The sequence below is a fragment of the Streptomyces sp. NPDC050164 genome (assembly GCF_044459945.1).
GTDB classification, from domain to species: Bacteria; Actinomycetota; Actinomycetes; order Streptomycetales; family Streptomycetaceae; genus Streptomyces; species Streptomyces coeruleorubidus_A.
This window is the reverse complement of record NZ_JBITJK010000007.1, coordinates 1-54808: the sequence shown is the minus strand read 5'-3', so window position 1 is coordinate 54808 and position 54808 is coordinate 1. Positions and strand designations below refer to the sequence as shown.

The following is a 54808-nucleotide window of genomic DNA, read 5'->3' as shown; positions in this document are numbered from 1 at the left end:
AGTACTTCCTGGTGCTGGTGGCCCTGTGCGAACCCCGGCTGCGCGACCCCTCCGACTCGGCGCTGCCCGGGGTCGGGCAGATCGTGGAGCGGCTGCGGCCGCTGGAGTCCTGCCGGGACCTGACCCGCTCCGCGGTCAACTACCACATCGACTACCTGGCCTTCGCCAAACTGCGCCTGGACCTCGGTGAGGAGACCGCGACCGGGTCCGACGGCGGCCGCACCGGAGCCAAGCGCTCCAGGCTCGCCTCCGTCGCCCTGCGCTTCGGCCTGGTACGCGAAGAGCATCTCAGCCTGCTGCCGTCCCGCGGGGCCGGCCGTCTCACGCCGCAGGAGGCAGGCGCATGACGAGACCCGACGACGTCCCGGACGACCTGGAGATACCCGGACCGCCCCGCCTCCCGGAGGGTTTCCGGATCGAGGACTGGGAGGTGGGCACGGTCATCGGCTCCGGCGGCTGGGGGACCGTCTACGAGGCCCGTACCGTCGCCGACGGCACACCCGCCGCCGTGAAGGTGCTCCCGACCGGCGCCCTGGGGCCCGGGCAGCGCGCCGCGCTCGGAGAACTCGTCGAGCGCGAGGTCCGGTTCAGCGCCGAGGCCGACCACCCCCACCTCGTGCGGACCCACGCCGTGTGCACCGTCGAGGCACCGCACCTGCCCGCCCTGGACGGTGCCATCGCCCTGGTCATGGACCGTGCCGAGGCCAGCCTGAAGGACGTCCTGGACGCCGCCTCCACCGGCGGGCCGATCGACCGTGCCGACCGCGTCCTGCGCGGAGTCGCCGCCGGACTCGCCCACATGCACGACGCCGGCTGGGTGCACGGCGACCTCAAGCCCGCCAACGTCCTGCTGGGCCCGGGCGGGCAGGTGTGGCTGGCGGACTTCGGGCTGGCCGCCGAACTCGACGGCACCCACGCCCATCTGCCGCCGCTCGGCACCCTCGACCACCTGCCGCCCGAGTGGTGGTCCCAGCGCACCGGCACCCAGGGCGCCGTCGTCCGGCCCACCGCCGACATCTGGGCCTTCGGCGTCCTCGCCCACCAGGTGCTCACCGGCGGACTCCACCCCTTCCCGGGCGCCACGGCCCGGGCCCGCTCCCTGGCCGCCCAGGCCTACGCACGCGGCACCGCACCCCTGCGGCTCGACGCCGGCCTCGGCGACGACGTGCGCCGGCTGATCGCCGACTGCCTGGCGCCGGACCACGCAACCCGGCTCCCGCACACGGCTCGTGGCGTCGCCGCCCGCGTCGAGGAACTCACCGGCGATCCGCGCCGCCGACGACGCCTGGTGCCGGCCGTGGCGGCCGGGCTCGTCGTCCTGACCGCCGCCGCAGTCGCCGCGGCGGCACTCCTCGGCGGAGCCGGCGACACCCGGGACGACGACCGCGACCGCGGCTCCTTTGCCGCCGTCACCGGCGCGCACAGCCCGGTGCCCGGTGAGATACAGGAGGACTCCGACGTACCCGAGGCGCTGCGCCCCGTCATCGCCCGCGCCGCCCACCGCTGCACCGACGAGGAGATCACCCCCGCTCTGCTCGCCGCACTGCTCAAGGCGGAGAGCGGCTTCGACGCCAACGCCGCCCGCCCGGAGAGCGACGAGTACGGCATCGCCATGTGGACCCCGTCGGTGTTCCGGGCCTGGGCGGTGGACGGGGACGGCGACGGCGACAAGGACCACATGTCGCCGCCGGACGCGATCGCCACCATGAGCCTGTACGTGTGCTGGCTCGACCAGCGCTTCAAACAGGCGGGACTGCCGAAGAAGGACCTGCCCGCACTGGTCGCGGCCGGCTACCGCACCAGCGACCGCACGGTCATCGAGGAGGGCGGCGTCCCCGCACGGGTACGCCCGCACGTGGACAAGGTGCTGGGCTATCTCGCCGAGTACGAGCGCTGACCCCCGGACGTACGCGAGCCGCACTCCGGGACGTTCGGCAGCCGGTTGTCCGGCGAGCTGATGTAGATGTTGGAGATGTAGCCGCCGTACTGGGGCAGATAGGCCCACCACTCGTTGGTGTAGGGCGGCACGCTGACCACCTGGCCCCGTGTCTGGCAGCCCACCAGCACCTCGACCCCGGCCGGGAGTTGCGTGACCCGGGCATCACCCGTGGCCGGGCCCCTGCGGACGTTCACGAACTCGCCCCAGGTGCCGAACCACGCCCCCGCCGGCCGCACCCCGCCCGGCACGTTCAGCGAGCGGGTCAGCCGGCCGAGGTCGGTGTACGCCTTCCCGTACGACGTGCCGACCGGATGCAGCGTCAGTACGGCCACGATCGTGCGGTCGTCCGCGCCCACCGTGCCGGTGGTGTGCAGTGCGGGGCGGGTGAGGTCCACGCCGGCGGCGGCCCGGGCGGCGGGAGCGGTGGCCGGTGCTGCCTCGCCCGCCGCCCCCGAGGCGCCGCACGTCCCCTTCGCGTACTCCCCGGCCCAGCCCTGCTTCACCGCCCAGGGGCGGTCGAACGAGCCCGCGATCCCGAAGTGCTGGTCGAAGCGGTCCGAGGCACAGCGCGTGGAGCGGCGCAGGTTGTCCATGACGAAGTCGCGGACGGGCGCGGGCGCCTCGTCCAGGATGTAGCGGTAGATCGCCACGGTGTCCCGGGCCGACAGGGCGGTGTAGCCCCAGTAGCCCTCGTACCCGGCGGGGGCGGCGCGGTGTCGCGCAGACCGAGCCGGGTGGTCATCCGGTCGATGATCGCCGAGCCGCCGTACTGCGACCAGTAGTGGTTCGCGGCCTTGTCGTCGCTGCTGCGCAGCATCGGCTCCAGCCGCGCCCGGTCGGCCTCGGGGATCGTGTAGCCGGGCCCGCGGTTCCACAGGAAGTCCAGGGCCAGCAGCAGTTTGACGACCGAGGCGGACCGGAACCGCGCGCTCTCGTCGACCTGTTCGGTGAACGTGCCGGTGCGGCGGTCGAAGACCGCGATCCCGGCGGTGACGCCGTCCGGGATCTGAGCGCTTCCTGGTCGCCGGTGGCCCGGTGGCCCGGTCGCACGGTGGTCCGGCGGAGCCTTGGTCCCGCGCCGACACACTAGGAGCCCGAGCGGTGGGGCCGGTCCTGACGAATGTCAGGGCTCCCCGAAACGAGACGACCTGTGGCGTTCGACCCTGATAAGTGTCAGGTGTCGCAGGTGTGGTGACGCCCGTACGGTCACGACCAGAAACACCCGCCGACACACGAAAGAGGGCTCATGAGCCGCCGATCACTCAGGACACTGCTGGCCGCCGGAGGCGCCGCCGCGGTGATGGCGCTCCTCCCGACCTCCGCCCAGGCCGCGCCGCACTCGGGCGGCAACTACGGGGCCTACGGGAACGAGGGTCAGTACCCCACCACCTCCTACTGCTCGGGCACGTTCCGGCAGGTCGGGGCCACCAAGTACGCCGAAGGCATGGCCCTGAAGTACTTCTACTCCGACAAGTGCGGCTCCTTCGCCCGGATCGAGAACTCCCGGCCCGGCTGCGTCGCCGTACTCCAGCGTTCCGACAACGGCGTGGGCCGTGTGGACGGCTGGGTCTCCGAGACCGTCGACCCCGGCATCACCTACGCCTACACGCAGATGGGCAACAACCTCAACGGACGCGTCTCGCGCGCCCTGCTCTCGTGCGACGGCCACGACCTGACCGAGACCGGCTGGTACTGAGCCGCACACACGCCACAGGGGGCGGCCGGTGTTCCGGTCCGCCCCCTTCGCGCACCGACGTCACCGGGTGGGGCAGCGTCGGCTACGTCTTCTACACGGACATGGGCCCGATGGGGTACTGCTGACCTGCAACGAGCCCGCGGCGGGCCACCGATCTCCGGTGGGCCGCCGCGGGCGTGTGGTGGCTGATGGTGCGTCAGCAGTCCGGGACGCCGGCAATCTTCTGGCCGCCCCGGATGTACAGGTTGTTCACCCAGGCGACGTCGCTGCCCGAGAGCTCCATGACGGCGGTCCACCAGTTGTTCGTGCCGACGGCCGGGTCGTGCACCGTCTGGCCCTGCTTCTGGCAGATGGCGTCCGCCCACCACTGCGAACGGACCGCGAGGCGCGGGGAGTTGGTGGTCGGCTCCTGGCGCAGGTTGACGTCGGTGGCCCAGATGTAGACGTCGGTGAGAGTCGGGTCGCCGCCGTCTGCGACGGCCGGGGCCGCCTGGGCCGTGGTGGCGAGGCCGCCGACGGCGAGCGCGGCCGCGGCGAGGCCCATGGCGGTACGGCTGATCATTCGCTTCATGTGTCTGTCCCCCGTAGGACGATGGTGAGGATGGTGTGGTCAGAAGTGGTCATGATCCGGGTCAGCAGCGCGCCGAGGCGGGCAGGTCGCCGTACTCGTTGCCCTTGAGGTACACGGCGCTGACGTAGCCCTCGAGGAGCTTCACCCAGACGTCGTTGCTGTAGCCGTTGTCGGTGATGCGCTGGCCGCGGGTCCAGCAGTAGGCGCCGAGCGGCTGGCCCGCCGGAACGGTGGCGAGGATTCCGTAGGAAGTGCCCGGCCCGTAGCGGACGTTGACGGTCTCGTACGGTACGACCGCGTACGGCGCGGCCATGACGCGGGCGCCGCCCTGCTCGCCTGCGGCGGACGCGGCTGCGGTCCCCGCGGTGAGCGGGCCGAGCAGAGCGAGCGCCCCGGCGCCGACGAGCGCGGCCCTGGCGAAGATGCGAGTGGACATGTCGAGTTCCCCCTGAGGTGTGGCCGACGCTCAGAACTGTAGGGAGAGCAGGGGCGACGCGGTCCCTGACAATTGTCAGGGTCGTGCGGGACAACAGGGGTGCGGGCGAGGGTACTTGGCCCTGCCGGGCGGGGGCGGCGCGATACGGCCGAAAACCGCTCGACGACCACAGCCGCCTCTGTCTACGATCCACCGCGCGGCATCGCGTGCCGGTCACCGTCCGGGTGAGGCATGGAGGCGCCGCGGAGATGCCCGTGGAGGCATTCAACAGTGTCAGTCGAGTTCAATCACACCATCGTCCTGTCCCGTGACCGGGAGAAGTCCGCTCGTTTTCTCGCGGAGATCCTGGGCCTGGAGGTCGGGACACCGGCCGGGGTGTTCCTGCCGGTGACGACCGCCAACGGCGTCACGCTGGACTTCCTCACCATCGACGCCGACATTCCTATGCAGCACTACGCGTTCCTCGTCTCCGAGGACGAGTTCGACGAGGCCCTCGACCGGCTCGTCGCGGCCCGGATCCCCATCCAGGCCGACCCACACGGCAACCACCCGCGCAAGATCAACCGCCACGACGGCGGCCGGGGCGTGTACTTCCTCGACCCGGCGGGCCACGGCCTGGAGATCATCACCCGTCCGTACGGCGCGGACCCGTCCTCGCCGCTTAACGGCGTCATGGAGGATGTGCCCGGGGCGGTCTGATCCGGCCTGGGCCGGGGACGGGGGCGACGCCGCTCCCGTCCCCGGCCCACCGCTCCCGCGAGCGGGCCGTTCAGGCGGCGTCCTTCAGCGTCAGGGGAGTCGGCTCGGGGCCGGCGTCCGGTGTCCTGCCGCGGCGGGGGAGCAGGACGGGGGTGGAGAGGAGGAAGACGCCGGCGAGGGCGATGGCCGTATGGGGGCCGGTCAGGTGGGCCAGCAAGCCCCACAGGGCGGTCATGGCCGCTGTGGTGGCCTTGCCGGTGGCCGACCAGGCGGACAGGGTGCGGGTGACCCGGTCCGCGGGGGTCCGGTCGAGGCGGTACGTGGCGAACACCGGGTTGAACACGGCACAGCAGGCGATCAGCCCGAACTCGACCGCCATGACCAGCGCCAGCCCGGCCGTACCGGGGCCGACGAAGGCCAGTCCGAGTGACCAGCAGGCCCGCAGCACCCCCGCGGTGAGCATGACCCGGTGCCGCCCGAACCGCGTCACGAGCCGTGGTGCCAGGCGCGAGCCGAGCAGGCCGCCCGTGCAGGGCACCGCGAAGGCGAGCGCGTACTGCCAGGGGGCGAACCGCAGATGGTCGACCATCAGGACCATGAGCGGTGGAGAGGCCGCAATGATCAGGGAGTTGACGAGGACCGTGTTGAAGAAGAGCGGGCGCAGCGCCGGGTCGGCCAGGATGTACCGCCAGCCGTCGAGCAGGTCGCCCGCGCGGGGGCGGACCTCGCTGGACGCGGGCCGCACCGGGGGTTTCTCCTCGCCGCCGATCGCCCGGAGGCCGAACGCCGAGAGCAGATAGCTCACCGCGTCGGCCACCACGGTCGTCACCGGACCGAACAGCCCGATCGCGGCCCCGCCCAGCGGCGGCCCGACCATGCTGGCCGTCCAGGTCGTCGCCTCGAACCGCCCGTTCGCCACGAGCAGGTCCCGCCGCGGCACCAGCCCCTTCAGGAACGCCCCGGCCGCCGCGTTGAAGGTGATGTCGGCCGCCGCGACGGCCACCGACACCAGCAGCAGCTGGCCGAAGCTCAGCCGGCCCAGGGCGAACGCCACGGGGATGCTCAGCAGCACCGCGCACCGGACCAGGTCCGTAGCGATCATCACCGGCCGTTTACGGCGGACCTCCACCCACGGTGCGAGCGGCACCGACACCGCCGCGCCGACCGCCGGTCCCACCGCCGCCAGCAGCGACACCTGCATCGGTCCGGCGTCCAGCGCCAGGACCGCGATCAGGGCGAACGCGTCGAACGCGAGCCAGGTGCCGGCCGTGCTGACCGCGTACGCACCCCACAGCCACCCGAACCGCCGCCCCAGCGACCGCCTGCCCGCCATACCCGGCGCACACTCCCAGCTCCCGCGGACAACCCGGTGTTGACCGGCAGCCATCCAAGCGGGCGCAGGGCCGCCCGGGCAAACAACCGTCCGTCACCCGTGGCACAACCAACCGTTGTGCCACGAAGACACGGGCCGTCCCACCCGTGAGCCGTCTCAGCGCTGGTAGAGACCCACCAGCGTGCCGTCCGCGATGCGGCGCTTCTCGACCTCCTCGTGCACCTGGTTCGCACGGGGCGCGTCGGGCAGGACGCACGGTTCGGACAGGGCGTAGAGCCGGAAGAAGTAGTGGTGTGCGTCGTCCCCGGGCGGGGGATGCGGGCCGCCCCAGCCACGCTGCCCGTAGCCGTTGACGAGTTCCGTGCCGCCCGGTGGGCAGTGCCCGGCCTCGACGCCGTCGCTGTGCGGGTCGATGCCGACCACGACCCAGTGCGCGAAGGTGCCCGACGGGGCGTCGGGATCCTCGCAGATCAGGACCAGTTCGGCCGCGTCGTCCGGTACGCCGCTCCAGGTCAGCGGCGGAGAGACGTTCGGTCCCTCGTACGCGTACCGGCGCGCGATGAAGGAGTGGTCGTTGAACGCGTCGCTGCGCATTTCGATGCCGGTCATGTGCCCCGGGGTACCCCCGCGGGACCCGGACATGCGGTTCGGGACCGATCGCCTCGGGTACCCGTGAACCCTCCGGAACGAGCCGGAATAGGGTAGCGAGCCGGAAAAGAGGTAGGGGACGGAGGATCACGAGGATGTCTCCCCTGGCAGAAGACCCCGCGGCACACCCCCGGGAGGACCGCCGCGCCCCCGCTCGCACCGCACGGCTGCGCAACCGCATCCCCGAGCCCGACGAGGAACCCGACCTCCTCGGCCAGTACCTCACGCAGATCGCGGCGACCCCGCTGCTCACCCGGGAGGACGAGGTCCGGCTGGCCCGGCGGATGCAGGCCGGCGTGCGGGCGCTGGAGGAACTGGAACAGGCCGACGCCGGTGAGCGCGACCTCACGCCGGAGCGTCGCGAAGAGCTGGAGGAGGCCGCCCGGGACGGCCAGGCCGCCAAGGACCACATGGTCCGCGCCAACCTCCGGCTCGTCGTGTCGATGGCCAAACGCCACGCCCACCGCGGGCTGCCCCTGCTGGACGTCATCCAGGAGGGCAACCTGGGGCTGATCCGGGCCGTGGAGAAGTTCGACCACACCAAGGGCTTCAAGTTCTCCACCTACGCGACCTGGTGGATCCGCCAGGCGATCGAACGGGGCCTGGCCGCGCACGCGCGCACCGTGCGGCTGCCGATGCACGTCGTCGAGCAGCTCCAGAAGGTCGCCAAGATCGAACGGCGTCTGCAACTCGACCTGGGTCGTGAACCGAGCGTCGAGGAAGTGGCCCGCGAGAGCCGCCTCGCCGCCGACAGGATCGGCTGGCTGCGCCGCGTCGGCCGGCAGGCCGTCAGCCTGGACACGCCCGTGGACGAGGCCGGTGAGACCGTGGTCGGCGACCTCATCCCCGACACCGAGGTGCTCCAGGGCCCGGAGGTGGCCGAATACCAGGCCCTCGCCGAGGAACTGCGCGAGGCCGTCGGCACGCTCGGGCCTCGCGAGGCCATGATCCTCAGCCTCCGCTACGGCCTGCACGACGGCCACACCCGCACCCGCGACGAGGTCGCCCGCCGCGTCGGCCTCACCCGCGAGCGGGTACGCCGGCTGGAGAAGGAGTCCCTCGCCCGGCTGCGGGCGCCCGAGAACCGGGAGCGGCTGGAGGCCTGGGCGGGCTGACCTCCCGGCTGATGCTGCGCTGCGGGACGGGTATCCCGGCTCGTGCGGCGCTGCCGGGCCGGTCTTCCGGCTCAGGTCGCGTTGCCGGGCCGGTCTTCCGGCTCATGCGGCGCTGCCGGACCGGCCGGCCGAGCCACCACCGGTTCATCCGCGCGTCAACGCCAGCGAGCCGTCCGGCTCCAGCGTCACCCCCACCCCGCCGCTGATCCGGTCGAGCGTCGTCCGCAGCCACGCTCGGTCCGCCCAGGGGGCCGGCTCCAGCCGCATCCGGCGCGCCCGCAGCGGCACCATGCGCAGCCCCGCCAGCCGGCCGCTGTCCGCCTCGAGCGAGACGAGGAACGCCAGCCGCAGGTCGTCGCGGTACTCCTCGTAGCCGGTGATGCCCTCGTAGTCGTCGACGAAGTCGCCGCAGCCGTACAGGATCAGCCGGTCCCGGTACACCTCCAGCGGTCGGGGGTGGTGCGAGGAGTGGCCGTGGACGACGTCGACCCCGCCGTCCACCAGGGCGCGCGCGAAACGGACCTGCTCCCGGGGCACGCGGAACCCCCAGTTCGTGCCCCAGTGCACGGACACGACGATCACGTCACCGGCTCGGCGGATCCGGCGGACGTGCCGCAGCACGGAGTCGGCCGCGGCGGGCGAGAGCTCGGGCACGTACGCCACACCGGGCCGGTCCGACGTCGCCGCCCAGCCTGACGGGATGCCGCTGGAGCGCGCCCCGAGCGCGAGGACCAGCAGCCGGCGATCGCCGGGGAGGGGGACCGCGGCGGGCGCGTACGCCTGCTCGGCGTCACGTCCCGCACCCGCCGTCCGCAGGCCGGCCCGGGCCAGTGAGTCCAGGGTCTCCAGCAGGCCCGGGCGGCCGAAGTCCAGGACGTGGTTGTTGGCGAGGACGGTCACGTCGGGCCGGGCCACGGCCAGGGCCGGTAGGTTGGCCGGGTGCATCCGGTAGTGGATCTCCTTGTCCAGGGCGAACGTGTTGCCGCGCGTGACCGACGTCTCCAGGTTCACGATCCGGGCGTCCGGGGCGGCCGCGTCCAGCACCCGCAGCGCCTCGCCCCACGGCCAGGACGGACCGACGGGGGCGGGCACCGGGCCGTGCGCCGACTGCGCCAGCCGGACGTAGGACCGCGCGTCCTCGACGTACGCCTCCCGCAGTGCCGGATCACACGGGTGCGCCAGAATCTGGTCGACGCCGCGCCCGAGCATCACGTCACCGCACAGGAACAGCGTCACGACGCCGCCGCCCACACCTCCACGGTAGGCGCACCCCGGCCGACGGGGTCACGCGTCGACCGTCACCGCACACGACCACCCGTACGGATCCGGCCCGATCCGCAGCTCGCTCCACTCGACGGCCGTCGGAACCGCCCCGGTGATCTCCACATTCGCCAGACCGGTCACCGCCAGCCGCACGTCCAGGCCGCCGTCGGCCTCGTCCGCCTCCACGTCCACCGGCACCTGGCCGTACTCCTCCAGCCGGAAGATGATCTCGTCCAGCAGCGAGACGAGCAGGTCGTCGTCGCTGGCCTCGGCCAGTCGCACCCGGTCCACGGCGGTCGGACGCACTCCGGAGACGTCCGCGAAGCACTCCACCATCGCCAGGACGGCCTCCGCCAGACAGTGCTCCCGGCACGCCGCCCACGCCTCGATCCGGATGCACTCCGGATGCGGCACCGCCCGGTGCCCGCACTCGCCCGCCTGCCGTCCCTGCCCCTCGTCGCCCCTGTCACCTGCCATGAACATCGACTGCCCGAGGCTCGCGCCCCCATGCAGCGACCGGCCCGGCGCGTGGGTCAGACCGGCTCGTCCGCGAGGTACGGCGGCGCCGGGTCGTACTGGATGTGGCGGCGCACGGCCCTGGCGTGGTCACGGCCGTGCAGCCGGCCGACGAGCCACAGCGCGCTGTCGATGCCGGCCGAGACGCCCTGGCTGGTGACCAGGTCGCCGTCCACGACGTAGCGGACGTCCCGGACGACCGTCACGTCACCGAGGGCCTCGAGGGTGTCCTCCTGGCTCCAGTGCGTGGCCACCCGCCGCCCGCGTGCGGGACCCGCGGCGTGCAGCAGGAACGTGCCGGTGCACACGCCGTGCACCCACGCGGCCCGCTCCGCGGTCTTCCCGATCCAGTCGGTGACCACCGGGTTGTGCACCTGGACCTCGCGCGCGCCCCGGCCACCCGGCACGTGCAGCACGTCGAGCGGCGGATGGTCGTCCAAGGTGTGGTCGGGCAGGACCCGCAGGCCCTTGTTGCAGCGCACCGGGCCGGGGTGCTCGGCGACGAGCACGGCCGTGTCCCCGCCGTCGCGCAGTCGGGCGGAGACGTTGAAGACCTCCCAGGGGCCCACGAAGTCGAGCTCCTCGGCGTCCTCGAAGACCAGCAGGCCGTATGTCGTCATACGGGTTCCCCTTTCCATGAGACGTGGTGTGCGTTGCTACGAGACCTGGTGAGCGCCGGCGGGTTCCGAGGTGGAGCGGAAGCGGACGCGGTAGTCGGACGGCGCGATGCCGAGCCGGCGGTGGAACGTGCGGCGCAGGGTCTCGGCGGTGGCGAAGCCGTAGCGGCGGGCGATGGCCTCGACCGGTTCGTCGCCCTCGGTGAGGGCGCGCTGGGCCGCCTCGACGCGCACCCGCTCGACGTACGCGGCCGGCGGCACGCCCAGTTCGGCGGTGAAACGGCGCTGGAGGTGCCGTGGGCTCAGCCCGGCGTGCGCGGCGAGGCCGGCGATGTCGTGCCGGGCGCCCGGATCGGCGTGGATCGCGGCGACGGCGGCCCGCACCGGGTCCGTCGCCGGCTGCCGCGCCCACAACGCCACGCTGAACTGGGACTGGCCGCCCGGCCGGCGCAGGAACAGCACCAGCCGGCGGGCCACCGCGTGCGCGACGTCCCGGCCCAGATCGTCCTCCACCAGGGCGAGCGCCAGATCCATGCCGGCCGTCACACCGGCCGACGTCCACACCCGCCCGTCCCGGACGAAGATCGGCTCGCAGTCCACCCGCACCTCGGGGTGCTCCCGGGCCAACTGCTCCTCACGGGCCCAGTGCGTGGTGACCCGGCGCCCGTCCAGCAGCCCCGCCGCCGCCAGCAGGAACGCCCCGCTGCACACCGAGGCCACGCGCCGGGCACCGGCCGCCGCGGCGGCGATCCAGGAGACCAGCGCCTCGTCCTGCCGGGCCCGGTCGACACCCCGGCCGCCGACCACCACGAGCGTGTCGATCCCGGCCGGGCCGAGGTCCGCCACGCCGTGCTCGGCATGCACGAGCAGTCCGCTGCCCGACCTGACCGGTCCCGCCCGGGGCGCCACGACCTCGCAGGCGTAGTCGTCGCCCGAGCTGTGGAACACCTCGTGCGGGCCGGTGAGGTCGAGCGGCTGAAAGCCGTCGAAGACGACGAAGACGATACGGCGGGGAGTCACGAGACGGCGGGGAGTCACACTTCCACGCTCCTCCGGCCCGCGGTATGGCGTCAACGACACGCATCCCACAGATCGCGCCATGCGGGAGGCGGGACGGCCGCCGCAGGGTGGGTAGGCGGGCGGAAGAACCCGGGAACCGGGGGACGAACGGCCCCGGGAGTCCGGGAATTGGGGGAGAGGAGGCCTCCGATGATCTCCCAGACGGTCACCGTGCCCGCCGACGGCGCCGCGCTCACCGGCGATCTGACCGTGCCGCCGGCCGCCCGCGCGGTCGTGCTGTTCGCGCACGGCAGCGGCAGCTCCCGGCACAGCCCCCGCAACCGCGAGGTCGCCGCCGGCCTGCGCACCGCCGGACTCGGCACCCTGCTGATCGACCTGCTCACCGAGGAGGAGGAACGGCTCGACGTCGTCACCGCCGAACTCCGCTTCGACATCCCCCTGCTGGGCCGTCGGCTGGTGGCCGCCATCGACTGGCTGGCACAGTCGCCCGGCACCCAGGGCCTGCCCGTCGTCCTGCTCGGCGCCAGCACCGGCGCGGGCGCCGCCCTGGTCGCCGCCGCCGGGCGCCCCGACCGGGTGCCGGCGGTCGTCTCGCGCGGCGGGCGGCCCGATCTGGCGGGCGACGCCCTGGACGCCGTCCGGGCTCCCGTGCTGCTGATCGTGGGCGGCCGGGACCGGCAGGTGCTGCGGCTCAACGAGGAGGCGGCCCGACGACTGCACGTCCCGCACACCATCCACGTGGTGCCCGGCGCCACGCATCTGTTCGAGGAACCGGGCGCACTCGACCAGGTCACTGACGTGGCCCGGCAGTGGTGCCACGACCAGCTGAGGACCGCGGCGGGCTGACGCCGGCCCGCGTCAGCCGGCCACCGGCACATCGATGCGCAGCCGGGCGCCCTGCCGCAGCAGTTCCCGCTGCACCAGCCGGTACGGCACACCCCGAGGCCCGTGCTTGTGACGTACGGTCAGCGCGGCGCACACGCCCGCCGCCTGGCCGGTCGCCATCGCGATCGGCATGACCCGGTACGACGAGTGCGCCACGTGCGTCCCCGAGATGCAGCGGCCCGCCACCAGCAGCCGCTCCGTGCCCTTCGGTACGAGACAGCGCAGCGGGATGTCGTAGAAGCTGCCCGCGGGCACCCGCTTCAGGACCGTCCCGGAGCCGCGCGGGTTGTGGATGTCGACCGGGTAGGCGCCGTGCGCGACGACGTCCGGGAAGCGGCGGGCGGCCAGGATGTCGTGGCCGGTGAGGTGGTAGTCGCCGACGACGCGCCGGGTCTCCCGGACGCCGATGTGCGTGCCGCTCTGCACCACGTACGACTCCTCGAAGCCGGGCACGCGGGTGCGCAGGAAGCGGTCGATCTCCGCGAGCTGGCGCCGGGCGGTGTACTCGGCCCGCGTCAGGTCCCACACGCTGGTGCCGAGCACCCTGTTCACGCGGGTGCTGTTGACACTGACCTCGCGCGGATGCGGCGTCGCGAAGAACAGGATGTCCTCGCGCGGCAGCCGCAGATCACCGTCCGCCCGGGCCTCCTCGACCAGGTCCCACAGACCGTGCACCCCGCGCCACTGGTCGGGGTGCTCCCGCACGTACGCCGCGAAGTCCGGCCGGGCGAAGTCCGCGACCCGGAACATCAGCGTCATCGGCTGCACCAGCCCGTCCTCCGGCCGCCCGATCTCGTACGGCGCCCCGCAGGCCGCCGCGACGTCGCCGTCGCCCGTGCCGTCCACGACCACGTCGGCGTCGATCACCACCGGCCCCGACTTGGTCTCGAACACCACACGCCAGCCGTCGTCGAGGCGCAGCGCCGTGGAGGCGAAGGCGTGGAACAGCATCCGCACGCCCGCCTCGTCCATCATCTCGAGCAGGACCAGCTTGAAGAGCTCCGGGTCGAAGGGGACCGTGTATCCGGTCCTGGGGGAGGGCTTCAGGCAGCCGCCGCGGCCCATGAGGCGGTCCAGCAGCTGCCACAGCACGCCCTGGACGACCGGCTCGCCCTCGCCGTGGTCGGTGGGCAGCAGCCGGGCTTCGTCCCCGGACTCGGTGAACGTGGCCTGCTTGTGCTCGTTGTGGAACGACATCAGCGGCATGACCAGCGCCGCGGTCGCGTTGCCGCCGAGGAACCCGTAGCGCTCCACCAGGACGACCTCGGCCCCGGCGTCGGCCGCCGCGACCGCCGCGGCGAACCCGGCCGGGCCGCCGCCGACCACCAGGACCTCAGTCCGGCCGCCGTGCTGGGCGGGCCGTTCGGGCAGGGTGACGGTGCGGGGCTCGCGCGGTTCTTGCAGGATCGGCATCGGTGTCCTCCCGCGGGCGGGGCCTCGGCGGCGCCGGCGTCACACGCCCAGCGGGCGGGGTTCGGCAGTGGGCTCGGGCGATGGTTCTGCGTGCGTGCCCAGGAGGGGAGCGGTGCCCATGGCGGCCTCCGTGCCGCCGTCGACCTCGTCCAGCAGCACGCCGCAGCGTGCGCAGGTCTCCAGGGCCTGCGTGGACAGCTCCCGGACGCGGGAGTGCAGCTCCTCCTGGCGCTGCGGATATTCGTCCCACAGCCGGTCCACCTCCGCCAGCAGCAGCCCGGCCTGCTCACGCGCCACGCCCACCAGGGCCGGAGCCCCCATCCGGCGTGCGAAGTCGAAGACCTTGCCGGAGTAGGGGAGCGGCAGCACCGGCAGCCCGGAGAGCGCCGCGAAGATCACGAAGTGCAGGCGCATGCCGACCGCCAGGTCCAGATGGCGCATGAAGCCGAGAACCTGCCCCGGGCTGTACGAGCCGTGCAGGATCCGCCCCTTGTCGGGAGCGGTCATGTGGGACAGCACGGCGTGCGCGTGCCGCACGTCGTGCCGCTCCATCGGCAGGAACACCACGTGCGCGTCCAGCCGGCGGACGAGGAAGTCGGCGACGTCGGCGAGCAGCGCGTGGTAGTCGCCCTCGTCCAGCTTCTCGGCCGCCCGGCCCGGCTCCCGTACCGACATCCCCACCAGGCGCGAGTCGGTGGGCACGCCCTCGTGGCGCATCATCTCGTCGGTGAACGGCTCCGGTTCCAGCAGCAGCGCCGGATCGGCGGTGACGACGACATCGCGTTCGACACCCACCTCCTCCAGCACCAGCTTGGACTCCTCGTCCCGCACCACGACGTCGTCCATGTCGGCCAGCACGGTGCGTACGGCCTCCCGGTCGTCGGCCTCGCGCAGCGGACCCGCGCCGATGGCGTAGGCGAAGGTGCGGATGCCCCGCTCCTGCGCGGCCCGGACCAGGCGCAGATAGCGGCGCGCCTCACCGTCGAACAGGAGCCCGCCGCCGCCCAGGACCAGCACGTCCAGCGAGGCCAGTGCCACCAGGACGTGGTTGCGGCTGACGCCCTCCCAGTCCACCACCTCGTCGGCGCCCGGGTGATGGGCCCGGGTGTGCTCGGCGTTCCGGCTGAAGACGACCAGCCGGGCGTCGGGCCGCTGGGCGCGCAGACAGTGCAGGACACAGGTCAGGATCGACTCGTCGCCGATGTTGAAGCCGCCGTACGAACCCAGCACGCCGATGCGCGGGCCCGGCCGGGCGGGCTTCGGATGAGAAGGGGCAGTGGTCATCCGGGTGCTCCCGTCGCGTCGGAGTCTGCTCAGTGGCCTGGTGCGCCGGTCGTGCGGTCAGGGCCGTGCCGTACGTACGGTCGTGCCGTGCGCACGGTCCCGGGTTGCCTGCGCCACCCGCCCGGAAACACCCCGCGTTCCGAGTGTGACGGAGGTCCGGAAGGTGTGCATTGTCCGGTAGGCGATGTGTGCATTGTCCGGTGGGCAGGGGGTACGCGGGAGCCGGACCGGCCGAGGGCCCTCTCCGGGCGGGAAGCAGAGGTGACCGTCATGCGGTTCCGTGATCGCCGGCAGGCCGGCGGGGAACTGGCAGAAACACTGCGCACCCGGCAGAGCGAGGGGGCACTGCCGAATCCCCTCGTCCTCGCCCTGCCCCGCGGTGGGGTCGCCGTCGCGCGCGAGGTCGCCGGGGCGCTGGACGCCCCGCTCGACGTGCTCGTCGTCAGGAAGATCGGGGCGCCCTTCCAGGAGGAGCTCGGCGTCGGCGCGATGGCCGGGGACGAGGTGCCGCTCCTCGACGAGGACGCCATGCGCCACCTGGGCCTGCGTGAGGCCGCCCTCGCATCCGTCATCGAGCGGGAGCGCGCGGAACTGCGCCGCCGCGAGCGGCTGTACCGGCAGGGTCGTCCCGCACCCGACCTGCGCGGACGCACCGTGATCGTGGTCGACGACGGCCTGGCGACCGGTTCCACGGCCCGGGCCGCGCTGCGATTCGTCCGCCGTCAGGCGCCCGAACGGGTGGTGCTGGCCGCGCCGGTGTGCTCCCCGGAGGCGGCCGAGCTGATGCGCGCCGAGGCCGACGAGGTGATCTGCCTGTACCAGCCGGCCGCGTTCATGGCCGTTGGCCTGTGGTACGAGAACTTCGACCAGATGACGGACCAGGACGTCCTGGAAGCACTGCACGCGCAGCTGTGACCAATTGTTCACCTTTCAGGTGTGGCGGAAATCGGCCACGTCGAACAACGATGTGCCATCCCCACACCTGTAACAGGAGCATCAGTGAACGTCCCGCTCTCCGTATGGCTGCTGACCGTGGCAGCTCTGTGCCTGCTCGTCGCCGTCGACTTCTTCGTCGGCCGCAAGCCTCACGACGTGTCCGTCAAGGAAGCCGGGACGTGGACGGTGGTGTGGATCGTCCTGGCCGTGCTGTTCGGGCTGGGGCTGTGGTACTTCGGTGGGAGCGGACCCACCGGTGAGTTCTTCGCCGGGTACATCACCGAGAAGTCGCTGAGCGTCGACAACCTCTTCGTGTTCGTCCTGATCATGGGGAAGTTCGCGGTGCCCTCGCAGTACCAGCAGCGGGTGCTGATGGTCGGCGTCCTGATGGCCCTGGTACTGCGGGCCGGGTTCATCGCGGCCGGCGCGGCGATCATCACCGCCTTCTCCTGGGTGTTCTACATCTTCGGCGCCTTCCTCATCTGGACCGCCTGGAAGCTGATCCAGGACGCCCGCAAGGAGGACCACGAGGAGGAGTACCAGGAGAACAAGCTGCTGAAGATGGCGGAGGAGCGCTTCGGCGTGGCCGACCGCTACCACGGCACGAAGCTGTTCATCACCGAGAACGACAAGCGGATCATGACCCCGATGCTGGTCGTGATGCTCGCGATCGGCTCCACGGACGTGCTGTTCGCCCTCGACTCCATCCCCGCGATCTACGGGCTGACGCAGGACCCGTACATCGTGTTCACCGCGAACGCCTTCGCCCTGATGGGGCTGCGCCAGCTGTACTTCCTCATCGGCGGCCTGCTGAAGAAGCTGGTCCACCTCTCCTACGGCCTGTCGATCATCCTGGGCTTCATCGGCGTGAAGCTGGTGCTGCACGCCCTGCACGAGTCGGGCGTCCACGTGCCCGAGATCAGCATCCCCTTCTCGCTGACCTTCATCGTGCTGGTGCTGGCCGTCACCACGATCACCAGTCTGCGGGCTTCGAAGAAGCAGGAGGCCGAGGCTGAGGAGGCGGAGCGCGCCACCGGGCCCCAGTAGGTTCTGCCGGTTGCAGCCGGGGACCCCCTGGGGCGTCAGACGACGCCGTCCGCGCGCAGGGCCGCCACCTCCTCGTCGGTGCGGCCCAGCTCGGCGAGGATCGACTCGGTGTGCTCGCCGACCGCCGGTACGGGGTCCATGCGGGCGGGCAGGCCCGCGAGGTCGGCCGGCGGGAGCAGGGCCTCCACCGTGGCGCCCGGCACCGCGACCTCGGTCCAGCGGCCGCGAGCGGCCAGCGCCGGGTGGTCCAGGAACGCGGCGACGTCGTTGACCCCGGCGCAGGCGATGCCGATGGCCTCCAGGTCCTCGAGGATCTCGTCGGAGCCGGAGCGGGCGAAGCGGGCGGCGACGATCGTGTTGAGCTCCTCGCGATGGGCGACGCGGTCGGAGGCGGAGGCGAAGCGCGGATCGCCGACCAGCTCCGGCCGGCCGAGGAACCCGGTGCACAGGGCCGCCCACTCCCGCTCGTTCTGGATGGAGAACAGCACTTCCTTGCCGTCGGCGGCCTCGTAGGTCCCGTACGGCGCGATGGTGGCGTGCTGGGTGCCCAGGCGCGGGGGCTGGGTGCCGCCGTGCCGGGTGTAGTAGGCGGGCTGGCCCATCCACTCCGCCAGCGCCTCGAACAGGGACACCTCCACCGGGTGGGCCTCACCGGTGACGGCGCGGGTGTACAGGGCCGTGAGGATGCCGCTGTAGGCGTACATCCCGGCGGCGATGTCGGCGACGGAGATCCCGGTCCGGGCGGTCCCCTCGGGGGTTCCCGTCAGGGACACAAGACCGGTCTGGCACTGCACGAGCAGGTCGTACGCCTTGCGGTCGGCCCAGGGGCCGGTCGTGCCCCAGCCGGATATCGTGCACGGGATCAGACCGGGGCGGCGGCTGGTGACGGTGGCGGCGTCCAGACCGAGCCGGCCGGCGGCGCCCGGGGCGAGGTTCTGTACGAACACGTCGGCTCCGTCGAGGAGTTCGTGGAGGATCTCGTGGCCCCGTGGATCCTTGAGGTCCAGTGTGAGGGACTCCTTGGACCGGTTGAGCCACACGAAATAGCTGGAGTGGCCGTGCACGGTCGTGTCGTACCGGCGGGCGAAGTCGCCGCCGCCTGGCCTCTCCACCTTGATCACACGGGCGCCGAGGTCGGCGAGCTGCCGGGTGGCGTAGGGCGCGGCCACGGCCTGTTCCAGGCTGACCACCGTGACCCCGGCCAGGGGAAACCGCTGCACGCTCATACCTCATGCTCCTGAACCTCGTACCGGACGGCGCCCGGACAGTGTCTCCCAGCCGGACGCGAGCCGGATCACGCGGTCACGCGCGGGCGCGCGGCGGCTACGGCCGGGCCAGGTGCCGCATCGCCAGCGCCAGTTGCAGCCGGAGTCGGCCCTGCGGGGTGCGCACCGGCCAGCCGAGCAGGTGCTCGGCGTGGGCCAGCCGGTCCTGGAGCGTCGAGTGATGGACGTTGATCTCGGAGGCGGCCGCCCGCAGGCTCGCCGTGGACGCGACCGCGTGCAGCGTCGCCGCCAGCCAGGGCGTGGTCGCCGCGGCCGTCTCCAGGGCACGGACGTCGGGCGGCGGTTCGGCGCCCGGCACGACGAGATCGGCGAGGAGGGCGATGCCGCCCAGCTCGTCGGCGTACACGACCCGTGGGCCGGGGTCCTGCGGGGTGCCTTCGGCGGTGAACCGCAGGGCGGTACGGGCCTCGGCCCAGGACCGCGGGAGCTCCAGCACGGGAACGGCCGGCCCGACTCCGAGCCGTCCGACCGTGCCGGCCTCCGCCCCGTCGGGCACGACTCGTGGCCGGTCGTTCAGCGGGGCGAGAGCCCGGGCCGGGACCGTGGGGTCCAGTCCGAGGCGACGGGCGGCGTGCAGCCGGGCAGGTTCCGGGGCCGTGCCGTCGAGGAGCGTCTCGACCAGCGCCGGATCGTAGGCCGGGGCCCGTCCGCGGGTGCGGTCGAGAACGAGACGTATGGCACCGGCGGCCCGCTCGAGAATCACCGCGTCGACCACACTGGGCGCGACCCGGGCGTGCCCACCGCCAACCATCCGGGACGGTGTCCCGGTGCGGTCGGCGTCGGCCATGCGGGACGACGCCGCCCCGGCTCGGTCGGTGTCGAGCATGCGGGGCGCTGTTTCGTCGCGGTCCGTGTTCGCGGCGTCGGGTGCCGCCTCGGTGCGGCCTGTGTGTTCCACGTCGTGCGCGAGCCCGGCGCGGTGCGTGTCCACGGCGTGGGAGGCCGCCCTGGCATGGTCGGCGTTCATGTTGCCGGGCGCCGACCCGCCAGGGTCAGCGTTCACGGCGCCGGACGCCGCCCCCGCACGGCCCGTGTCCACGACGTCCGACGCCACCCCGGCCCGCTCCAGCCACAGCGCCGCCGTGCCGTTCGGGGTCAGCCGGGCGGACGGCCAGGTGGGATCAGGTGGCGCCTCGGTGTCCCGCCTCGTGCCGTCGGGCTCCACGCGCACGTGCACGCGCCGTTCGGGGTCCACCAGCCGGGCCGGGCAGCCGGCCAGTACGGCGGCACCGCGTACGAGTGCCTCCACACCGGCCCTGGACTCGGCCAGACGGTCGAAGTAGGCGATGACCCGGACCGCCGCACCGGCATCCGGATCGAGCGCGGTCAGGCGCCCGGCCAGCTCTTTCATAGGCCCATGGTGCGGCACGCGGCCGCCGAGCGGGCCCCGCGTGCAGGTGACTGCCCGCGCGCGCTGCCCTGGCCGGCGCCGGTGGCAGTCCGCGCTGGGGACGGTCGGCAGGGCAGGTGCGGCAGGAGTGGGAGTCGAGCCGGGGCGAGCTGCGTGCGCTTCCCCGGCCCGCCGGACTCTGCGCCCGTCACGCGCTCAGCAACCTCCGCAGCCAGTCCACATGGGCCGCCCGCGCCGACTGGGAGAGCGCCGCCTGGGGTGCGAAGCCGTCGAAGCCGTGGAAGCCGCCGGGCCAGACGTGCAGCTCGGCCACGCCGCCGGCCTGCCAGATACGCGAGGTGTAGGCGACGACCTCGTCGCGGAAGGTCTCCGCGGAGCCGACGTCGAGGAACGCCGGGGGCAGCCCGGTCAGGTCCTCGGCACGGGCCGGTGCCGCGTACTCCGGCACGTCGGGGCCGCCGCGCCGCGAGCCCAGCAGCGCGGTCCAGCCGGTCTCGTTGGCGGTGCGGTCCCATACCCCGAGGCCCGCCATCTGGTGGGTCGACGGCGTGTCGTTGCGGTCGTCGAGCATCGGGCACAACAGGACCTGCCCGATCGGCTGCGGCCCCTTGCGGTCCCGTGTGAGCAGGGCCAGGGCCGCGCACAGCCCGCCGCCCGCGCTCGCGCCCGCGATGACGATCCGCTCGGGGTCGGCACCGAGCTCGGCGGCGTGGTCCGCCGTCCACAGCAGCCCGGCGTACACGTCCTCGAGCGGCGCGGGATACGGATGCTCCGGCGCCAGCCGGTACTCCACCGACACCACGACCGCGTCCAGCGTCCGTGCCCATGCCAGCGGGACGTCGACGCCGACCCGGTTGTTCCCGATGACCATGCCGCCGCCGTGCACGTGGTAGATGACCGGCCGCGCCCCGGCGGTCGCCGGAGCGGTCGGCCGGCAGATCAGCAGCGAGATGTCGGGCTCGCCCTGCGGCCCGGGCACCTGCCGGTCCTCCACCTCGAACGTCCCGCCCATCGTCAGGTCCAGATCGGCCAGCAGCTGGATGCCAGGGCCCTGGCGCACCTCGGCGATCTCGTCCAGCGTGAGACCCGGACTGATCATCTCCTTGATCAGCTCCAGGGCTCCGGCGAGTTCCGGGTCGAACGGGGGCGGAACATGTGTCATGACGTCTCCTCATGCGAGGTCGCGGCGGCTCGTGCGGCCATGGTCGGTCCCGCCGCCCCGGCCGCGGACGCCGCCGTGCGGCGGAACCTGCCCGCCGCACGGCGGGTGGCGCTCCGGTGCCTGGCGAGGGCCACCGCAGTGAGCGCCGCGACCAGCGCGCACACCCCGAGCCATCCGAAGCGGCCGTACGCGCGCATGCCCAGCCACGAGCCGACGGCGCCACCAAGATACGCGCAGGTCATATAGGCCGTGGTGAGCCGGCTGCGCACCTGCGCGCGCAGCCCCTGGATCCGCACCGTGTTGGCGACCATCCCGGACTGCATGCCGACGTCGAGCAGCAGCGTGCCCACGACCAGGGCCGCCACGCCCGCCGCACCGCCGACACCGCCCAGCGCCAGCACCGCGGCCGAGGCGCTCACCGCCAGGAAGCACACCCCGTTGACCGCGTCCGGCCCCCGCCGGTCGACCCGGCGGCCCGCGACCGGCGTGCACACCATGGTCACCGCGTTGACCAGGGCGAGCAGCCCCACGGCCCCCGCACCCATGCCGTACGCCGGACCGGTGAGCAGCAGCGCCACACCCGTCCACACCGCGGAGAAACCGGCGAACACCAGGGCCTGGTACAGGCAGGAGCGGCGCAGATCCGGCTCCCTGCGCAGCAGCCGCAGCGGCTCGGCCAGGAGCGCGAAATAGCCCTGCGCGGAGGGCGGGGACGTCAGCGGAAGCAGACGCGCCGACAGGGCGGCCACCGCCAGGGACAGCACGGCGGCCAGGACGTACGGTGCCCGCCAGCCCAGCCAGTCGCCGAGCGCGCCGCCGACGGTGCGCGACAGCAGCATGCCCGCGAGGGAGCCGCTCAGCAGGGTGCCGCCGGTGACGCCACGCCGCTCCTGCGGCACCAGACCGGCCGCCAGCGGCCCGGCGAGCGGTGCCACCACCGTCGTCACCCCCACCAGGGCACTGGCGCCGGCCAGCGGCACCAGCCCCGGCGCGGCGCTCGCCGCGAACAGACCGAGCCCGGTCAGCGTGAGGAGCGTGACCAGCAGCGGGCGGTACGGGAGGCGGTCGCCGAGCGGGACGAGCAGGCAGATCCCGGCCGCGTAGCCGAACTGCGTCGCGGTGACGACGCCGGCGGCCGCGTCGGGCGAGACGTGCAGCCCGGACGCGATCAGCGGGCTGAGGGCCTGAGGGAAATAGACATTGCCCACGGCCGTACCGCAGACGAGCGCCAGGGCCAGGACGACCCGGGGACTCGCGCCCGGGTGCGCTGTAGGCTGCCGATGATCGTGATCCGTCATGGACCGAAGTCCACGCCATGGCCGGGCGGTTGCCAAAGGATGTAGCGGGGGCCTTAATGATCAGCTTCCGGCTCGACGCCGAGGACCTCGCCGACACCCGCTTCGCGATCTCGCCCCTGCGCGAGGTGGTGGGCAGCCTGCGCGCCCTGCGCGCCCCCGCCCTCTACCCCCTGCACGTCCGGTGGCGCGCCGCCGTGCTCCACGAGCTCGCCCCGGCCGACGCCCGGCTGCTCGCGGCCCTGGTGGGGGACACCCTGGCCCTGCCCGACTTCCTGACCCCCAGGCCGGCGTCCTTCGCGTCCACTCTCGACGAGCAGCTGACCGTCGTACGCGCCACACCCGCGCAGACCGTACGCCGTGACCTGCTCGCCGCCCACGCGCCCAGGCCCCTGCCGGCTGCCCTGCGGGCGGTCGCCGCGCCTGGTGACGCTCCCGTCGCGGAGCTGCTGGAGGAGCTGAGCGAACTCCTGCGGCGGTACTGGGAGTCGGCGCTGCTGCCGTCCTGGCCCCGGATGCGGCTCGTGCTGGAGGCCGACATCACCCACCGGGCACGGCAGCTGGCCACCGGCGGCGCCCGGCTGCTCTTCGCCGACCTGCACCGCAACCTGCGCTGGGACGACGGTGTCCTGCGCGTCGACCGGATGCGCGGACATCACCACGTGGACGGCTCCGGACGCGGCCTGCGCCTCGTCCCGTCGCTGTTCGCGCACCAGCCGGCGCCCCCGGTCAGCGCCGCGGAACCGCCGATGCTCGCCTACCCCAGCCGGGGCGCCGCCACCCTGTGGGAACCGGAGCCCGAGCCGGACGCCCCCGCCCTGACGGCCCTGCTCGGCGCGCCCCGCAGCACGCTGCTGCGGCTGCTGGCCGAGTCCCTGCCCACGGTGGAGCTGGCCCGGCGCCTCGGGGTGACCCCGAGCGCCGTGTCCCAGCACCTGCGCGTCCTGCACGCGACGGGCCTGGTCACCCGCGCCCGCGACGGCCGCCGCGTCCTGTACCGGCGCAGCCCGCTGGGGGAACGGCTGGCCCGGCACGGCGGGGCCTGAGCCCTCAACGGCTCGCCTCACCCGACCGAGCCGGAGCGGACCCGGATGCCGGCCCGCTGCGCGAGACGACGCGCATGCCGCAGCCGTCGACGACCCGGACCTGGAGCGAGCCGCATCCGCAGCGCGTCCACTCCGTGCGGCCCGTCGCGGTGGTGTGCCGGGACAGCACCTGGAACGGCTCGCCTCCGTCCGGCCAGCCGCAGTGCGGGCAGACGGTGCCGGTGGTGCTGATCATGTCTCTGACTCCTCGTACGTCGTGGCTGGTTGACCGTCGCGACACAGCCAGGGTGCGTCGGAGTCTCCGTACACGTCCAGGTTGACTTTGTGGACCCCATTGTGAAGCGTGGACTTCATGATTGACCTGCGCCGGCTGCATGTCCTGAGGGCGGTCGCCCACTACGGCACGGTCACCGCGGCCGCCCGAGCCCTGCACTTCACCCCGTCCGCCGCCTCCCAGCAGGTCCGCCAGCTCGCCCGTGACCTGGGCGTCGACCTGCTGGAACCGCAGGGACGCGGGGTCCGCCTCACTCCGGCCGCCGAGAGCCTGCTCGCGCACGCCGACGCCATCCAGGCCCGCTGGGACCAGGCGGAACTCGATCTTCGGGCGGACCACGGGGCGCCGTCCGGAGTGCTGCGCGTGACGGGCTTCCCCGTGGCCATCTCGGTGCTGCTCGCGCCGATGGCGGCCCGGCTGGGGGAGCGGCACCCGCGGCTGTCCGTACGGATCACCGAGGCGGGCGTCCCGGAGAGCTTCGACCTCCTCTTCGAGGGTGACATCGACCTGGCGATCGTCGAGTCGACCCCGCACAACCCGCCGCTGAGCGACACGCGGTTCGACCAGCAGCCCTTGCTCGACGACCCGTTCGACCTGGTCGTCCCCGACGGGCACCGGCTGGCCGGACGGGCCCGGGTCGATCTCGCGGAGGCGGCACACGAGCCGTGGATCGCGCCTGTGGAGGAGAGTGCCTGCCGCCCGCACGTCCTGTCCGCCTGCGGCGCGGCCGGTTTCACCCCCGACGTCGTCCACCACGCCCTCGACTGGAACGTCGCCGCCCACCTCGTCGCCCACCGGCTCGGCGTCGCCCTCATCCCGCGCCTGGCCCACCTGACCCCGCATCTCCCGATCGTCCGCATCCGCTGCGAAGGCAACCCCCACCGCAAGCTCCTGACCTGCACCCGCGGCGGCGGCCACGCCCGCCCGGCGGTGGCAACGGCCCTCCGAGAACTACGGGAACTGGCCCCCACGGCCGTCGCCTGAAACCCCGACTCGGGCGCACGAAGCGGGCCCCTGGTCCGTCCATCCGAAGCCCCGGCGGCCCACCGCTCCCGCCGGGTAGCGCTGCGGGGCGTCCGGCGAACCGTGCACGGCGCGACGGCGCTGCGCCGCGGCCGTGTGGGGCGGCCCGCCCGTACCAGTTCTTCGGTGTCCTGCCGGCGACACTGATCGCCCAGGCGGCCATTGTCCGACCCCCGCCCCAGGCCGCTCAAGGCCCGGGCGCCACCCTTCCGCGGCGCGTCCCTCGGCCGTCCGCCCGAAGGCCTGGCCATCCACCGCCGGCGCTGTCTCCCTGGGCTGTGCCGCGCGGTCCGAATGTCGGCGGCCGGTGATTGCCGAGACGTCCATCGTCGCGTCCCTCGCCCCGGGCCGTTCACCACCGGACGCGGCCCTCCCACGGCGCGTCTCTCGGCCGTCCGCCCGAAGGCCGGGCGGTCCAGCCGCCGGTGCTGCCCCGCCGGGTAGCGCTGCGCGGCCTGAATGCCGGCGGTGGTGATCGCCGAGATGGCCGTCGTCCGTTCCCCGGCCCCGGGCCCGCCCGTGCGGGCGTCGCCCTCCGCAGCGCGTCCACCGGCCGCCGAGCCAAGCCCGGGCCGTTCACGGCCGGCGCGGCCCTCCTCGGTAGCGCTGCGCGGGCTGAATGCCCGCGGCGATGATCGCAGAGGCGGTCATCGTCCGTCTCCCCACCCGGCTGTTGACCCGCGGACGCCGCTCTCCGCAGCGCGTCCGTCGGCCGCCTGTGAAGCACGGGTCGTTGACCCGCGGACGCCGCTCTCCGCAGCGCGTCCGTCGGCCCCCTGCGAAGCACGGGCCGTTCACCACCGGCCGCCGCCCTCCGAATCGCGTTCCCATCGGTCGCGCCCAGCAGACCCCGCGAAGCCCCCGCCCCGTCACCGCCCAGGCGCCCCCACCCGCAGTGCGTCCATGACGAGGTCCAGCAGGCGGGTGGCGCGTGGTTGCCAGTCGATGTGGGGGTCGATCGTCCAGAGGCCGCCGATGGTGAGGAAGAGGTCGTCCGCGGTGATTCCCGGGCGGATGGTGCCGGCCTTCTCGTTGGCGCGGAGGAGGAGTTCGGCCGCCTCGGTCAGCGGGGTGTGTGCCGGCTTCGCCGGCTTTCCCGGCGCGCTGGTGGCCTGGCGTAGCGCGTCGGCCAGGCCGGCCTTGGTCATGGCGAACCGTGCGCAGCGGTCCATCCACTCACGCAGCGCCTGGTCGGGTTCCCGGCTCTCCAGCAGCGGTGCCGCGGTGTCGGCGACCTGCTGCATCTCGTGCCGGTAGATCTCCATGACGAGGGCCTCACGGCTGGGGAAGTGGCGGTAGAAGGTCCCCTGCCCGACGCCCGCCTTCTTGGCGATCGCGCTCAGCGGCGCGTCCGCCGAACGCGTCAGTTCGACCAGCGCGACCTCCAGGATGCGCTCGCGGTTGCGTTGCGCGTCCGAGCGCAGAGGAGCGTCCTTCTTCTGCGGCACTCGCCCTCCTCGCGGCCTTGGCCGAAACCCGGCCCTTGTTAAGCGGACAGTTGTCCGTTACGTTTCCGGGTAACGGACAACTGTCCGCTTGCTCCATCGTATCGGCGGGACGCCCGCGCGGACAGTCCCGAGACGACCGTGCCACGGCAGGCCTGCCCCGCATCCTGCACCGCCACGAACCGGCCCCGCCACCCACACTCCTGCCTGCCGACCTTGCGACGTGAGAAAGAAGGCTTCCATGCCACCATCGACGTCCAGCGACCTCACCCTGTCCGTCAACGGCGAGAAGTACACGCTGACCGTCGACCACCGCACCACCCTGCTCGACGCGCTGCGCGAGCGCCTCGATCTGACCGGCACGAAGAAGGGCTGCGACCAGGGCCAGTGCGGCGCTTGCACGGTGCTGGTCGACGGCCGCCGGGCCGTGTCCTGCCTCCAGCTCGCGGTGGCGGCCGAGGGGCGTGAGGTCACCACCATCGAGGGCGTGGCCGAAGGCGATCAACTGCACCCGGTGCAGCAGGCGTTCCTCGACCTCGACGGATTCCAGTGCGGTTACTGCACGCCGGGGCAGATCTGCTCGGCCATCGCCCTGATCGAGGAGCACGCGGCGGGCTGGCCCAGCGCCGCCACCGACGACATACGACCCCAGGCGGGACCGCCACCGCTGACCCCGGAGGAGATCCGGGAGCGGATGAGCGGCAACCTGTGCCGCTGCGGCGCCTACGTGTCGATCGTCCAGGCCGTCGCCCGCGCCGCCGAGGCGAAGGGAGCGGCGGCATGAGGGAGTTCGGTTACCAGCGCGCCTACGACGTCTCCGGCGCCGTGGCGCTGCTCGACGGCGACGACGAAGCCCGTTTCCTGGGCGGCGGCACCAACCTCGTCGACCTGATGAAGACCGGCGTCGAGCGGCCCGCCCGGCTGGTCGACGTCCGCGAACTGCCCCTGAACCGCATCGAGCCGACCGGCGACGGCGGGCTCCGCATCGGCGCGACCGTCACCAACAGCGACCTCGCCGTGCACCCCGAAGTGCGCCTGCGCTACCCGGCGTTGGCGCAGGCGGTGCTGGCCGGCGCCTCCGGGCAGCTGCGCAACATGGCCACCGTCGGCGGGAACCTGCTCCAGCGCACCCGCTGTGGCTACTTCTCCGACATCACCTCGGCGTGCAACAAGCGCATCCCGGGCAGCGGCTGCCCCGCCATCACCGGTGAGCACCACAATCACGCCATCCTGGGCGCCTCCGAGCACTGCGTGGCCACGCACCCCTCCGACATGGGCGTGGCGCTCGCCGCCTTCGACGCGACCGTGTCCTACGAAACGGCGGACGGGCCTGGGGAGTTGCCGCTCGCCGACTTCTACCTGCCGGTGGGGGAGACCCCGCACCTGGAGACGGCCCTGCCGCCGGGCGCGCTGATCACCGGCGTCACCCTGCCGCCCGCCCCGGTGGCCGCCAGCTCCCGCTACCGCAAGGTACGCGAGCGTGCCTCGTACGCCTTCGCCATCGGTTCGATCGCCGCCGCGCTCGACGTCGAGGACGGTGTCGTACGGGATGTCCGCCTGGCCTTCGGAGCGGTCGCCTCCCGCCCCTGGCGGGCCCGCGCGGCCGAACGCGCCCTGCTCGGCGCCCCGGCCGACGCCGAGAACTTCGCGGCCGCCGCGGACGCCGAACTGGCTCACGCGAAACCGCTCCCCCACAACGGATACAAGGTGACCCTGATGCGCAACCTCGTCGTGGCCGGCCTGAGCGAACTCGCCGAGGAGGCCACTCGATGACCACTGTCACCAAAGGCTCCGTCGGTACGGCGCACACCCGCGTGGAAGGCCGAGACAAGGTCACCGGAGCGGCCCGGTACGCCGCCGAGATCCCCTTCACGGAACTCGCCCACGGCTGGCTGGTCCTGTCCACCGTCGCCCGCGGCCGCATCCGCGCCCTCGACACCGAACCCGTCCTCGCCATGCCCGGCGTCCTCACCGTGCTCCACCACCACAACGCCCCGCGCGTCGACAGCGACTACGTCGGACTGCTGGGCGTCCCGCCGGACCCGAGCGTCGCCCTCTTCCAGCACGACCGAGTGATCCACATGGGCTGGCCGGTGGCGCTGGTCGTCGCCGAGACGTCCGAGCAGGCCAGGGAGGCCGCCGAGGCCCTCGTCGTGACTTACGACCAGGAGCCGCACGACGTCGCGTTCTCCGCCGAGCGGCAGACCGAGGCGTATCCGGTCGACGGCCATGCGCCGGGCGTGATGGAGAAGGGCGACCTGGAGGCCCAACTCGCCTCCTCCGCCGTCGTGGTGGACGCGGAGTACACCACTCCGGAGGAACACCACAACCCGATGGAGCCGCACGCCGCGACGGCCCTGTGGGAAGGCGGCCGGCTCGAGGTCGTCGACTCCAACCAGGGCACCACCTGGATCGCCGGCGAACTCGCGAACCTGTTCTCCCTCGACCCGGCCTCCGTGCGGGTGCGCTCCGAGCACGTCGGCGGCGGCTTCGGCAGCAAGGCCACCCGTGCGCACCAGGTGGCCGCCGTGATGGCCGCGACCGTCCTGCAACGCCCGGTCAGGGTCGTCATGACCCGCCGGCAGATGTTCTCGCTCGCCGGCTACCGCAGCCCCACGGCCCAGCGGGTCAGGCTCGGCGCCGACGCGGACGGTCGGCTGCGCGCCCTGGAGCACCAGTCCCTGAACATGACCTCGTCCGTGCACGAGTTCGTGGAGCCGAGCGCCGCCGCGAGCCGGGCGATGTACGACGCGGACGCGCATCACACGGCCAGCCGGGTCGTGCGGCTCGACGTGCCGACCCCGACCTGGATGCGCGCCCCCGGGGAGGCGCCCGGCTCGTTCGCGCTGGAGGCGGCGCTCGACGAGCTCGCCGAGCGGTGCGGCATCGACCCGATCGAGCTGCGCCTGCGCAACGAACCCAGCGTGGGCCCGGTGTCCGGGCTGCCGTTCAGCAGCCGCAACCTGATCGCCTGCTTCCGGGAAGGCGCCCGCAGGTTCGGCTGGGCGGAGCGCGACCCGCGCCCCGGCGTGCGCCGCGACGGCCGCTGGCTGCTCGGCACCGGAACCGCCGCCGCCTCCTTCCCCGCGGGAGCCATGCCCTCCACGGCGGCCGTCACCGCGGAGGCGGACGGCACCTTCACGGTGGGGATCAACGCCGCGGACATCGGCACCGGCGCCCGGACCGCGCTCACCCTGGTCGCCGCCGACGCGCTGGGGGTGCCGACGGACCGCGTCCGGGTGCGCATCGGGGACAGCGACCTCGGTCCGGCGATGATCGCCGGCGGCTCGGCGGGCACCCGCTCCTGGGCCTGGGCCGTCACGGCCGCCGCCGAGGAACTGCGGCGGAGCCTCGCGCCGGGCGCCGACATTCCGCCGGAGGGCATCACCGTACGGTCGAACACGGCCGAGGCCATCGGCGCCCTCGCCCAGAAGGAACGGCACTCCTTCGGCGCGCAGTTCGCCGAGGTCGCCGTCGACCCGGCCACCGGCGAGGTCCGGGTGCGCCGCATGCTGGGCATCTTCGCGGCCGGCCGGATCGTCAACCCGCTCACCGCCCGCAACCAGCTCGTCGGCGGCATGATCTGGGGCATCTCGATGGCGCTGCACGAGGAAGCCGTCCGGGACCGGGCCACGGGCGGCCTCTACGGCGCCGACCTCGCGGGCTACCACGTCGCCTCGCACGCCGACATCCCGCACATCGAGGCCGACTGGGTCGACGACCCCGACCCGGACGACCCGGTCGGCATCAAGGGCATCGGCGAGGTCGGCATCGTGGGCGCCGCCGCGGCGGTCGCCAACGCCGTCTGGCACGCGACCGGCGTCCGCCACCGCCACCTGCCGATCCGCCCCGACCGTGTCCTGATGGCGGGCGGCGATGCTTGACCTCGCCGGGCACCTGCACGAGTGGCTCGAGGAGGGCCGGGACTTCGCCGTCGCCACGGTCGTCGCCGTCGGCGGCAGCGCCCCGCGCCCTCCCGGTGCCGCCCTGGCCGTCTCCGCCGACGGCACGGCCATCGGCTCGGTCTCCGGAGGATGCGTGGAGGGCGCGGTGTACGACCTGTGCCTCCAGGTTCTCCAGGACGGGCAGACGCGTGTCGAGCGGTTCGGCTACAGCGACGAGGACGCCTTGGCGGTCGGACTGACCTGCGGCGGAACGATCGACATCATGATCACCCCGTACGGCGTCGGCCGGACGGCCCAGGCCGCCGCCCTGTCGGCCGCCGCCCACGGCGAGCCGGTGGCGCTCGCCCGAGTGGTCCACGGCCCGCCCGGCCTCCTCGGCCGGGCGGTGCTCGTACGCCCCGACGGCACGCACGAGGGCAGCCTCGGCGGCCACCCCGACCTGGACCGCACGGCGATCGCCCAGGCCGGCGCCCTGCTCGACGGCGGACGCACCGGCACGATCGAGGTCTCCGAGGACGGCTCGCACTGCCTGGGCGGACTCACCCTGCTCGTCGAGTCGGCCGTCTCCGCGCCCCGCATGATCGTCTTCGGGGCCATCGACTTCGCCGCCGCCCTCGCACGGGCGGGCAAGTTCCTCGGCTACCACGTCACCGTGTGCGACGCCCGCCCCGTCTTCGCGACCCGGGTCCGCTTTCCCGAGGCCGACGAGATCGTCGTGGACTGGCCCCACCGCTATCTGCGGCGGACGGAGACCGATGCGCGGACCGTCCTGTGCGTGCTCACCCACGACGCCAAGTTCGACATCCCCCTGCTGACCGAAGCCCTGCGCCTGCCCGTCGCCTACGTCGGCGCCATGGGCTCCCGCCGCACCCACCAGGACCGCAACCGGCGGCTTCGGGAGGCGGGGCTGAGCGAGCGGGAGCTGGCCCGGCTCAGGTCACCCATCGGCCTCGACCTGGGCGCCCGTACGCCCGAGGAGACCGCCCTGTCCATCGCGGCGGAGATCGTCGCGGCCCGGCACGGTGGCACGGGCCGGCCGCTCACCGGAGCGGGCACCCCGATCCACCGGGACGAGCGGGCGGCCGGGCAACTGCCGCAACCGGTCTGAGCGGCGACTTCGCCGACGGCATGCCGGAGGGGTCGCGGCCGGCGACGGCCTCGACCCCTCCGTGGCATCGTGCGAGAGCGGATCAGGCAGCGGCCGGCTCCGAGGCGTGGCCGTGCAGACGGGCGATGACCTCGGTCAGCTGCCCGGCGACCTCGGCGTCGTCGGCCGGGTGCGTCTCGGCGAAGCGGGTCATCGAGCCGGGGATGGACAGCTTGACGTCCTGAAGCAACCTTGCCGCCGGCCACGCCCACGGACTTGCGGGTCTCGTCCTGCGCCCAGACACCGCCGTACTGGCCGAACGCGGTGCCGACCACGGCGACCGGCTTGCCGCCGAGGGCGCCGGCACCGAACGGGCGGGACAGCCAGTCGATGGCGTTCTTCAGGACGGCCGGGATGGTGCCGTTGTACTCGGGCGTGAACAGGATCAGGCCGTCGGCGGCGGAGGCGGCCTCACGCAGCCGCACGGCCGCGGCCGGAACGCTGCCCTCGACGTCGATGTCCTCGTTGTAGAAGGGGATCTCGGCCAGCCCCTCGAACAGTTCCACGTCGGCACCCTCGGGTGCGAGCTTGATGGTGGCCTCGGCGAGCTGGCGGTTGTGCGAACCGGCGCGAAGGCTGCCGACGAGGGCGAGGATACGAACAGACATGGTGACTCCCACGTGGTGAAGGACGGCTGCGAAACACTGCCGTAACGATCCGGACCGGGGTCCGTTTAATGTTCTAGCACTCTAACCGGACCGCGGTCCAGTTGTGTTCCCGATGCTTTACGCTGGCTTCATGCCTGCCGTGCCGCCCATCCCGACGCCCCAGGAGTCCGTCGACCACCCCGAGCTGCTCCAGCTCGGCACCGCCGTGGAGCCCGACGAGCCGTGCCTGCGTGCCGACGCCGCGCGCAACCGGGCCCGGCTGCTGGAGGCCGCCGCGCGGCTGGTGGCGGAGCGCGGCGCGGACGCCGTCACGATGGAGGCGGTGGCAGCCGAGGCCCGGGTGGGCAAGGGCACGGTCTTCCGCCGGTTCGGCGACCGCACCGGTCTGCTGACGGCGCTGCTCGACCACTCCGAGAAGAAGTTCCAGGCCGCGTTCCTCGCCGGGCCGCCCCCGCTCGGACCCGGAGCACCGCCCGTGGAGCGGCTGCGGGCGTTCGGCTGCGCGATGCTGCGCCGCTCGACCGACGAACTGAAGCTGCAGCTGGCGGCCGAGCCGGGCGCCAGCCGCCGCTTCACCGTCCCGGCCCGCCGGGTGCTGCGCCACCACGTGGCCATGCTGCTGCGGCAGGTCGTCCCGGAAGCGGACTGCGAACTGCTCTCCCACACCCTCATGGGCCAGCTCGACCCGGCCCTGATCCACCACCTGACCAGACAGTGCGGGATACCCCTGGCCCGCCTGGAGGGCGCCTGGGTCGATCTCGTGAACCGGGTGACGGGCACGGCCGCGGGCGGCTGAGCGCGCGTGCGGGGCTCCGTGACCGCTCACGGCTTTCTCACAACTCCCCCGCCTGAAAGGCGCATTGAGGCTTCTGCCAAGATGCCGTACGTCATGGTGCAGATACCGAAAACGCCCGCGCCCCCGTCCCCCGCACCGTCGCGCTCCGTGCCCACGAGCGCCGACGTGGCCCGCCTGGCCGGCGTCTCGCGCGCGACCGTCTCCTACGTCCTCAACAACACCAGCGCCGTACGGATCAGCGAGCCCACCCGCCGCCGGGTCCACGAGGCCGCCAGGGAACTCGGGTACGTCCCGCACGCGGCGGCCCGCAGTCTGCGCGCCGGGCACACCCGTATGGTCCTCATCCCCGCGCCGACCTTCCCCGTCGGCCCGCTCTACAGCCGGTTCCTCACCGACCTCCAGGGCGCGCTCGGCAGCCTGGACTACACGGTCGTGCAGTACGGCACCGGCGGCCCGCACGGCGACGAAGCCGCCCGCGCCTGGGCCGAGTTGCGGCCCGTGGCCGTGCTCGTGCCCGGTTCCGGGCTCGGCCCGCGCGGGGTGGCGGTGCTCAAGCGCTCGGGGGCGCGGGCCGTGGTCACCCTCGGCCCCGAGACCATCGAGGGCGCGCACGCCCTGCTCATGGACCACGACGTGGTCGGCCACAGCGCCGGCTCCCACCTCTACGACCGCGGCAGGCGCCGCATCGGCGTCGTCGTTCCGCGGGAACCCGGCCTGGAGGCGTTCTCCGCGCCCCGGCTCGACGGTGTGCGCCAGTCCCTGCGGGGCACCGACGCCACCGTGACCGAGCTGCCCCTCCCGTACGAGGAGGAGGCCGCCGCGCGCCTCGCCGCCCGCTGGCGGGGCCTCGGCCTGGACGCCGTGTTCACCTACAATGACGAGTACGCGATGTTGCTGATGCGGGCCCTGAAGGACGAGGGCATCCGCATCCCCGAGGAGGCGGCCGTGATCGGCGCCGACGATCTGATGCTCGGCCGGTTGCTGCGGCCACGGCTCAGCACGGTCCGCCTGGAACTGCCCTCCGGCCGTGAACTCGCCGAACTGGTCGACCGCGCCGTGCGCAAGCCCGGCACCGAGCCCGAGACGCACCAGGTGCTGGGTGCCACGGTGGTGCACCGCGAGTCGAGCTGACCACACTCCGTATTGCGCGGCCGGAGCAGAGGGCGGTCGGCCGACTCGCCGTCCTGCGACACGACTAGGATGTTGCACGCTCAACAAAATGGGGACGCGTACGAACGCGGGCCACCGGCACGCACGGATGCGGCCCGGTCGCCGCGTCCCGCCCTATGACCGCCGAACCGGCCGCGCACTCACGGGAATTGCGCCGACCCCGTCAGCCGGTGACCGATCGATCGGAGAGCCGTCATGCCGTTGCTCGACACCAGGACCTGGCAGCCCCAGACCCTGACAGGGCCCGGGTACACCGTCACCGAGCCAGCCACCGGCCAAGCCCTCGGCACCCTCGCCCTCGCCACTCCCGAGGACGTCGGCGCCGCCGCCGGGAGGGCCGCCGCCGCCCAACGCGAGTGGGCCCGCGCCCCGCACTTCGCCCGGGCCGCCGTGCTCCGCAGGGCCGGCGACCTGTTCACGGCCCACGCCGCCGAGCTGCGCGAATGGCTCGTCCGCGAATCCGGTTCCGTCCCCGGCAAGGCCGACTTCGAACTCCACGTCGCCGCCCAGGAGTGCTACGAGGCCGCCGCGCTCGCCTCCCGTCCGGCCGGCCAGGTCCTGCCCAGCGAGGCGCCGCGCCTGTCGTACACGCGCCGCGTCCCGGCCGGTGTGGTGGGCGTGATCTCCCCGTTCAACGCCCCGCTGATCCTGTCCATCCGCTCCGTCGCACCGGCCCTGGCCCTTGGCAACGCGGTCGTCCTCAAGCCGGATCCGCGCACCGCCGTCTGCGGAGGGCTGTCCCTCGCCGCGGTCTTCGCCGCCGCGGGCCTGCCGCAGGACCTGCTGCACGTGCTCCCCGGCGGCCCGGACGCCGGACAGGCCCTGGTCGCCGACCCGCGCGTGCCGGTCATCTCCTTCACCGGCTCCACCCCCGCCGGGCGGGCCGTGGGCGAGGCCGCCGGCCGCCACCTCAAGCGGGCCCACCTGGAACTCGGCGGCAACTCGGCCATGATCGTGCTGCCGGACGCCGACCTCGACGCGGTGATCTCCACCGCCGCCTGGGGCTCGTTCTTCCACCAGGGCCAGATCTGCATGACGACCGGACGCCACCTGGTGCACGCGTCCCTGTACGACGAGTACGTCGAGCGGCTCGCCGCCAAGGCCGACTCACTCGCCGTCGGCGACCCGTACCGCGAACAGGTCCACCTGGGCCCGATCATCGACTCCGGCCAACTCGCCAAGATCAGCGGCCTGGTCGAGTCCAGCAAGGCCGCGGGCGCCAAGCTCGCCGCGGGCGGCACCTACGACCGGCTCTTCTACCGGCCCACGGTCCTCGCTCACGTCGGCGACCACACCCCGGCGTACGCGGAGGAGGTCTTCGGCCCCGTCGCGCCCGTACGCTCCTTCACCACCGCCGACGAGGCGGCGGCCCTGGCCGCGCAGAGCCCCTACGGACTCTCCCTGGGCATCGTCACCCGCGATACGGCCCGCGGCCTGGACCTCGCCGAGCGCATACCGACCGGCATCGTCCACATCAACGACCAGACCGTCAACGACGAGGCCGTGGCGCCCTTCGGCGGAGTGGCCGCCTCCGGCACCGGCGCCCGCTTCGGCGGCGAGGCCAACCTGGAGGCCTTCACCGAACTGCGCTGGACGACGGTACGCGGAGACGTGGCACCGTATCCGTACTAGAACCCTGCTAGCCCGCCTGCTGGCCCTCCTGGGCCTGCTGCTCGGCGATCGCCTTGCGGACCTCGTCCATGTCGAGGTTCCGGGCCTGCCCGATGACGTCCGTCAGGGCGGCCTCGGGCAGGGCGCCCGGCTGGGCGAACACGGCGACCTGGTCACGGACGATCATCAGCGTGGGAATCGACTGGATACCGAAGGCCGCGGCCAGCTCCGGCTGCGCCTCGGTGTCCACCTTGCCGAACACGAGGTCCGGGTTCTCCTCGGCCGCCTTCTCGTAGACCGGTGCGAACTGCTTGCACGGCCCGCACCAGGACGCCCAGAAGTCGATCAGGACGAACTCGTTGTCCGTGACCGTCTGGTCGAAGTTCTCCTTGGTGAGCTCCACGGTGCTGCTCATGGCGTAAATCCCTCTTCCTGGTGTGGGTCAAGCCGTCGGCACAACACGGCCGACCTGGCACGTATTCCGCGCCCCTACCCGTGTGGCCAGGGCGCACACCACCCACCAGACTGACCCCATGACGGAATCGGAAACCAACGCGTACGACGTCGTGGTGCTCGGGGCCGGGCCCGTGGGGGAGAACGTCGCCGACCGCACCCGCGCGGCCGGTCTGACCACCGCGGTCGTGGAGAGCGAACTGGTCGGCGGCGAATGCTCGTACTGGGCGTGCATGCCCAGCAAGGCCCTGCTGCGGCCGGTCATCGCCCGTGCGGACGCCCGCCGTGTACCGGGCCTGAGCCAGTCGGTGCAGGGCCCCCTCGACGCCTCCGCGGTCCTCGCCCACCGGGACTACTACACCTCCGACTGGAAGGACGACGGTCAGGTCGGATGGCTCGACAGCATCGGCGCCGACCTGTACCGCGGCCACGGCCGCCTCACCGGCTCCCGCACGGTGACGGTCACCGGCCCGGACGGCGGTGAGCGCGTCCTGACCGCCCGGCACGCCGTCGCCGTCTGCACCGGCAGCCGCGCCGCCCTGCCCGGGCTGCCCGGACTGGACGACGTCCGGCCGTGGACCAGCCGGGAGGCCACCAGCTCCAAGGACGTGCCCGGCCGTTTGATCGTGGTCGGCGGCGGCGTCGTCGCCACCGAGATGGCCACCGTCTGGCAGGCGCTCGGCTCGAAGGTCACCATGCTGGTCCGCGGCAAGGGCCTGCTGGCCCGGATGGAGCCCTTCGCCGGAGAACTCGTCGCCGAGGCGCTCATCGAGGCCGGTGCGGACGTCCGCACCGGCACGTCGGTGGAATCGGTGGCCCGCGAGAACGGCAGCGTCGTCGCCGTCACGGACAACGGCGACCGCGTCGAGGCCGACGAGATCCTCTTCGCCACCGGCCGCGCACCGCGCACCGACGACCTCGGCCTGGAGACGATCGGCCTGGAGCCCGGCTCCTGGCTCGACGTCGACGACAGCCTCCGCGTCACGGGCCACGACTGGCTGTACGCGGTCGGCGACGTCAACCAGCGCGCCCTCCTCACCCACCAGGGCAAGTACCAGGCCCGCATCGCGGGCGCCGCCATCGCCGCGCGGGCCACCGGCGAGACCCTCCTCGCACAGCCGTGGGGCGCGCATACCGCGACCGCCGACCACGCCGCCGTCCCCCAGGTCGTCTTCACCGACCCGGAGGCGGCGGCCGTCGGCCTGTCACTCGCCGAGGCCGAGCAGGCAGGCCATCGGGTGAAGGCCGTCGACGTGGATCTGTCCACGGTCGCGGGCGCGGGCCTGTACGCCGACGGCTACAAGGGCCGAGCCCGCATGGTCGTCGACCTGGAGGACGAGATCCTGCGCGGTGTGACCCTCGTCGGCCCCGGCGTCGGCGAGCTCATCCACTCCGCCACCATCGCCGTCGCCGGCCAGGTCCCGGTCGGCCGCCTGTGGCACGCCGTCGCCTCGTACCCGACGATCAGCGAGGTGTGGCTGCGGCTGCTGGAGGCCTACCGGGACGCCTGACCTCCGGATCGTGCGGCCCGGGGTGGTCCCGCCAGGAGCGGGAGGGCCCCGGGCTTCCAATGACCGGTGGTGATCCAGCAAGGTCACGCGTGCGCGGGCACCACCAGCTCCCGGTAGTCGTCGCTCCACAGGTCCTCCTCCGCCTCCGGCAGCAGCAGCACCCGGTCCGGCCGCAGCGCGTCGACGGCGCCCTCGTCGTGCGTGACCATGACGATCGCGCCCGGGTACGTGCCCACCGCGGCCAGGACCTCGGCACGTGAGGCCGGGTCGAGGTTGTTGGTGGGCTCGTCGAGGAGCAGCACGTTGGCGCCCGAGTGCACCAGGCCCGCCAGGGCGAGCCGGGTCTTCTCGCCGCCGGAGAGGACGCCGACGCGCTTGCCGGCGTCGTCGCCGGAGAACAGGAACGCGCCCAGGACCTGGCGGACTTCGCCGTCGGCTAGGTGCGGGGCGGCACCCGCCAGGTGCTCACGCACCGTCAGTTCCGGGTCCAGCGTGTCGTGTTCCTGGGCGAAGTAGCCGAGGCGCAGCCCGTGCCCGTGGACCACCCGGCCGCCGTCCGGCGTGTCCTGCCCGGCGAGGATCCGCAACAGGGTCGTCTTTCCCGCCCCGTTGGGCCCGAGCACCACCAGGCGGCTGCCCCGGTCGACGGCGAGGTCGACGCCCCGCAGAACGTGCCGCTCGCCGTACGACCTGGTCAGGCTGACGGCGCCGAGCGGGATACGGCCACAGGGCGCCGGCTCGGGCAGCCGGATCCTGGCCGTCTTCTCGGCGCGCCGGGCCGGTTCGAGGTCCGCGAGCATCCGGTCGGCGCGGCGGGCCATGTTCCGCGCGGCCGTCGCGGTCGCCACCCGGGCCCGCATCTTGCCGGCCTGGGCGCGCAACGCCGCCGCCTTGCGCTCGGCGTTCGCCCGCTCGCGGGCCCGGCGCCGCTCGTCGGCGTCCCGCTGGGCCAGATACTCGTCCCAGCCGGTGTTGTGGACGTCGAGCGCGGCACGCCCCGGGTCCAGGTGGAAGACCCGGTTCACGGTGCCGGCCAGCAGGGACATGTCGTGGCTGATCATCACGAGCCCGCCCTGGTGGCTCGCGAGGAACCCGCGCAGCCAGGCGACCGAATCCGCGTCCAGATGGTTCGTCGGCTCGTCCAGCAGCAGCGTGCCGTGCCCGGCGAACAGGATTTGGGCCAGCTCCACGCGCCGTCGCTGACCACCCGACAGGGCGCGCAGCGGCCGGTCCATCAGCCCCGCGGGCAGCCCGACTCCGGCGGCGACCCGGGCGGCCTCCGCCTCGGTCGCGTATCCGCCGCGCGCCTGGAACTCGGCCTCGGCCCGCACGTAGGCGTTCATCGACCGCTCCGTCCCGTCGGCCATCGCGGCCTCGGCGCGGCGCAGCGCCCGTACGGCGTGGTCAAGGCCGCGCGCGGACAGGATCCGGTCGGTGACGGTGACCGACTGGTCGGCCGCGCGCGAGTCCTGCGGGAGATGGCCGACGTCACCGGTGCGGGCGACGGTCCCGGCCGCGGGCCGCAGGGTGCCCGCCAGGGTGTGCAACAGGGTTGTCTTCCCCGCGCCGTTGCGGCCGACCAGGCCGATGCGGTCGCCGGGGGAGACGTGGAAGGAGACGCCGGACAGCAGCAGACGCGCGCCCACGCGCACGTCGACATCACGAACGGTGATCATGAGAAAACGCTCCGAACAAGCAAGAGGACACACGGGTGGCGTGGAAGTGGGTCCTCGGCTAGGAAATTCGGGGCGTAGACATGGACGTCACGGTAACTGAGGCGCCCCGCCGAGCGCCTCCGAATTTCCGCACCCTGCCTCCGGCTCTCCGTGCGCTACGGCAGCTCGAAGCCGAGCGCCCGCGCGGCCTCCTCCGGCGTCGGCTGAGCCCAGCGCTCCGTCACCGCCCGGTTGGACGACAGCGAACGCGACTCGGCCCGGTCCAGATACAGGACGCCGTCGAGATGGTCCGTCTCGTGCTGCACGATCCGCGCGGGCCAGCCCGTGAACACCTCGTCCAGCGCGTGCCCGTGCTCGTCCTGCCCGGTCAGCCGCACCTCTGCGGGCCGCGCCACCACCGCCTGCCAGCCCGGCACGCTCAGACAGCCCTCGAAGAACGCGGCCCGCGCACCGCCGACGGGCTCGTAGGCGGGATTGACCAGCACCCGGAACGGCTGCGGCACCCGCCCGCGCGCCAGCCGCACTGCGTCCGGCACCGGCGCCGGGTCCTCGATCACAGCGATCCTCAGCGGCACACCGACCTGAGGTGCCGCAAGGCCCACCCCCGGCGCCGCGCGCATGGTGACCCGCAGGGCCTCGACGAACCGGGCCAGCAGCGCGGGCCCCAGCTGACCGTCGTACGGCTCGGTGCCGCGCCGCAGCACCGGATCGCCGGCCGCCACGATGGTCAACGGGCCACCGTCGGCGAGGAGTTCCTCGACCCGCTCGGCCAGCGGTGCGCGATCGCTCGGAGTTCCCATCGCGTCAGGATGACACGGCGCCCTGCCCGCTCGCGTGACACACGTCACACACCCACTTCGGGAACTGAACCCCCTTCCGGCCCGACTACTGCACCGCAACGGCCGACGACCGCACTGCGACGGCCAAGATGACGTCCCCCGGAGAAGCCCGCCGATGACCACCGCTCCCTCGATCACCACGGACGAGGCCCCGCAAGCTGCCACCCCGGCACCGTCGAGGAACAGCTGGGCCCCGCTGCGTCCGCTGATCCTCCGTCTGCACTTCTACGCCGGGGTGCTGGTGGCGCCGCTCCTCCTCGTCGCCGCCACCACCGGCCTGCTGTACGCCGCCTCGTTCCAGGCCGAGAAGATCGTGTACGACCACGAACTGACCGTCCCCGCAGGCGAGCGGAAGCTGCCGATCGGCGAGCAGGTGGCCGCCGCCCGCAAGGCCCACCCCGAGGGCACGGTCTCGGCCGTACGCCCCTCACCCGAGGCGGACGCGACGACCAGGGTGCTGCTGTCCGGTGTCCCGGGTGTCGACGAGGGACACACGCTCGCCGTCTTCGTCGACCCGTACACCGCGAAGGTGCGCGGCTCCCTCGAACAGTACGGCTCGACCGGCGCGCTGCCGCTGCGCACCTGGATCGACGAATTCCACCGGGGCCTGCACCTGGGCGAGCCGGGCCGGCTGTACAGCGAACTGGCGGCCAGCTGGCTGTGGGTGATCTCGGCCGGCGGACTGGTGCTGTGGTTCTCCCGCCGCCGCGCGCTGCGCAAGGTGCGGGGCACGAACGGGCGGCGCCGCACCCTCGGACTGCACGGCAGCGTCGGCGTGTGGGCGGCGGCCGGGTTCTTCTTCCTCTCGGCGACCGGTCTGACCTGGTCGGCCTACGCCGGGGCCAACATCGACGAGCTGCGGACCTCGCTGGGCCATGCCACCCCGTCGGTGTCGGCGGCGGGCGGTGAACACGCCGGCCACGGCTCCGTCGCCGGACAGGCCGGAGACGCCGCGCACGGGGTGGGCCTGGACAAGGTCCTGGCCGCGGCCCGGTCCGAGGGCCTGGGCGACCCGGTGGAGATCGTGCCGCCGGCGGACGCGAAGTCGGCGTACGTCGTCAAGCAGGTGCAGCGCAGCTGGCCCGAGAAGCAGGACTCCGTCGCGATCGACCCGGCCAGTGGCGAGGTCATGGACGTGGTGCGGTTCGCCGACTACCCGGTGCTCGCGAAGCTCACCCGGTGGGGCATCGACCTGCACACCGGCATCCTGTTCGGCCTGGCCAACCAGATCGCCCTGATGCTGCTCGCGCTCTGCCTGATCCTGCTGATCGTGTGGGGCTACCGCATGTGGTGGCAGCGCGGCCGCACCACCGCCTTCGGCCGCCCGATCCCACGCGGCGCCTGGCAGCAGGTGCCGCCACAGATCCTCGTGCCGCTGCTGGCGGGGGTCGCCGTGCTCGGCTACTTCCTGCCCCTGTTCGGCATCCCGCTGGCGGCCTTCCTGGCCGTCGACATCCTGCTGGGTGAGATCGCCTACCGGCGGGGGCGGCGGACGTACGGAGCCGGGACGCCGGTGCGGTAGCGGACCCGTCGGCGCGGTAGCGGACCCACCGATGGGGCAGGGGAGACCCGCCGACGCACGGATGCCCGGCTCCGCACGGAGCCGGGCACCTTCGGGTACGTGACGGTCAGCGCTGCTCGAAGTCGCCCGCGAGCGCCGAGGCGATCCGCAGATGCGGCTCCGCCTCCTCGTGCCGGTTCTGCCGCTGGAGCGTGCGGCCGAGCATCAGCCGGGCGTAGTGCTCGACCGGGTCCCGCTCGACGATCGTCCGCAACTCGGCCTCGGCACGTCGCAGTTGGGCCGAGTGGTAGTAGGAGCGCGCCAGCAGCAGCCGCGGCCCGGTCTGCTCGGGGACCTCCTCGACCAGCCCGCCCAGGACGCGCGCGGCGGCGGCGTAGTCCTTGGCGTCGAAGAACAGCTGCGCGCGCTCCCAGCGCTCCGCCGGTGCCCCGTGGGCGTAGTACGCCGTGTCGTAGGTCGTGTTCACTCGTGCCTCCTTCGAGGCCGACAACCGAACGGGTTGGTTCAATATTCCACTACTGAAACGGGTGGCTACTCGGTCAGCGCGGTCAGCCCGGCCAGCTCGGCATTGGCCCGCCCGGTGATCAGGCTCAGCACCCGGCCGGCGACGGCCAGGTCCTCCTCCGGGATCCCGGCGTAGATCCGGGCGGAGAAGGGAGCCGTCTCGCCGGCCGTCCTGGCGTACAGCTCCCGCCCGGTGTCCGTGATCCGCACGTGTGGCCCCTCGGCCGGGGCCAGCAGCCGCGCGGCGATCAGCTCGTCGATCACGCCGCCCACTTCCGCCGGGTCGTTCTTCAGCGCGCCGACGACGCCGTCGACGAGCTGTTCCCGCTCGACCGGGCCGTCGGCGACGACGGCGAGCCGGAGGGTGACGGACTGCTGGAAGGTGACGCCGTGCCGGGCCAGTACGTTCTCCAGGACCGCGCGGCCGGCGTAGTGGGCCAGGGCGATGACGCGGGGATCGAGCAGGGGTGTGCCGGTGGTCATGACTGCTCCGTCTCGTTCTCGCTGATGGGATCAAGAGGTGCGTCGAGCAGGGCCGTCAGATCGCGCGTGAACTCGCGGGTGCGCGCGGCGTCGAGGCCTCCGAGCGGCTCCAGGAGCTGTTGAAGGAGTTTGTGTACGACCTTGATCGCCCGCCCGGTGACCTCGAGCCCCTGCTCGGTGAGCGCGAGCTGCACCGCGCGCGGGTCGTGTGGGTCCCGGGTGCGCTCCAGGAGACCGGCGGCCTCCAGTGCACGCGCGAGCTTGGACACGTAGAGCGGCTCGAGTCCGGTGTGGTCGGCGAGGCGACGCTGACTGGGCCGCTCGCCGGAGCGCTGCATGCCGTGCAGGGACGCCACCAACGAGTACTGCGCGTGGGTGAGCCCCAGCGGCGCCACCGCCCGGTCGACGGCCACCCGCCACTTCATCGACAGCCGCCACACCAGGAAACCGGGGGTCGCGCCTTCGGAACCTTTGCTCATGGCAGATACAGTACATGGCTATTATATCCATGGCTACTATATTTCCATGGCACCCGCTATTGGGAACGGCGCCCGAGGCACGGCCCGAATGACGCGCTGACGCAGGCCCCTCCGCCGGACTAGGTTGTGCGCCATGAGCAATCTTGAGCGCGAGGCGGCTCCCTCCCTGTGCGGTGGCCGCGGCTTCGTCGTGGCCGAGCCGGTTCGCGAACTCCTCAGTCCTCGCCCCGTCAAGCTGGGCGAGTCCAGCGAGGTCCGCAGGCTGCTGCCCAACCTCGGCCGCCGTATGGTCGGAGCCTGGTGCTTCGTCGACCACTACGGCCCCGACGACATCGCCGACGAACCCGGCATGCAGGTGCCGCCGCATCCCCACATGGGCCTGCAGACGGTGAGCTGGCTGCACGAGGGGGAGGTGCTGCACCGCGACTCCACCGGCAGCCTCCAGACGATCCGGCCGCGCGAGCTGGGTCTGATGACCTCCGGCCGGGCGATCAGCCACTCCGAGGAGAGCCCTCGCTCGCACGCCCGTTTCCTGCACGGCGCACAACTGTGGGTCGCGCTCCCGGACGGCCACCGCCACACCGACCCGCGCTTCGAACACCACGCCGACCTGCCGGTCGTCACGGCACCCGGCATCAAGGCGACACTGATCCTCGGCGACCTCGACGGCGCGACCTCGCCCGGCACGGCGTACACCCCGATCGTCGGCGCCGACCTGGCCCTCACTCGAGGCGCGGACGTACGCCTCCCCTTGGAACCGGACTTCGAGTACGCCGTCCTGTCCATGTCCGGCGAGGCCCACGTGGACGGCGTCCCGCTCCTGCCCGGCTCGATGCTCTACCTCGGCTGCGGCCGCAGCGAACTGCCGCTGCGGGCGGAATCGGACGCGGGCCTGATGCTCCTGGGAGGCGAGCCGTTCGAGGAGGAACTGATCATGTTCTGGAACTGGATCGGACGGTCGCAGGAGGAGATCGAACAGGCGCGTCGGGACTGGATGGAAGGGTCGAGATTCGGGGAGGTGAAGGGGTACGACGGGGATCCGTTGCCGGCCCCCGAGCTGCCGCCGACGCCTCTCAAGCCGCGAGGACGGGTTCGCTGACCTACGCAAAATGGCTGAGTGATGGTGACGGGTCGGCGACTTGCCGCCGTGTGTCGTCTTCCGCACTTCCAGTGCGAGCGGTAGGGCGGCTGGGCGTGTTGCAGGCCCGATGGGCGGTGCTGGGGCAGTCCACGGTCTGGCTATCCGTGAGCAGCTGTGGCGGGACAGCACCCGATCGGCCAGCGGCAGGCACCACGGCCGCCCGTCGCCAGGACCGTTGTGCCCCGCTCCCGCACCACCCGCAACAGACTTTCGAACTGCCGCATCCGCAGGCCCGCAGGGCAAGTCAGGTCGTGCAGTGGCTATGCCGCGCATCGCGTGGTGTCTGCCGTGGTGCGGGATCCGCTCCTCCGCGGCCGCCAGCTCCGTGCGAGTCCCTTGGGTTGCCCCGCAGCCGCGGAGGAGCCGCCCACCCTCGAAGCGGCCCCAGCACGGCGGAAACTTTCGGATATGGCCCCTAGGGTCGACAGCAGACATCCGATGACTCGACGCTTTGAGGCATGGATCGCAGACTTTTCCTCGCCCTGTCCACCACAGCCGGAGCGAGCGCTGCGGCTCTCATGCCGTCCAGCGGCGCGTATGCCGCTGGAGGAGCCGACGCCGACCGGAAGCCGTCACAGGACGCCGCGGCAGCCGGCCCGCGCCCGGGTGAGTACGTGCTCTGGTATCCCCGGCCGGCCTCCGAGTGGCTGGAGGCACTGCCCGTCGGCAACGGGCGGCTCGGCGCCATGGTCTTCGGAGGTACGGACGCCGAATTACTCCAGCTCAACGAGGACACGGTGTGGGCAGGCGGTCCCTATGAGCCGGCGAACCCCAAGGCTCTGGCCGCCCTTCCCGAGATCCGCCGGCGCGTCTTCGCCGGAGAGTGGAGCGCCGCCCAGTCCCTCATCGATTCGGACTTTCTCGGCATTCCCAAGGGTGAGTTGATGTACCAGCCGGTCGGCAACCTGCGGCTGGCCTTCACCGCCGAGGGCGAGGCAGAGGACTATCGGCGAACGCTCGACCTTGACTCGGCGGTCACCTCCGTCCGGTACCGGCGGAACGGGGTGACGTATCGCCGCGAGACCTTCGCCAGCCATCCGGACCAGGTGATCGTCGTTCGGCTGACGGCCGATGTCCCGGGGGCCCTCTCCTTCACGGCCGCCTTCGACAGCCCCCAGACCGTAACCGGGGTGTGACCGAGATACGCGCCAAAGGGGCAACGGGATGATCTTGAAGCCCTGAGCGCTCGTCGCCCGTCACCCATTCGGCCCAGCGTCGTTGGTGGTGATGTTGCGCGTCGTCTGGGGCCTGGGGTGGGTTGTGACATCGATTGAACGGACCGCGTATCCACGGTTCAAGCGGCTGATCACCGCGCATTAGCTGCATCTGTTCTTCTCCCCGAGCCGCGATGAGTTGGAGTGGGCGTCTGATGCCACGGACTGCGATGAGCATCTGCTGGCGCTGCTGCTGATGCTGAAGTCGTACCGGCGCATGGGGTGTTTCCCGGCGCTGGAGGACGTCCCGGAGATGGTGGTGGACTTCGTCCGGCGTGCGGTGGAGCTGCCGGAGGGCACGCTGCCGGTGTACCGGGCGGAGCGGACCGCCAAGCATCACCGGGGCCTGGTCCGCAAGCAGGCCGGCGTGACGTTCGACCAGGCCAAGGCCCGGGGGATCGTCGAGCAGTCGATCCGTAAGGAGGCCGCGGCGAAGAATCGCCCGGCGGATCTGATCAACATCGCGCTGGAGAAGGTAGTGGAGGCCGGGCTGGAGCTGCCGGGCTTCTCGACCTTCGACAAGCTGGCGTCGAAGATCCGCACCGAGGTGAACGCCTCGATCTGCGAGGGTATCCACGATCGCATGAGCGCTGCTCAGCGGGCGGGGCTCATGCGGCTGCTGGAGGAGCGCGACAGCGACGGGACGACGCTGTTCAACCGGCTGAAGAAACCCGCCAAGGGCCCGACCTGGTCGCACTTCAAGAACCTGACCAAGCGTCTGGAATGGCTGGACGAGCTGGGCGACACCGACGTGTGGATGGACGGAGTCGCCGCAGGGAAGATCACCGACTTCGCCGGAGAAGCAGACGCGGCGGACGCCTCGGAGCTGCGGGACTTCGCCCCCGTCAAGCGCATCGCGCTGGTCGCGGCCCTGACGCACAAGGCGCGTATGCGGGTGCGGGACGACCTGGCGACGATGTTCTGCAAGCGCGTGGCGACGAAGATCAAGAAGGCCAAGGCGGAGCTGGAGGAGATCCGGCTCGCCGAGCGGGAGATCGTCGAGGCCCTGATCGGGAACTACCGGACGGTGCTCAAGCACATCGACGAGGGCAGCCCGGCCCAGGAGGCGCTCACGAGGGCCGCGACCATGACCGCCGAGGTCCGCCAAGCCCTGGAGGGCCTGGACGAGGAGGCGTCGGTGGACGAGGTCGCGACGCGGCTGGAGGGCAGGGTCTCCCCGGCGGTCCTCTCCCTGGTGAAGGCCCAGGTGGTGCAGGCCGGCGGGTTCGGCGCGGTCACCCGCGCGGTGGAGGGCTTCGGAGGGTTTGCGAAGCAGTACGAGCAGATCGAGAAGGTCTCCGCCCATCACGGCAACTTCTGGGAAGTGCTGCTGTACGGGCAGATCGGCCGGGACCGGGCGGTGATGTTCGACCTGGCCGACAACGACAAGCTGAAGTTCACCGCGACGAGCGAGGACAGCCGGGTGCTGGATGCCCTCGCGCACGCCCAGCGGCACCAGGCGGCCCGCGGCGAGTACATCACCGCCTTCAACGAGGAGGGCAAGGAGGTCGACATCTCCTTCGCCACCCAGAATTGGCGCAAGGCCGTCCTCGACAAGACCCGGACCGGGCAGTTCGTGCGCAAGCACTTCGAGGCGATGGTCTTCACCGCGCTCGCCGAGGAACTGCGCACCGGCGACGTCGCGGTGGTCGGCTCGGAGGAGTACGCCGACTGGTCCGAGCAGCTGCTGGCCTGGGAGGTCGTCCAGGAGACGCTGGGGTCCTACCTGGTGGAGGTCGGCCTCGCCGAGGCGGGCGAGAGCGCCGAGTTCGACGCGAAGTTCTTCCGCCAGCAGCTGGAGGACAAGCTGCGATCCGCCGCCGCGGCGGCGGACGCCGGGTACCCGGAGAACGAGGGCCTGGTGATCGATCCGGAGACGGGCGTCCCGTCACTGAAGGCGTTCCGGGCTGACGGCCAGCGGCCCTCGGCGAAGCGGCTGGAGCAGGAGATCAAGGCGAGGATGCCGGAGCGTTCCCTGATGGGGATCGTGGCCCGGACCGCGTACTGGGTGGAGTGGTGGCGCCGTTTCGGCCCGCCGTCCGGCAACGAGCCCAAGCTCACCGACCCCTTGGGCCGCTACGTGATCGTGACGTTCGTCAAGGGCACCAACATGGGCCCGTACGAGGCCGCCCGGCACATCCCCGGCGTGAGCGGACACGAGCTGTCGTACGTCGCCAACAAGCACTTCTCGATCGTGCTGCTGAACGAGGCGGTCGCCGACCTGGTGAACGCGCACGCCCGCCTGGACATCTCGCAGGCGTGGGGTGACGGGACCGCGGTTGCGGCGGACGGCACCCACATGGACACCTATCTCGACAACCTGCTCTCCGAGACGAGCGTGCGGTACGGCAAGCAGGGCGGCATCGCCTACCACCACGTCTCGGACACCTACATCGCGCTGTTCACGCACTTCATCCCGTGTGGCGTGTGGGAGGCCGTCTACATCATCGAGGGCTTGCTGAAGAACACCTCCGAGGTGCAGCCGACCACGGTGCACGCGGATACGCAGGGCCAGAGCTTCCCTGTCTTTGCGCTCGCCCACCTCCTGGGCTTCGACCTGATGCCCAGGATCAGGAACTGGAAGGAACTGACCTTCTACCGGCCCTCCAAGCAGAGCGAGTACGTACACATCGACGCCCTGTTCGGAGAGCCGGGCAAGAACACAATCGACTTCGACCTGATCGAGTCCCAGTTCCGCCACCTGATGCGGGTGGCCGTCTCCGTACGTGAGGGCACCATCTCCTCCTCCACGCTGCTTAAGCGGCTGCGGTCGGGGTCGCGGAAGAACGCCACCTACGCGGCCTTCCGTGAGGTCGGCCGCCTGATCCGCACCGTCCAGCTTCTGCGCTACCTCTCGGACGCGCCGTTGCGGCGGCGGGTGACAGCGGCGACCAACAAGGTCGAGTCGTTCAACCGGTTTTCCCAGTGGATCGGCTTCGGCAACCGCGGCGTCATCGCCGACAACGACCCCATCGAGCAGGAGAAGGCAATGAAGTTCAACGCCCTGCTCACGAACGCGGTGATCTTCCACAACGCCCTGGACATCGCGGAGATCGTCCGCCAACTGCTGGAGGAGGGATGGGAGATCGACCCGGAAGACCTGGCGCACATCTCGCCGTACCTGACCGAACACATCAACCGGTTCGGCGAGTACAGCACCCACGAAGTCGGCATCCAGCCGGAAGCGTACGACCCAAAGCCTGACGTCGACTTCACCCCGCTCCGTGAGCAGGGTCTGATCGCCGCCGGCCTCGGTCAGGCTGCTTGACCCAACGTTCTCGCCTATGCGGCCGCCCTTTCGGATCGGGATGCGGGTCGGCTACGTGGTGGGCCGCAGAAAGCCGACGACGGCCTCCTTTTCCATGTCGATACCCTGCTCGATCTGAGGCGGGACAGGTTCGAACGCATCCACCTGGATGGAGCGCGAGCCGGGGCCACGGGTCCAGGTGGCGATGGCCAGGCCGTCGGCGATGACAGTGGGGCGGATGAGGCCGCCTCCTGGCCAGACGCGGGCCTGGTGGAGAGCGGAGACGGACGCCTCGCGGGTGCGGTAGCCGATCAGGTAGTTGTCGTAGGCGGGAAGCATGCGAACGTCCGGGGTGTCAGACGAGCGTGGGAGTTCTTTCACCCGCCCGGCGAGCATGGTCAATGCGCCGTACTCGGTGATCACGCCGGATTCCGCCAGCATTTTCCAGGCCCTGCGGGCCCAGGTGATCGGCAGTCCGGACCAGGCGGCGAAGTCCTCCAAGGTGGCGGGGGCGTGCGCGGCCAGGTACCGGCGGGCCAGCTCGGCGAGAGCATCGTCGCCCTCCCACCGGAAGCGCCCGGTGGAGGGCAGCCAGTCGTCGAGCAGCACATACGTGGCCTCACCGGCGCGCTGCGGACCATGGCAGAGGATGCCGGTGAGTGCCGCGTGGCGGATCAGGTAGAACGGCGCCTGCCCGTCCGGCGGAATACCGAGGGTGGTAAGGCGCTCGGTCAGCTCGGCCCGGGTGAGTGGGCCGTGCGCGGCAAGAGCACGCCGGATGAGATGGTCGGCGCGCTGGCGCAGATCATCGCCCAGGCCCAGCTGCTGGTAGCGGCGGCTGGTTGCGGCAAGGATGCGCGGGGACAGCAACTGCAACACCCAGCGGGCGTCGTCGCTGGGGATGGTGTGCAGGGTGCCGCGCATGTACCAGTTGCGGACGATACTCCGCTCTTTCTCGTATGCCGTGCGGATGGCCTGGGCGGTGATGTCCCGGCCGCGTACCCGGATGCCCAGGTCGGCGGCCGTGGCGTCCTGGGCCTGGATGGCGAAGACCCGTCGGACGACCGTCACGGCAGAGGCCTCGCATGCTCCGCCGGCCAGGGCCTGAGCGTGGGCCCGCAGCCTGCGGATGCTCTCGTGGTCAGGCATCGGGCTGTGCCTCTCGGCCGGCGCGGTCAGGAGACGGCCTTGTCGAGGACGCGGGCGAGTTCGGCGGGCGCGGACAGCATCGGCCAGTGCCCGGTGGGCAGGTCGAAGCGCCGCCACGGCGGCTGGTTCAGGAAGGCCAGCGTCGGCACCCCGGCATCCAGCAGCCCCGTGAAGTCACGGCAGGCGATCAGGACACGGTCCACACCGGGACCGGGCTCGGCCGGGCCGGCGAGACGCTGGGTGAAAGTGCCGAACGGCTGAGGGGTGGCACGCGTGCGCAGAGCGTTCCGCTGGCCCGCATCGAGCCCGTCGAGGCTGCTGGACAAGCCCAGGACCTCAAAGGGCGGCATCGGTAGCCGCCACCCGTCGCCGGAAGCGTCGACCTGCTGGCGCAGCTGGTCCGCTGCCTGCGGTGGCATGAGGTCAAGCATGCACATGCCTGCGGCGAACGGGGCGCTGTCCACGTAGATCACGCGCTCCAGGCGGTCGCCGAGACGTCCGGCTGCCCCGGTCACCGGTGCAGCCGCGTAGCTGTGGGCGACCAGCGTGACGTCGCGCAGATCGTTCCGCTCGACGAATCCCGTGATGTCCGCGATGTGCGTGTCCAGGTCCGTCTGGGGTCCGCCCTGGTCTGCGTGCTCGGCCAGGCCCGTCAGCGTCAGCGGCAGCGCCGTGTGGCCTCGCTCCCGCAGCACGCGGGCGGTGTCTTCCCAGGGCCACGCCCCGAGCCAGGCGCCGGGAACGAGTACGAAGGTAGCCATGTGATCTCCCAGAAGTAGGTACTGCGGGGAGCGTAAAGTCGATACAGGACAGAATCCGCCCTGAAATGCCGAGTGATCCATGTCGCATCCCCTCACCCGTGTGCTGACCCTGCTGGAACTCCTCCAGTCCAACGCCCGGCTCACCGGGACGGAGCTGGCCGACCGCCTGGACACCGACGTCCGCACCGTGCGCCGCTACACGGCCCACCTACGCGACTTGGGCATCCCTGTGGAGGCCGAACGCGGCCGCTACGGCGGCTATCGACTGGCCCGCGGCTACCGCATGCCACCTCTGGTCCTCACCAATGACGAGGCCCTCGCCGTCGTCCTTGGCCTGCTCGCGGCAGAACGTCTGGGCATGGGCACCGCCGCGCCGGCCAGTGCCGGTGCCTTGGCCAAGATCGAGCGGGTGCTCCCGCACGCCCTGCGCGAACCGCTCGCCGCCATGTGGGAGACCCTGTCCTTCACCGCCAACGCCGTAATCGGGCAGGCACCCGGAACCGGCGTCCTGCTGGCACTGGCCCAGGCCTCCCGCGCCCGCACGACCGTCGCCATCAGCCACCAGTCCTGGCGCCAGGAACACACCGAACGCGACATCGACCCCTACGGCGTGGTCTTCCACACCGGCCGCTGGTACGTCGTCGGCCACGACCACCTCCGCGACAGCTTGCGCACCTTCCGCATCGACCGCATCACCTCCGTCACCCCCCGAGCCGACAGCTTCACCCCACCCGACGGCTTCGACCCCGTCGCCCACCTGACCTCGACCCTCGCTCAGGGGCCCTACCGCTGGCAGGTCGAGGTGACGATCCATGGCCCCCTCGATGAGATCGCTCGCCGGCTGCCTCGCTCAGCGGTGACCCTCACCGCCCAGCCCACCGGCGTTCTCATGCACGCACGGGCAGAACGGCTGGACGGCATGGCCCACATGCTCGCCTCCCTGGAGTGGCCTTTCACCATCAACCATCCCGACGAACTGCGGCAGGCGCTCAAGAATCTGGCCGCCCAGCTCACCGCAGCCGCCCAGCGGAAACCGGAAGAACTACCGCAGTAAATACCGGATTTACTGCGGCGGAGCCTCTATCGTGATCATCACGACCTGCGGCGGACCATTCCGGCCGCCGGGGCGAGGTGCACGCATTTACTGCGGCAGTGTCGGAGGGGGGGCGAGCATGGCGATCGAACCGGTGACCGAACTCGGGAGCGGGGGCGCGCTCAGGTTGCCGCGAGCCCGGGTCGTGCCCCTGTCCGCCCCGCCCGCGTCGTACACCGCGGCGGTCGAGCGCTACCTCACCGGCGCGGGCATCGCGAAGTCCTCCGCCCGGATCTACCGGATCTCGCTGACGACGTGGGGATGGATGCTCACCGGAGAACCCGCGCCGACCGGGCCCGCCCGACGAGGCGCGAAACCGCCCGTCTTCCCCATCACCTCGATCGACGACCCGGCGCTGCCGGAAGTCTTGGCCGAGCTGGCCGCCGCGCGGGCGGACGAGATGGACGCCGACACCGTCAACCGTGAACTGTCCATCGCCCGCAAAGCGATCGGCTGGTGGCAGCGCCAAGGCTGGATCGAAGGCGATCCCACGATCGGCATCGAGCGGCGGCCGGCACCGCTCGACCGCACCAAGGCTCTCGCGGAGAACCAGATCGCCGCCCTGTGGCGCCTCGACGTCGCGCTGCGGGAGAAGACGCAGTGGAAGATGCTCTACGAGTCCGCCGCACGGGCCGACGAGGTGCTGTGCCTCAATGTGGAAGACCTGTACCCGCAGGACAAGCGTGGGAAGATCACCGCCAAGGGCGGAGCGACCGAGTGGATTCACTGGCAGTCCGGCACCGCCCAGCTCCTGCCCCGGCTCATCGCCCGCCGCACCCGCGGCCCGCTGTTCCTCACCGACCGCAAGGCCCCGGCCGGAACGCCGACGCTGGACGTGTGCCCGGAGACCGGTCGGGGCCGGCTCTCCTACCGCCGAGCTGAAGAAATCTTCGAGGAGAACACCCGGCTGCTGGCCAACCCGCTCGCCTCACCCGAGGACATTGAGGACTTGGACGGCTGGACCCTGCACCGGCTCCGGCACAGCGCTCTGACACACGACGCCGAGGACGGCACCTCGACCCCGATGCTGCTGGCCCGCTCCCGCCACGCCTCCGTCCGCTCCCTGGAGAGATACGCCCGCCCCGGCGTCGACTCGGTCGCCCGGCACGTCGCCGAACGCGACCCCGCTGCACGCCGCCGCACGTAAATCGGCCCTGTTCTCGTATAGCTACCGCCAGGTGGCGTGTAGCGCTGTGTGACTGGCGTGGTCCTCGTTTCCCTGCACTGGCCACCTCGTTGAGCTGAACGAGTGACGGCGAAGGGGCGGGGTGGGATGCGGCAGGACTGGGAGCCGGAAGACCTGATTGAGGTCTGGACGCTGCTCGAAGACGACATGAAGAAGGTGCGGAACAAGTCGGGGGCGACCCGGTTGGGCTTCGCGCTGTTGCTCAAGTTTTTCGAGGTGGAGGCCCGGTTCCCGGAGTCTGCCAAGGAGATGCCTGCGGCGGCGGTGGAGTACGTGGCCCAGCAGGTGAAGGTTCCCGCCGGGGCGTGGGCGGACTCAGGGGAGCGGCGTCGTGATCGCGTGCGTCCATATGGGAGGTGATCCGCTCGGCGTCGTGGATCATCAGCGCCGCCAGTTGCGAGCCCGCCCACAGGGCGAACGTCAGGGCTACCTCCCGCGCATCCTCCAGCTCGCGGCCGGAGCGGAGGTAGAGCAGAGCGAGGAGCCGCCGCCCACCACGGTAACTACTGGGAGGTGCTGCTGTACGGGCACCTGCTCAAAGACCGCTCCACGATGTACGACCTGGCCAGCCGCCTGGAACTGACGGCCGCCTCCGAGGACAACCGGGTCCTGGACGCGCTCGCGCACGCACGCCGGTACAAGACCTCCCGCGACTACATCCGGAACGGGATCGGCAGGCATCGTGCACTCCCGAGAGGTATGGCGAGTCGGATCCTTCTGTGCACAGAGGGCGTGGACCCAACGGTGCCTCGGAACGCTCTGGCGGCGACGACCAAGAAGTTCGAGGGCGAGGCGCGGACGGCGTGACCATGATCGGTATCGCCCCTGGCCTCGTTCCCGCTCCTTGAAGGTGTTCCGCTGCCGGGCGGCGGCTGTGAGCGGACCGGACGGTAGGTAAACACGCCTCAACCCGTCGTCCAGCGATGGAGCTTCTCGGGGTTGCGTACGACCCAGATGTGCTTGATCCGGTCGTCCGCGACCTCGAACGCGTACACCGACACGATGACGCCGTCCTGCTGGGCCACCAGACCGGGCTGACCGTTGACCGTCCGTTCCAGGAACGTCATGGTGTCGGGCTTGCGGCGGGCGATCTCTCGCCAGACGTGCGCGATCTGCTCGGCGCCTTCGATGGGGTGCGGGAAGGTGATGGCAAGGCCACCGCCGTCGGCGATCGCCGTGGCATCGGGGTCGAGCAGGCCGATCAGGGCGTCGATGTCCTTGGCCTCCCAGGCTTGCTTGAAGTCCCTGACGACGGCGGCGCGTTGGGCTGCCGAAGTCGTGGGAGACTGCGCGGCCCGGATGCGGCGGCGGGCCGAGGAGGCCAACTGGCGGCATGCCGCCGGGGTACGGCCGACGATCTCGGCCACTTCGGTAAACGAGTGGCAGAAGACGTCGTGCAGGATGAAAGCGACGCGTTCGGCCGGGGTCATCGATTCGAGCACGACCAGGAAGGCCAGATTGACCGACTCGTCCAGGGTGACCCGGTCGGCCGGATCGGCCGCCGCACCGTCCGCCCGCCCACTGATCCACTCCGAATTCTCGGGCAGTGGCTCTGGGATCCATTCGCCCACGTAGGTCTCTCGCCTGGCCCGTGCCGAGCCGAGCAGGTTGAGGCAGATGCGACCGGCGACTGTCGTCAGCCAGGCGCCGGGGTTCTCGATGGCGTCCTGCTGCTGCCGTGACATGGCGTACCAGCGGGTGTAGGTCTCCTGGACGGCGTCCTCGGCCTCGGTCAGGGAGCCCAGAAGCCGGTACGCGCGATTGATCAGTTGGCGCCGCTCGCTCATGAGCGCGTCCAGGCCCGGATCGGGTCGGCCGTGTCCTGGCTCGGATCTGGTGCTCATGGTGCCGAAGGCTCCCTTCGTCGTATCTGCCCTTACCGGTTCGACAACACAGCCCCGGGGGGGGGGGGGGGGGGGCCCGCCCCCCCCCCCCCCGCGGGGGGGGGGGGGGCCCCCGGCGGCGCCCCCCCCACCCCCCGCGCCCCGCCGGGCGCCAACACACCGCCGCCCG

General features: G+C 72.2%; 51 protein-coding genes and 2 pseudogenes (1 of these 53 cut by a window edge). 26 read left to right on the top strand and 27 right to left on the bottom strand.

Annotated features, from left to right (window positions below):
* Positions 1-347, top strand: the 3' portion of a protein-coding gene (locus ACIBNA_RS13505; protein ID WP_399165362.1) for a serine/threonine protein kinase. It extends 457 nt beyond the left edge of the window; only the last 347 of its 804 coding nucleotides appear in the window; its start codon lies off the left edge, out of view; it ends in the stop codon at positions 345-347.
* Positions 344-1897 (top strand): serine/threonine-protein kinase, encoded by a 1554-nt coding sequence (locus tag ACIBNA_RS13500; RefSeq protein WP_399165361.1) that lies wholly within the window; start codon positions 344-346, stop codon positions 1895-1897. Before ACIBNA_RS13505 ends, ACIBNA_RS13500 begins: the two co-directional genes overlap by 4 nt.
* Here ACIBNA_RS13500 and ACIBNA_RS13495 read toward each other — a convergent pair.
* Positions 1873-2945 (bottom strand): annotated as a pseudogene (locus ACIBNA_RS13495) (hypothetical protein). The gene ACIBNA_RS13500 and the pseudogene ACIBNA_RS13495 sit on opposite strands and share 25 nt — an antisense overlap.
* Before the next feature lie 240 nt (positions 2946-3185).
* Between ACIBNA_RS13495 and ACIBNA_RS13490 the strand changes: the two are divergent.
* Positions 3186-3635 carry a hypothetical protein gene (locus ACIBNA_RS13490; RefSeq protein ID WP_399165360.1) on the top strand — a complete coding sequence of 150 codons (450 nt, stop codon included), beginning with the start codon at positions 3186-3188 and terminating at the stop codon, positions 3633-3635.
* A 196-nt stretch (positions 3636-3831) separates the two neighbouring features.
* Here the strand turns inward: ACIBNA_RS13490 and ACIBNA_RS13485 are convergent, their stop codons facing one another.
* Both ACIBNA_RS13485 and ACIBNA_RS13480 read right to left on the bottom strand, forming a co-directional pair.
* Positions 3832-4206: a peptidase M23 gene (locus tag ACIBNA_RS13485; RefSeq protein WP_399165359.1), complete on the bottom strand. Its 375-nt coding sequence runs from the start codon at positions 4204-4206 to the stop codon at positions 3832-3834.
* A gap of 61 nt (positions 4207-4267) precedes the next feature.
* Positions 4268-4642, bottom strand: coding sequence for an SH3 domain-containing protein (locus ACIBNA_RS13480; RefSeq protein ID WP_399165358.1), 375 nt, complete (start codon positions 4640-4642; stop codon positions 4268-4270).
* Between the two features lie 270 nt (positions 4643-4912).
* Between ACIBNA_RS13480 and ACIBNA_RS13475 the strand changes: the two genes are divergently transcribed.
* On the top strand, positions 4913-5341 hold the full coding sequence (locus ACIBNA_RS13475; RefSeq protein WP_399165357.1) for a VOC family protein: 429 nt from the start codon (positions 4913-4915) through the stop codon (positions 5339-5341).
* 70 nt (positions 5342-5411) lie between these two features.
* Here the strand turns inward: ACIBNA_RS13475 and ACIBNA_RS13470 are convergent, their stop codons facing one another.
* Positions 5412-6674, bottom strand: a complete 1263-nt coding sequence (locus ACIBNA_RS13470; RefSeq protein ID WP_399165356.1) for an MFS transporter — start codon at positions 6672-6674, stop codon at positions 5412-5414.
* Between the two features lie 156 nt (positions 6675-6830).
* Positions 6831-7283 (bottom strand): YbhB/YbcL family Raf kinase inhibitor-like protein, encoded by a 453-nt coding sequence (locus ACIBNA_RS13465; RefSeq protein WP_399165355.1) that lies wholly within the window; start codon positions 7281-7283, stop codon positions 6831-6833.
* A 134-nt stretch (positions 7284-7417) separates the two neighbouring features.
* Here ACIBNA_RS13465 and ACIBNA_RS13460 point away from each other — a divergent pair, with 134 nt between their 5' ends.
* Positions 7418-8437 carry an RNA polymerase sigma factor RpoD/SigA gene (locus ACIBNA_RS13460; RefSeq protein WP_399165354.1) on the top strand — a complete coding sequence of 340 codons (1020 nt, stop codon included), beginning with the start codon at positions 7418-7420 and terminating at the stop codon, positions 8435-8437.
* 144 nt (positions 8438-8581) lie between these two features.
* On the opposite strand, the gene ACIBNA_RS13455 is transcribed toward ACIBNA_RS13460, so the two are convergent.
* From ACIBNA_RS13455 to ACIBNA_RS13440, 4 genes are read right to left on the bottom strand one after another with little or no spacing between them, the layout of a single operon-like run.
* Positions 8582-9688: a CapA family protein gene (locus tag ACIBNA_RS13455; RefSeq protein ID WP_399165353.1), complete on the bottom strand. Its 1107-nt coding sequence runs from the start codon at positions 9686-9688 to the stop codon at positions 8582-8584.
* A gap of 33 nt (positions 9689-9721) precedes the next feature.
* Positions 9722-10177, bottom strand: a complete 456-nt coding sequence (locus ACIBNA_RS13450; protein WP_399165352.1) for an archease — start codon at positions 10175-10177, stop codon at positions 9722-9724.
* Positions 10178-10233: 56 nt separating this feature from the next.
* A complete protein-coding gene (locus tag ACIBNA_RS13445) occupies positions 10234-10836 on the bottom strand; it encodes a DJ-1/PfpI family protein (protein ID WP_399165351.1) in 603 nt (200 codons plus the stop codon).
* A 36-nt stretch (positions 10837-10872) separates the two neighbouring features.
* Positions 10873-11853 carry a GlxA family transcriptional regulator gene (locus ACIBNA_RS13440; protein ID WP_399165497.1) on the bottom strand — a complete coding sequence of 327 codons (981 nt, stop codon included), beginning with the start codon at positions 11851-11853 and terminating at the stop codon, positions 10873-10875.
* 189 nt (positions 11854-12042) lie between these two features.
* On the opposite strand from ACIBNA_RS13440, the gene ACIBNA_RS13435 reads away from it, so the two are divergent.
* Complete coding sequence (locus tag ACIBNA_RS13435; RefSeq protein ID WP_399165350.1) at positions 12043-12699, top strand: dienelactone hydrolase family protein; 657 nt, start codon at positions 12043-12045, stop codon at positions 12697-12699.
* A gap of 12 nt (positions 12700-12711) precedes the next feature.
* Here ACIBNA_RS13435 and ACIBNA_RS13430 read toward each other — a convergent pair whose 3' ends face one another.
* Together ACIBNA_RS13430 and ACIBNA_RS13425 are read right to left on the bottom strand one after the other, a co-directional pair.
* Positions 12712-14151, bottom strand: a complete 1440-nt coding sequence (locus ACIBNA_RS13430; protein WP_399165349.1) for an FAD-dependent oxidoreductase — start codon at positions 14149-14151, stop codon at positions 12712-12714.
* Between the two features lie 39 nt (positions 14152-14190).
* Positions 14191-15435 (bottom strand): polysaccharide pyruvyl transferase family protein, encoded by a 1245-nt coding sequence (locus tag ACIBNA_RS13425; protein WP_399165348.1) that lies wholly within the window; start codon positions 15433-15435, stop codon positions 14191-14193.
* Positions 15436-15705: 270 nt separating this feature from the next.
* Between ACIBNA_RS13425 and ACIBNA_RS13420 the strand changes: the two genes are divergently transcribed.
* Positions 15706-16350: a phosphoribosyltransferase gene (locus ACIBNA_RS13420; RefSeq protein ID WP_399165347.1), complete on the top strand. Its 645-nt coding sequence runs from the start codon at positions 15706-15708 to the stop codon at positions 16348-16350.
* A gap of 84 nt (positions 16351-16434) precedes the next feature.
* On the top strand, positions 16435-17418 hold the full coding sequence (locus ACIBNA_RS13415) for a TerC family protein (RefSeq protein ID WP_399165346.1): 984 nt from the start codon (positions 16435-16437) through the stop codon (positions 17416-17418).
* 35 nt (positions 17419-17453) lie between these two features.
* Here the strand turns inward: ACIBNA_RS13415 and ACIBNA_RS13410 are convergent, their stop codons facing one another.
* The 4 genes from ACIBNA_RS13410 to ACIBNA_RS13395 all read right to left on the bottom strand — a co-directional run bounded on the left by ACIBNA_RS13410 (position 17454) and on the right by ACIBNA_RS13395 (position 22515).
* On the bottom strand, positions 17454-18644 hold the full coding sequence (locus tag ACIBNA_RS13410; protein WP_399165345.1) for a CaiB/BaiF CoA transferase family protein: 1191 nt from the start codon (positions 18642-18644) through the stop codon (positions 17454-17456).
* A 97-nt stretch (positions 18645-18741) separates the two neighbouring features.
* Positions 18742-20055: a helix-turn-helix domain-containing protein gene (locus ACIBNA_RS13405; protein ID WP_399165344.1), complete on the bottom strand. Its 1314-nt coding sequence runs from the start codon at positions 20053-20055 to the stop codon at positions 18742-18744.
* Between the two features lie 187 nt (positions 20056-20242).
* A complete protein-coding gene (locus ACIBNA_RS13400; protein ID WP_399165343.1) occupies positions 20243-21217 on the bottom strand; it encodes an alpha/beta hydrolase in 975 nt (324 codons plus the stop codon).
* On the bottom strand, positions 21214-22515 hold the full coding sequence (locus tag ACIBNA_RS13395) for an MFS transporter (RefSeq protein WP_399165342.1): 1302 nt from the start codon (positions 22513-22515) through the stop codon (positions 21214-21216). Before ACIBNA_RS13395 ends, ACIBNA_RS13400 begins: the two co-directional genes overlap by 4 nt.
* 56 nt (positions 22516-22571) lie before the next feature.
* On the opposite strand from ACIBNA_RS13395, the gene ACIBNA_RS13390 reads away from it, so the two are divergent.
* Complete coding sequence (locus ACIBNA_RS13390; RefSeq protein WP_399165341.1) at positions 22572-23558, top strand: ArsR/SmtB family transcription factor; 987 nt, start codon at positions 22572-22574, stop codon at positions 23556-23558.
* Between the two features lie 4 nt (positions 23559-23562).
* Here ACIBNA_RS13390 and ACIBNA_RS13385 read toward each other — a convergent pair whose 3' ends face one another.
* The gene (locus ACIBNA_RS13385; RefSeq protein ID WP_399165340.1) at positions 23563-23793 is read right to left on the bottom strand and encodes a hypothetical protein; all 231 of its coding nucleotides are present in this window, start codon (positions 23791-23793) and stop codon (positions 23563-23565) included.
* A 117-nt stretch (positions 23794-23910) separates the two neighbouring features.
* Here ACIBNA_RS13385 and ACIBNA_RS13380 point away from each other — a divergent pair, with 117 nt between their 5' ends.
* Positions 23911-24816: a LysR family transcriptional regulator gene (locus ACIBNA_RS13380; protein ID WP_399165496.1), complete on the top strand. Its 906-nt coding sequence runs from the start codon at positions 23911-23913 to the stop codon at positions 24814-24816.
* A 908-nt stretch (positions 24817-25724) separates the two neighbouring features.
* Here ACIBNA_RS13380 and ACIBNA_RS13375 read toward each other — a convergent pair.
* A complete protein-coding gene (locus ACIBNA_RS13375) occupies positions 25725-26303 on the bottom strand; it encodes a TetR/AcrR family transcriptional regulator (protein ID WP_399165339.1) in 579 nt (192 codons plus the stop codon).
* A gap of 238 nt (positions 26304-26541) precedes the next feature.
* On the opposite strand from ACIBNA_RS13375, the gene ACIBNA_RS13370 reads away from it, so the two are divergent.
* The 4 genes from ACIBNA_RS13370 to ACIBNA_RS13355 are packed head-to-tail and all read left to right on the top strand — an operon-like array spanning position 26542 to position 31313.
* The gene (locus ACIBNA_RS13370; protein WP_399165338.1) at positions 26542-27084 is read left to right on the top strand and encodes a (2Fe-2S)-binding protein; all 543 of its coding nucleotides are present in this window, start codon (positions 26542-26544) and stop codon (positions 27082-27084) included.
* Positions 27081-28073 carry an FAD binding domain-containing protein gene (locus ACIBNA_RS13365; protein WP_399165337.1) on the top strand — a complete coding sequence of 331 codons (993 nt, stop codon included), beginning with the start codon at positions 27081-27083 and terminating at the stop codon, positions 28071-28073. The genes ACIBNA_RS13370 and ACIBNA_RS13365 overlap by 4 nt, the downstream gene beginning before the upstream one ends.
* A complete protein-coding gene (locus ACIBNA_RS13360) occupies positions 28070-30184 on the top strand; it encodes a xanthine dehydrogenase family protein molybdopterin-binding subunit (protein ID WP_399165336.1) in 2115 nt (704 codons plus the stop codon). The genes ACIBNA_RS13365 and ACIBNA_RS13360 overlap by 4 nt, the downstream gene beginning before the upstream one ends.
* The gene (locus ACIBNA_RS13355; RefSeq protein ID WP_399165335.1) at positions 30177-31313 is read left to right on the top strand and encodes an XdhC family protein; all 1137 of its coding nucleotides are present in this window, start codon (positions 30177-30179) and stop codon (positions 31311-31313) included. The genes ACIBNA_RS13360 and ACIBNA_RS13355 overlap by 8 nt, the downstream gene beginning before the upstream one ends.
* Positions 31314-31395: 82 nt before the next feature.
* Here the strand turns inward: ACIBNA_RS13355 and ACIBNA_RS13350 are convergent.
* Positions 31396-31960: pseudogene (locus ACIBNA_RS13350) on the bottom strand (NADPH-dependent FMN reductase).
* A gap of 130 nt (positions 31961-32090) precedes the next feature.
* Between ACIBNA_RS13350 and ACIBNA_RS13345 the strand changes: the two are divergent.
* From ACIBNA_RS13345 to ACIBNA_RS13335, 3 genes are all read left to right on the top strand, one after another.
* Positions 32091-32756, top strand: coding sequence for a TetR/AcrR family transcriptional regulator (locus ACIBNA_RS13345; RefSeq protein ID WP_399165334.1), 666 nt, complete (start codon positions 32091-32093; stop codon positions 32754-32756).
* Between the two features lie 81 nt (positions 32757-32837).
* The gene (locus tag ACIBNA_RS13340; protein WP_399165333.1) at positions 32838-33887 is read left to right on the top strand and encodes a LacI family DNA-binding transcriptional regulator; all 1050 of its coding nucleotides are present in this window, start codon (positions 32838-32840) and stop codon (positions 33885-33887) included.
* Between the two features lie 234 nt (positions 33888-34121).
* Positions 34122-35558, top strand: coding sequence for a benzaldehyde dehydrogenase (locus ACIBNA_RS13335; RefSeq protein WP_399165332.1), 1437 nt, complete (start codon positions 34122-34124; stop codon positions 35556-35558).
* Between the two features lie 7 nt (positions 35559-35565).
* Here the strand turns inward: ACIBNA_RS13335 and trxA are convergent, their stop codons facing one another.
* Complete coding sequence (gene trxA / locus ACIBNA_RS13330; RefSeq protein ID WP_010043745.1) at positions 35566-35952, bottom strand: thioredoxin; 387 nt, start codon at positions 35950-35952, stop codon at positions 35566-35568.
* A gap of 118 nt (positions 35953-36070) precedes the next feature.
* Here trxA and ACIBNA_RS13325 point away from each other — a divergent pair, with 118 nt between their 5' ends.
* Positions 36071-37501, top strand: a complete 1431-nt coding sequence (locus ACIBNA_RS13325) for a dihydrolipoyl dehydrogenase family protein (RefSeq protein ID WP_399165331.1) — start codon at positions 36071-36073, stop codon at positions 37499-37501.
* Between the two features lie 83 nt (positions 37502-37584).
* Here ACIBNA_RS13325 and ACIBNA_RS13320 read toward each other — a convergent pair whose 3' ends face one another.
* Together ACIBNA_RS13320 and ACIBNA_RS13315 are read right to left on the bottom strand one after the other, a co-directional pair.
* Positions 37585-39177, bottom strand: a complete 1593-nt coding sequence (locus tag ACIBNA_RS13320) for an ABC-F family ATP-binding cassette domain-containing protein (protein ID WP_399165330.1) — start codon at positions 39175-39177, stop codon at positions 37585-37587.
* Positions 39178-39332: 155 nt separating this feature from the next.
* Positions 39333-39977: a peptide deformylase gene (locus tag ACIBNA_RS13315; RefSeq protein WP_399165329.1), complete on the bottom strand. Its 645-nt coding sequence runs from the start codon at positions 39975-39977 to the stop codon at positions 39333-39335.
* A 154-nt stretch (positions 39978-40131) separates the two neighbouring features.
* Between ACIBNA_RS13315 and ACIBNA_RS13310 the strand changes: the two genes are divergently transcribed.
* Positions 40132-41538 carry a PepSY-associated TM helix domain-containing protein gene (locus ACIBNA_RS13310; protein ID WP_399165328.1) on the top strand — a complete coding sequence of 469 codons (1407 nt, stop codon included), beginning with the start codon at positions 40132-40134 and terminating at the stop codon, positions 41536-41538.
* A gap of 106 nt (positions 41539-41644) precedes the next feature.
* Here the strand turns inward: ACIBNA_RS13310 and ACIBNA_RS13305 are convergent, their stop codons facing one another.
* The 3 genes from ACIBNA_RS13305 to ACIBNA_RS13295 form a co-directional block, all read right to left on the bottom strand.
* Complete coding sequence (locus tag ACIBNA_RS13305) at positions 41645-42004, bottom strand: tetratricopeptide repeat protein (protein WP_399165327.1); 360 nt, start codon at positions 42002-42004, stop codon at positions 41645-41647.
* A gap of 65 nt (positions 42005-42069) precedes the next feature.
* Positions 42070-42525: a MarR family transcriptional regulator gene (locus ACIBNA_RS13300; protein ID WP_399165326.1), complete on the bottom strand. Its 456-nt coding sequence runs from the start codon at positions 42523-42525 to the stop codon at positions 42070-42072.
* Complete coding sequence (locus tag ACIBNA_RS13295) at positions 42522-43004, bottom strand: MarR family winged helix-turn-helix transcriptional regulator (RefSeq protein ID WP_399165325.1); 483 nt, start codon at positions 43002-43004, stop codon at positions 42522-42524. The genes ACIBNA_RS13300 and ACIBNA_RS13295 overlap by 4 nt, the downstream gene beginning before the upstream one ends.
* 133 nt (positions 43005-43137) lie before the next feature.
* Here ACIBNA_RS13295 and ACIBNA_RS13290 point away from each other — a divergent pair, with 133 nt between their 5' ends.
* The 3 genes from ACIBNA_RS13290 (at position 43138) to ACIBNA_RS13280 (ending at position 48627) form a co-directional block, all read left to right on the top strand.
* Positions 43138-44103 carry a pirin family protein gene (locus tag ACIBNA_RS13290; protein ID WP_399165324.1) on the top strand — a complete coding sequence of 322 codons (966 nt, stop codon included), beginning with the start codon at positions 43138-43140 and terminating at the stop codon, positions 44101-44103.
* Between the two features lie 500 nt (positions 44104-44603).
* Positions 44604-45281, top strand: a complete 678-nt coding sequence (locus ACIBNA_RS13285) for a glycoside hydrolase N-terminal domain-containing protein (RefSeq protein ID WP_399165323.1) — start codon at positions 44604-44606, stop codon at positions 45279-45281.
* 217 nt (positions 45282-45498) lie between these two features.
* Positions 45499-48627 (top strand): Tn3 family transposase, encoded by a 3129-nt coding sequence (locus tag ACIBNA_RS13280; RefSeq protein WP_399165322.1) that lies wholly within the window; start codon positions 45499-45501, stop codon positions 48625-48627.
* A 51-nt stretch (positions 48628-48678) separates the two neighbouring features.
* On the opposite strand, the gene ACIBNA_RS13275 is transcribed toward ACIBNA_RS13280, so the two are convergent.
* Entirely contained in the window at positions 48679-49755 is a 1077-nt protein-coding gene (locus ACIBNA_RS13275; RefSeq protein ID WP_399165321.1) for a winged helix DNA-binding domain-containing protein, read from the bottom strand.
* Between the two features lie 26 nt (positions 49756-49781).
* Complete coding sequence (locus ACIBNA_RS13270; RefSeq protein ID WP_399165320.1) at positions 49782-50516, bottom strand: alpha/beta fold hydrolase; 735 nt, start codon at positions 50514-50516, stop codon at positions 49782-49784.
* A gap of 79 nt (positions 50517-50595) precedes the next feature.
* On the opposite strand from ACIBNA_RS13270, the gene ACIBNA_RS13265 reads away from it, so the two are divergent.
* The 4 genes from ACIBNA_RS13265 to ACIBNA_RS13250 all read left to right on the top strand — a co-directional run bounded on the left by ACIBNA_RS13265 (position 50596) and on the right by ACIBNA_RS13250 (position 53602).
* On the top strand, positions 50596-51570 hold the full coding sequence (locus ACIBNA_RS13265; RefSeq protein ID WP_399165319.1) for a helix-turn-helix transcriptional regulator: 975 nt from the start codon (positions 50596-50598) through the stop codon (positions 51568-51570).
* Between the two features lie 118 nt (positions 51571-51688).
* Complete coding sequence (locus ACIBNA_RS13260) at positions 51689-52756, top strand: tyrosine-type recombinase/integrase (protein WP_399165318.1); 1068 nt, start codon at positions 51689-51691, stop codon at positions 52754-52756.
* A 126-nt stretch (positions 52757-52882) separates the two neighbouring features.
* Complete coding sequence (locus tag ACIBNA_RS13255) at positions 52883-53155, top strand: DUF4158 domain-containing protein (RefSeq protein WP_399165317.1); 273 nt, start codon at positions 52883-52885, stop codon at positions 53153-53155.
* Positions 53156-53308: 153 nt separating this feature from the next.
* Positions 53309-53602 carry a hypothetical protein gene (locus ACIBNA_RS13250; RefSeq protein ID WP_399165316.1) on the top strand — a complete coding sequence of 98 codons (294 nt, stop codon included), beginning with the start codon at positions 53309-53311 and terminating at the stop codon, positions 53600-53602.
* A 98-nt stretch (positions 53603-53700) separates the two neighbouring features.
* On the opposite strand, the gene sigJ is transcribed toward ACIBNA_RS13250, so the two are convergent.
* Complete coding sequence (gene sigJ, locus ACIBNA_RS13245) at positions 53701-54639, bottom strand: RNA polymerase sigma factor SigJ (protein ID WP_399165315.1); 939 nt, start codon at positions 54637-54639, stop codon at positions 53701-53703.
* Positions 54640-54808 lie beyond the last annotated feature (169 nt).

Bases quoted from the DNA above. Each gene is read 5' to 3' on its own strand.
- ACIBNA_RS13500 (WP_399165361.1), top strand. From the start codon at position 344: ATGACGAGACCCGACGACGTCCCGGACGACCTGGAGATACCCGGACCG.
- ACIBNA_RS13490 (WP_399165360.1), top strand. From the start codon at position 3,186: ATGAGCCGCCGATCACTCAGGACACTGCTGGCCGCCGGAGGCGCCGCC.
- ACIBNA_RS13485 (WP_399165359.1), bottom strand. From the start codon at position 4,206: ATGAAGCGAATGATCAGCCGTACCGCCATGGGCCTCGCCGCGGCCGCG.
- ACIBNA_RS13480 (WP_399165358.1), bottom strand. From the start codon at position 4,642: ATGTCCACTCGCATCTTCGCCAGGGCCGCGCTCGTCGGCGCCGGGGCG.
- ACIBNA_RS13470 (WP_399165356.1), bottom strand. From the start codon at position 6,674: ATGGCGGGCAGGCGGTCGCTGGGGCGGCGGTTCGGGTGGCTGTGGGGT.
- ACIBNA_RS13465 (WP_399165355.1), bottom strand. From the start codon at position 7,283: ATGACCGGCATCGAAATGCGCAGCGACGCGTTCAACGACCACTCCTTC.
- ACIBNA_RS13460 (WP_399165354.1), top strand. From the start codon at position 7,418: ATGTCTCCCCTGGCAGAAGACCCCGCGGCACACCCCCGGGAGGACCGC.
- ACIBNA_RS13450 (WP_399165352.1), bottom strand. From the start codon at position 10,177: ATGGCAGGTGACAGGGGCGACGAGGGGCAGGGACGGCAGGCGGGCGAG.
- ACIBNA_RS13445 (WP_399165351.1), bottom strand. From the start codon at position 10,836: ATGACGACATACGGCCTGCTGGTCTTCGAGGACGCCGAGGAGCTCGAC.
- ACIBNA_RS13435 (WP_399165350.1), top strand. From the start codon at position 12,043: ATGATCTCCCAGACGGTCACCGTGCCCGCCGACGGCGCCGCGCTCACC.
- ACIBNA_RS13430 (WP_399165349.1), bottom strand. From the start codon at position 14,151: ATGCCGATCCTGCAAGAACCGCGCGAGCCCCGCACCGTCACCCTGCCC.
- ACIBNA_RS13425 (WP_399165348.1), bottom strand. From the start codon at position 15,435: ATGACCACTGCCCCTTCTCATCCGAAGCCCGCCCGGCCGGGCCCGCGC.
- ACIBNA_RS13420 (WP_399165347.1), top strand. From the start codon at position 15,706: ATGCGGTTCCGTGATCGCCGGCAGGCCGGCGGGGAACTGGCAGAAACA.
- ACIBNA_RS13410 (WP_399165345.1), bottom strand. From the start codon at position 18,644: ATGAGCGTGCAGCGGTTTCCCCTGGCCGGGGTCACGGTGGTCAGCCTG.
- ACIBNA_RS13405 (WP_399165344.1), bottom strand. From the start codon at position 20,055: ATGAAAGAGCTGGCCGGGCGCCTGACCGCGCTCGATCCGGATGCCGGT.
- ACIBNA_RS13400 (WP_399165343.1), bottom strand. From the start codon at position 21,217: ATGACACATGTTCCGCCCCCGTTCGACCCGGAACTCGCCGGAGCCCTG.
- ACIBNA_RS13395 (WP_399165342.1), bottom strand. From the start codon at position 22,515: ATGACGGATCACGATCATCGGCAGCCTACAGCGCACCCGGGCGCGAGT.
- ACIBNA_RS13390 (WP_399165341.1), top strand. From the start codon at position 22,572: ATGATCAGCTTCCGGCTCGACGCCGAGGACCTCGCCGACACCCGCTTC.
- ACIBNA_RS13385 (WP_399165340.1), bottom strand. From the start codon at position 23,793: ATGATCAGCACCACCGGCACCGTCTGCCCGCACTGCGGCTGGCCGGAC.
- ACIBNA_RS13380 (WP_399165496.1), top strand. From the start codon at position 23,911: ATGATTGACCTGCGCCGGCTGCATGTCCTGAGGGCGGTCGCCCACTAC.
- ACIBNA_RS13370 (WP_399165338.1), top strand. From the start codon at position 26,542: ATGCCACCATCGACGTCCAGCGACCTCACCCTGTCCGTCAACGGCGAG.
- ACIBNA_RS13365 (WP_399165337.1), top strand. From the start codon at position 27,081: ATGAGGGAGTTCGGTTACCAGCGCGCCTACGACGTCTCCGGCGCCGTG.
- ACIBNA_RS13360 (WP_399165336.1), top strand. From the start codon at position 28,070: ATGACCACTGTCACCAAAGGCTCCGTCGGTACGGCGCACACCCGCGTG.
- ACIBNA_RS13355 (WP_399165335.1), top strand. From the start codon at position 30,177: ATGCTTGACCTCGCCGGGCACCTGCACGAGTGGCTCGAGGAGGGCCGG.
- ACIBNA_RS13345 (WP_399165334.1), top strand. From the start codon at position 32,091: ATGCCTGCCGTGCCGCCCATCCCGACGCCCCAGGAGTCCGTCGACCAC.
- ACIBNA_RS13340 (WP_399165333.1), top strand. From the start codon at position 32,838: ATGCCGTACGTCATGGTGCAGATACCGAAAACGCCCGCGCCCCCGTCC.
- ACIBNA_RS13335 (WP_399165332.1), top strand. From the start codon at position 34,122: ATGCCGTTGCTCGACACCAGGACCTGGCAGCCCCAGACCCTGACAGGG.
- trxA (WP_010043745.1), bottom strand. From the start codon at position 35,952: ATGAGCAGCACCGTGGAGCTCACCAAGGAGAACTTCGACCAGACGGTC.
- ACIBNA_RS13325 (WP_399165331.1), top strand. From the start codon at position 36,071: ATGACGGAATCGGAAACCAACGCGTACGACGTCGTGGTGCTCGGGGCC.
- ACIBNA_RS13320 (WP_399165330.1), bottom strand. From the start codon at position 39,177: ATGATCACCGTTCGTGATGTCGACGTGCGCGTGGGCGCGCGTCTGCTG.
- ACIBNA_RS13315 (WP_399165329.1), bottom strand. From the start codon at position 39,977: ATGGGAACTCCGAGCGATCGCGCACCGCTGGCCGAGCGGGTCGAGGAA.
- ACIBNA_RS13310 (WP_399165328.1), top strand. From the start codon at position 40,132: ATGACCACCGCTCCCTCGATCACCACGGACGAGGCCCCGCAAGCTGCC.
- ACIBNA_RS13300 (WP_399165326.1), bottom strand. From the start codon at position 42,525: ATGACCACCGGCACACCCCTGCTCGATCCCCGCGTCATCGCCCTGGCC.
- ACIBNA_RS13295 (WP_399165325.1), bottom strand. From the start codon at position 43,004: ATGAGCAAAGGTTCCGAAGGCGCGACCCCCGGTTTCCTGGTGTGGCGG.
- ACIBNA_RS13290 (WP_399165324.1), top strand. From the start codon at position 43,138: ATGAGCAATCTTGAGCGCGAGGCGGCTCCCTCCCTGTGCGGTGGCCGC.
- ACIBNA_RS13285 (WP_399165323.1), top strand. From the start codon at position 44,604: ATGGATCGCAGACTTTTCCTCGCCCTGTCCACCACAGCCGGAGCGAGC.
- ACIBNA_RS13275 (WP_399165321.1), bottom strand. From the start codon at position 49,755: ATGCCTGACCACGAGAGCATCCGCAGGCTGCGGGCCCACGCTCAGGCC.
- ACIBNA_RS13270 (WP_399165320.1), bottom strand. From the start codon at position 50,516: ATGGCTACCTTCGTACTCGTTCCCGGCGCCTGGCTCGGGGCGTGGCCC.
- ACIBNA_RS13265 (WP_399165319.1), top strand. From the start codon at position 50,596: ATGTCGCATCCCCTCACCCGTGTGCTGACCCTGCTGGAACTCCTCCAG.
- ACIBNA_RS13260 (WP_399165318.1), top strand. From the start codon at position 51,689: ATGGCGATCGAACCGGTGACCGAACTCGGGAGCGGGGGCGCGCTCAGG.
- ACIBNA_RS13255 (WP_399165317.1), top strand. From the start codon at position 52,883: ATGCGGCAGGACTGGGAGCCGGAAGACCTGATTGAGGTCTGGACGCTG.
- sigJ (WP_399165315.1), bottom strand. From the start codon at position 54,639: ATGAGCACCAGATCCGAGCCAGGACACGGCCGACCCGATCCGGGCCTG.